This window comes from Candidatus Binatus sp. (genome assembly GCF_036567905.1).
Taxonomy (GTDB): Bacteria; Desulfobacterota; Binatia; order Binatales; family Binataceae; genus Binatus.
In genome coordinates this window covers 1-48,789 of sequence record NZ_DATCTO010000102.1, presented here as the reverse complement: position 1 = coordinate 48,789, position 48,789 = coordinate 1, and the positions used below count along the sequence as shown (strand labels likewise).

The 48,789-nt window shown below is 63.0% G+C and carries 45 protein-coding genes; 27 read left to right on the top strand and 18 right to left on the bottom strand.

Going from position 1 to position 48,789, the window contains the following annotated elements; translation table 11 throughout:
* Positions 1-319: 319 nt before the first annotated feature.
* Positions 320-1,813, bottom strand: coding sequence for a glycosyltransferase family 39 protein (locus tag VIO10_RS16075; RefSeq protein ID WP_331966660.1), 1,494 nt, complete (start codon positions 1,811-1,813; stop codon positions 320-322).
* Between the two features lie 141 nt (positions 1,814-1,954).
* Here VIO10_RS16075 and VIO10_RS16070 point away from each other — a divergent pair, with 141 nt between their 5' ends.
* Positions 1,955-3,346 (top strand): MATE family efflux transporter, encoded by a 1,392-nt coding sequence (locus VIO10_RS16070; RefSeq protein WP_331966656.1) that lies wholly within the window; start codon positions 1,955-1,957, stop codon positions 3,344-3,346.
* Positions 3,347-3,426: 80 nt separating this feature from the next.
* Positions 3,427-5,598: an ATP-dependent RecD-like DNA helicase gene (locus tag VIO10_RS16065; RefSeq protein ID WP_331966653.1), complete on the top strand. Its 2,172-nt coding sequence runs from the start codon at positions 3,427-3,429 to the stop codon at positions 5,596-5,598.
* Positions 5,599-5,602: 4 nt separating this feature from the next.
* Here VIO10_RS16065 and VIO10_RS16060 read toward each other — a convergent pair whose 3' ends face one another.
* A complete protein-coding gene (locus VIO10_RS16060; protein ID WP_331966650.1) occupies positions 5,603-6,244 on the bottom strand; it encodes a Yip1 family protein in 642 nt (213 codons plus the stop codon).
* A gap of 161 nt (positions 6,245-6,405) precedes the next feature.
* On the opposite strand from VIO10_RS16060, the gene VIO10_RS16055 reads away from it, so the two are divergent.
* A complete protein-coding gene (locus VIO10_RS16055; RefSeq protein ID WP_331966647.1) occupies positions 6,406-6,714 on the top strand; it encodes a hypothetical protein in 309 nt (102 codons plus the stop codon).
* Positions 6,715-6,731: 17 nt separating this feature from the next.
* Here VIO10_RS16055 and VIO10_RS16050 read toward each other — a convergent pair whose 3' ends face one another.
* On the bottom strand, positions 6,732-7,226 hold the full coding sequence (locus VIO10_RS16050) for a hypothetical protein (RefSeq protein WP_331966644.1): 495 nt from the start codon (positions 7,224-7,226) through the stop codon (positions 6,732-6,734).
* Between the two features lie 57 nt (positions 7,227-7,283).
* Between VIO10_RS16050 and VIO10_RS16045 the strand changes: the two genes are divergently transcribed.
* The 14 genes from VIO10_RS16045 to VIO10_RS15980 all read left to right on the top strand — a co-directional run bounded on the left by VIO10_RS16045 (position 7,284) and on the right by VIO10_RS15980 (position 22,478).
* Positions 7,284-7,733 carry a VOC family protein gene (locus VIO10_RS16045; RefSeq protein ID WP_331966641.1) on the top strand — a complete coding sequence of 150 codons (450 nt, stop codon included), beginning with the start codon at positions 7,284-7,286 and terminating at the stop codon, positions 7,731-7,733.
* 89 nt (positions 7,734-7,822) lie between these two features.
* Complete coding sequence (gene argS / locus VIO10_RS16040; RefSeq protein ID WP_331966638.1) at positions 7,823-9,505, top strand: arginine--tRNA ligase; 1,683 nt, start codon at positions 7,823-7,825, stop codon at positions 9,503-9,505.
* Between the two features lie 14 nt (positions 9,506-9,519).
* Positions 9,520-10,158, top strand: a complete 639-nt coding sequence (locus tag VIO10_RS16035; RefSeq protein ID WP_331966635.1) for an SPOR domain-containing protein — start codon at positions 9,520-9,522, stop codon at positions 10,156-10,158.
* A 239-nt stretch (positions 10,159-10,397) separates the two neighbouring features.
* Entirely contained in the window at positions 10,398-11,903 is a 1,506-nt protein-coding gene (trpE, locus tag VIO10_RS16030) for an anthranilate synthase component I (protein ID WP_331966632.1), read from the top strand.
* A gap of 5 nt (positions 11,904-11,908) precedes the next feature.
* A complete protein-coding gene (locus VIO10_RS16025; RefSeq protein WP_331966629.1) occupies positions 11,909-12,517 on the top strand; it encodes an aminodeoxychorismate/anthranilate synthase component II in 609 nt (202 codons plus the stop codon).
* On the top strand, positions 12,514-13,563 hold the full coding sequence (trpD, locus tag VIO10_RS16020; protein WP_331966626.1) for an anthranilate phosphoribosyltransferase: 1,050 nt from the start codon (positions 12,514-12,516) through the stop codon (positions 13,561-13,563). Before VIO10_RS16025 ends, trpD begins: the two co-directional genes overlap by 4 nt.
* Entirely contained in the window at positions 13,560-14,360 is an 801-nt protein-coding gene (gene trpC / locus VIO10_RS16015; protein ID WP_331966623.1) for an indole-3-glycerol phosphate synthase TrpC, read from the top strand. Before trpD ends, trpC begins: the two co-directional genes overlap by 4 nt.
* Before the next feature lies 1 nt (position 14,361).
* Complete coding sequence (locus VIO10_RS16010) at positions 14,362-14,970, top strand: phosphoribosylanthranilate isomerase (protein WP_331966619.1); 609 nt, start codon at positions 14,362-14,364, stop codon at positions 14,968-14,970.
* The gene (gene trpB / locus VIO10_RS16005; RefSeq protein WP_331966617.1) at positions 14,951-16,144 is read left to right on the top strand and encodes a tryptophan synthase subunit beta; all 1,194 of its coding nucleotides are present in this window, start codon (positions 14,951-14,953) and stop codon (positions 16,142-16,144) included. The genes VIO10_RS16010 and trpB overlap by 20 nt, the downstream gene beginning before the upstream one ends.
* A 4-nt stretch (positions 16,145-16,148) precedes the next feature.
* Positions 16,149-17,000: a tryptophan synthase subunit alpha gene (gene trpA / locus VIO10_RS16000; protein ID WP_331966614.1), complete on the top strand. Its 852-nt coding sequence runs from the start codon at positions 16,149-16,151 to the stop codon at positions 16,998-17,000.
* Entirely contained in the window at positions 16,993-17,886 is an 894-nt protein-coding gene (gene accD / locus VIO10_RS15995) for an acetyl-CoA carboxylase, carboxyltransferase subunit beta (RefSeq protein WP_331966611.1), read from the top strand. Before trpA ends, accD begins: the two co-directional genes overlap by 8 nt.
* Before the next feature lie 360 nt (positions 17,887-18,246).
* A complete protein-coding gene (locus tag VIO10_RS15990) occupies positions 18,247-18,444 on the top strand; it encodes a hypothetical protein (RefSeq protein WP_331966608.1) in 198 nt (65 codons plus the stop codon).
* A gap of 160 nt (positions 18,445-18,604) precedes the next feature.
* Positions 18,605-19,915, top strand: a complete 1,311-nt coding sequence (locus tag VIO10_RS15985) for a folylpolyglutamate synthase/dihydrofolate synthase family protein (RefSeq protein ID WP_331966605.1) — start codon at positions 18,605-18,607, stop codon at positions 19,913-19,915.
* A complete protein-coding gene (locus VIO10_RS15980) occupies positions 19,896-22,478 on the top strand; it encodes an LPS-assembly protein LptD (protein ID WP_331966602.1) in 2,583 nt (860 codons plus the stop codon). The genes VIO10_RS15985 and VIO10_RS15980 overlap by 20 nt, the downstream gene beginning before the upstream one ends.
* 21 nt (positions 22,479-22,499) lie before the next feature.
* On the opposite strand, the gene VIO10_RS15975 is transcribed toward VIO10_RS15980, so the two are convergent.
* Positions 22,500-23,411 carry a decaprenyl-phosphate phosphoribosyltransferase gene (locus tag VIO10_RS15975; protein ID WP_331966599.1) on the bottom strand — a complete coding sequence of 304 codons (912 nt, stop codon included), beginning with the start codon at positions 23,409-23,411 and terminating at the stop codon, positions 22,500-22,502.
* Positions 23,412-23,542: 131 nt separating this feature from the next.
* Here VIO10_RS15975 and VIO10_RS15970 point away from each other — a divergent pair, with 131 nt between their 5' ends.
* Both VIO10_RS15970 and VIO10_RS15965 read left to right on the top strand, forming a co-directional pair.
* A complete protein-coding gene (locus tag VIO10_RS15970; protein WP_331966596.1) occupies positions 23,543-24,604 on the top strand; it encodes a phosphotransferase family protein in 1,062 nt (353 codons plus the stop codon).
* Positions 24,605-24,612: 8 nt separating this feature from the next.
* Complete coding sequence (locus VIO10_RS15965; RefSeq protein ID WP_331966593.1) at positions 24,613-25,269, top strand: NUDIX hydrolase N-terminal domain-containing protein; 657 nt, start codon at positions 24,613-24,615, stop codon at positions 25,267-25,269.
* A gap of 422 nt (positions 25,270-25,691) precedes the next feature.
* Here VIO10_RS15965 and VIO10_RS15960 read toward each other — a convergent pair whose 3' ends face one another.
* From VIO10_RS15960 to polA, 4 genes are read right to left on the bottom strand one after another with little or no spacing between them, the layout of a single operon-like run.
* Entirely contained in the window at positions 25,692-26,210 is a 519-nt protein-coding gene (locus VIO10_RS15960) for a hypothetical protein (protein ID WP_331966591.1), read from the bottom strand.
* Positions 26,211-26,216: 6 nt separating this feature from the next.
* On the bottom strand, positions 26,217-26,801 hold the full coding sequence (locus tag VIO10_RS15955) for an anti-sigma factor family protein (protein WP_331966588.1): 585 nt from the start codon (positions 26,799-26,801) through the stop codon (positions 26,217-26,219).
* A gap of 7 nt (positions 26,802-26,808) precedes the next feature.
* Positions 26,809-27,387: a sigma-70 family RNA polymerase sigma factor gene (locus tag VIO10_RS15950; protein WP_331966585.1), complete on the bottom strand. Its 579-nt coding sequence runs from the start codon at positions 27,385-27,387 to the stop codon at positions 26,809-26,811.
* 43 nt (positions 27,388-27,430) lie between these two features.
* Positions 27,431-30,025, bottom strand: a complete 2,595-nt coding sequence (gene polA, locus VIO10_RS15945) for a DNA polymerase I (RefSeq protein ID WP_331966582.1) — start codon at positions 30,023-30,025, stop codon at positions 27,431-27,433.
* A 222-nt stretch (positions 30,026-30,247) separates the two neighbouring features.
* Between polA and VIO10_RS15940 the strand changes: the two genes are divergently transcribed.
* Genes VIO10_RS15940 through VIO10_RS15925 form a run of 4 tightly spaced genes read left to right on the top strand, consistent with a single transcriptional unit; the run spans position 30,248 to position 34,823 of the window.
* On the top strand, positions 30,248-31,015 hold the full coding sequence (locus VIO10_RS15940) for an ABC transporter ATP-binding protein (RefSeq protein WP_331966579.1): 768 nt from the start codon (positions 30,248-30,250) through the stop codon (positions 31,013-31,015).
* A gap of 18 nt (positions 31,016-31,033) precedes the next feature.
* Positions 31,034-31,807 carry an ABC transporter permease subunit gene (locus VIO10_RS15935; RefSeq protein WP_331966575.1) on the top strand — a complete coding sequence of 258 codons (774 nt, stop codon included), beginning with the start codon at positions 31,034-31,036 and terminating at the stop codon, positions 31,805-31,807.
* Positions 31,808-31,820: 13 nt separating this feature from the next.
* Positions 31,821-33,383: a GldG family protein gene (locus VIO10_RS15930; RefSeq protein ID WP_331966572.1), complete on the top strand. Its 1,563-nt coding sequence runs from the start codon at positions 31,821-31,823 to the stop codon at positions 33,381-33,383.
* Between the two features lie 27 nt (positions 33,384-33,410).
* Positions 33,411-34,823, top strand: coding sequence for a DUF4340 domain-containing protein (locus tag VIO10_RS15925; protein ID WP_331966569.1), 1,413 nt, complete (start codon positions 33,411-33,413; stop codon positions 34,821-34,823).
* Positions 34,824-34,830: 7 nt separating this feature from the next.
* Here VIO10_RS15925 and acpS read toward each other — a convergent pair whose 3' ends face one another.
* Positions 34,831-35,223, bottom strand: coding sequence for a holo-ACP synthase (gene acpS / locus VIO10_RS15920; protein WP_331966566.1), 393 nt, complete (start codon positions 35,221-35,223; stop codon positions 34,831-34,833).
* Between the two features lie 131 nt (positions 35,224-35,354).
* Between acpS and VIO10_RS15915 the strand changes: the two genes are divergently transcribed.
* Positions 35,355-35,591, top strand: coding sequence for a ferredoxin (locus VIO10_RS15915; protein ID WP_331966563.1), 237 nt, complete (start codon positions 35,355-35,357; stop codon positions 35,589-35,591).
* A gap of 16 nt (positions 35,592-35,607) precedes the next feature.
* Positions 35,608-36,099: a GNAT family N-acetyltransferase gene (locus tag VIO10_RS15910; RefSeq protein ID WP_331966560.1), complete on the top strand. Its 492-nt coding sequence runs from the start codon at positions 35,608-35,610 to the stop codon at positions 36,097-36,099.
* A 24-nt stretch (positions 36,100-36,123) separates the two neighbouring features.
* Here the strand turns inward: VIO10_RS15910 and VIO10_RS15905 are convergent, their stop codons facing one another.
* From VIO10_RS15905 to VIO10_RS15890, 4 genes are all read right to left on the bottom strand, one after another.
* Complete coding sequence (locus VIO10_RS15905) at positions 36,124-36,873, bottom strand: rhodanese-like domain-containing protein (protein ID WP_331966557.1); 750 nt, start codon at positions 36,871-36,873, stop codon at positions 36,124-36,126.
* 3 nt (positions 36,874-36,876) lie between these two features.
* Positions 36,877-38,241, bottom strand: coding sequence for a neutral/alkaline non-lysosomal ceramidase N-terminal domain-containing protein (locus tag VIO10_RS15900; protein WP_331966554.1), 1,365 nt, complete (start codon positions 38,239-38,241; stop codon positions 36,877-36,879).
* Between the two features lies 1 nt (position 38,242).
* On the bottom strand, positions 38,243-39,505 hold the full coding sequence (locus VIO10_RS15895; RefSeq protein WP_331966550.1) for a DegT/DnrJ/EryC1/StrS family aminotransferase: 1,263 nt from the start codon (positions 39,503-39,505) through the stop codon (positions 38,243-38,245).
* A gap of 75 nt (positions 39,506-39,580) precedes the next feature.
* Entirely contained in the window at positions 39,581-39,880 is a 300-nt protein-coding gene (locus tag VIO10_RS15890) for a putative quinol monooxygenase (protein WP_331966547.1), read from the bottom strand.
* Between the two features lie 181 nt (positions 39,881-40,061).
* On the opposite strand from VIO10_RS15890, the gene VIO10_RS15885 reads away from it, so the two are divergent.
* Complete coding sequence (locus VIO10_RS15885; RefSeq protein WP_331966544.1) at positions 40,062-41,204, top strand: acyl-CoA dehydrogenase family protein; 1,143 nt, start codon at positions 40,062-40,064, stop codon at positions 41,202-41,204.
* 15 nt (positions 41,205-41,219) lie between these two features.
* On the opposite strand, the gene VIO10_RS15880 is transcribed toward VIO10_RS15885, so the two are convergent.
* The 3 genes from VIO10_RS15880 to VIO10_RS15870 all read right to left on the bottom strand — a co-directional run bounded on the left by VIO10_RS15880 (position 41,220) and on the right by VIO10_RS15870 (position 43,730).
* Positions 41,220-41,387 (bottom strand): hypothetical protein, encoded by a 168-nt coding sequence (locus VIO10_RS15880; RefSeq protein WP_331966541.1) that lies wholly within the window; start codon positions 41,385-41,387, stop codon positions 41,220-41,222.
* A gap of 204 nt (positions 41,388-41,591) precedes the next feature.
* On the bottom strand, positions 41,592-42,533 hold the full coding sequence (locus tag VIO10_RS15875) for a UDP-glucuronic acid decarboxylase family protein (protein WP_331966538.1): 942 nt from the start codon (positions 42,531-42,533) through the stop codon (positions 41,592-41,594).
* 15 nt (positions 42,534-42,548) lie between these two features.
* Positions 42,549-43,730 (bottom strand): DegT/DnrJ/EryC1/StrS family aminotransferase, encoded by a 1,182-nt coding sequence (locus VIO10_RS15870; protein WP_331966535.1) that lies wholly within the window; start codon positions 43,728-43,730, stop codon positions 42,549-42,551.
* Positions 43,731-43,824: 94 nt separating this feature from the next.
* On the opposite strand from VIO10_RS15870, the gene VIO10_RS15865 reads away from it, so the two are divergent.
* Complete coding sequence (locus tag VIO10_RS15865) at positions 43,825-45,501, top strand: hypothetical protein (protein WP_331966532.1); 1,677 nt, start codon at positions 43,825-43,827, stop codon at positions 45,499-45,501.
* Here VIO10_RS15865 and VIO10_RS15860 read toward each other — a convergent pair.
* Together VIO10_RS15860 and VIO10_RS15855 are read right to left on the bottom strand one after the other, a co-directional pair.
* The gene (locus VIO10_RS15860; RefSeq protein WP_331966529.1) at positions 45,498-46,553 is read right to left on the bottom strand and encodes a L,D-transpeptidase family protein; all 1,056 of its coding nucleotides are present in this window, start codon (positions 46,551-46,553) and stop codon (positions 45,498-45,500) included. The genes VIO10_RS15865 and VIO10_RS15860 overlap by 4 nt on opposite strands.
* Before the next feature lie 89 nt (positions 46,554-46,642).
* Positions 46,643-48,789 (bottom strand): ATP-dependent helicase (locus VIO10_RS15855; protein ID WP_331966526.1); only part of this gene is annotated, 2,147 nt, incomplete at its 5' end.

The window sequence follows — 48,789 nt, the reverse complement described above, 5'->3', positions numbered from 1 at the left end:
TCGCAAGTAAACTCGCCGCGCGCATCCGCCGCCGTTCCAATCTGTCGAAGTCCCTGACTACCCCTGCTGGAAATCCCATGCCCTGTAGCCTAACAGAAAATCACAGCAATGTCACTATATTACGCGAAGCTCAATAATACTGGGCGCAGGGCTCAGCCCTGCTCAGCCCTGCTCCCACGGCCGAGAGCGAGAGACGCGGCTCGCGCGTATCTCGCGATTTACCTTGCGCCCCCGTCGCGCAGCCTTAACCCTGCGCCGTCGCCGCCGCGACCGCCCACCGCGCAGGTGATTCTTGCCTCATCCTGTCCACCCCGTCGCCTTATTTCGCGGGACGCGCCACTGGCACACCCCTGCCGGACGGCGTGATCCGGTAGAACGTGAGATGGTCGCCGCGGAATTTCTCGACCACTGTGAAGCGCTTTGGGTCGGGGAGTTCGGACTTGACCGCGTTGCTATCCTTCCAACTGACCAGCCATCCACCGCCGGCCGATGAAACCCGCTCCTCAATAGTCATTCGCGCGGCCGCAGCATCAAATCCCGGAATAGCTATTCGCGGATTGGCGCCGCGAAAGTAGTAATCGAACGGAACTGAGTAATAGCCAAATGGAAATCCGCCATTGGGGACGTTCGCCGTGCTTGCGTTCGATACGAACCCCGATTCAAAGAAGACCGGTTCCGACGCGCCGCCGCCGGCGACTTGCCCGGCCAAATCCCGCCACGGCGGCGGCTTGGACCGCGCAAACGGCAGCATGATCAAGCATGCCACGACGAAGCCTGCCGCCAGCAGATTGCGCCACTTGGCGCTCCACGCGCCGATGACCGCGGCAATCAACAACGGCGACGCCGCGATCCCCGGCGAAAGGTAGCGCGGATTGAACATCGGATGCAGGATTACCGACCCGACGATGAATGCCAGCGCCGGCAGTCCGATCCACGCCGCGAGCACTCGAATCGGTTCGTTGCCGTCTCGTTCCACTGTGCGGCCCAATACCAGCCAGCATGTCACTCCAGCCGCGACCAGCCCTGCCGCCAGTTTGGCCGCCAGCGGATAGTTGTAGGGCGGCCCCAGATAGTCCAACCAATGCCCATAAATCATTTGCTGACTTTGTCCAATCGCGACGGGCAGGTAGGGAAGGAACAGGACAATCGCGAGCGCTATCGCCAGCCACGCGATCGTATCGCGTCTGCCGCGCGAGAGATCGCGCAGCAGGATCGCGGCTTCCGCACCGAGAATCAGGAGCCCGGCCAGATGCGTGTAAGCCATCGCGGCGCCCAATATTCCGCAGCCGATGCCGCCGATGATGCCGGGTCGGGACCGCACTCGCAGCAGCGTCAGCAGATGCGCGAGCGCGATCGCGATGAGCATCGGGTACATTCGCGCCGTGTGCGCGAACACCACCGCGAGCGGGTTGAATGCCCACATCGCGGCCGCCGCGAGCGCCGTGCTTTTGTCGAACATTTCGCAGCCGAGCGCGAACACCAGCGCGAGCGTCACCAGCGAAAAGATCACCGACATCGAGCGCAGCGAAATTTCACTCAGCCCGAATATCTGCGTGTAGTAATGCAGCACGACGTAGTAAAAGACCTGCTTGCCGGGATCGTGCAGCACCGGCGTCCGAACGATCGCGCCGACTCCCGGCTTTGCCGCCGCCCAAGCGCTGTAGGCCTCGCTCGCGCCGAGCGCGTTGGCGCCAAGATGAGACGAGTAGATCAATCCGGCGACGACGAAGATCGCCGCGAAAATTTCAAGCGGCCGGCGCGACGGCCTATCGCCTGACAACGATTCGATTGTCGCAGACCCGGCTTCGGTCATCAGGATTTCCTTGTCCGCCCCTGCGCGAGATATAGCGGATTTTGCGCGCGCGCACGATCTTCCTCTGCTCGCGCTTGCCGGCCGCCGCCGCGCGCAGTCCATTGACTAACACGCCTCGTGCTGGCGTAACTGTTCACAATCATGTCCGAATTTCTCGAGTCGGTTCCCGAAGTCGGTGCGCAGAGCAGGGGGGCGATGACCCTGCCACCGATCGAGCGGATCCGCTTCGAGGTATGGGCGCTCGCGTGGCCCGTCATTCTGTCGTTCGGACTCGATTCGATTCTCGGTCTTTCTTCGATGCTGATGGTGGGACGGCTCGGGGCGAACGCGGTCGGTGCAGTCGGGCTCGCCATGCAAATCCTGGGTGCGGTGCGCGCCGGCATTGCGGCGGTCGGCACCGGCACTGTCGCGCTGGTCGCGCGTTATATCGGTGCGAACGATCGGGACAACGCCGAGGAAGTGCTCAAGCAGTCCGTCGTTTTCGGCGTATTGGTTTCGACGATCATCGCGATTCCCGTAATCATTTTCGCCCGTCCGCTGATGGGGTTGTTCCAGGTCAAGGGCGAGATGGCCGACATGGGTGCGCGTTACCTGCAGGTCGTGATGCTGTCGGAGCCGTTCCAGGGAATCTTTCTGATGTGCGCGGCGGCGTTGCGCGGCGCCGGTGACATGCGCACGCCGCTGTGGATCGGCGGTATCATCGACGTGCTCGCAATCTTTCTCAACTACGTGCTCATCTTCGGCAAGCTCGGATTTCCCGCGCTCGGCGTGGACGGCTCGGCTGTGGCGACATTGCTCGCGATCGCCTTCGGCGGGATTTTGTTCTTCTACGCGCTCTCGATCGACGGGATGGTGCTCAACTTCCGATGGAAGGGGCTGTGGCCCGACCTCGGCCTCGGCCGGCGAATCCTTAGTGTGGGCAATCCCGCCGCCATCGAACAATTACTGATCCAGTTCGGCTTCGTCGCCTATGTCGGATTCGTCGCGCGTTACGGCGTCAAGGAAATCGCCGCATATTTCATCGGCGTACGAATCCTGGCGCTGTCGTTTCTGCCCGGCTTCGGATTCTCGGCCGCCTCGGCGACTCTTGTCGGTCAGGGCCTCGGCGCGGGCGACCCGAAGTTCTCGCGCAAGGCCGGATGGGAATCGACCGGTATGGCGATTGTGCTGATGACCGCTATGGGCCTGCTGTTTATCGTCTTTGCCCATCAGATCGCGGCGCTCTTCATCGACGACAAACAGGTCATCGGCTACACGGTACAGTTCATGTACGCACTCGCGGCCGCGCAACCGCTGATGGCGATCGATTGGACGATCACCGGGGCCCTGCGCGGCGCGGGCGATTCGCGCTTTCCCCTTTACGGTTCGCTGGCGGGCTTTTACGGAATGAGGCTCTTCCTCACGATTCTCATTTGGTCCCACGGCGGCAGTATCATCTGGATCTGGTGGTCTCTGCTTGCCGACTACGTCGTTCGCTCGACGGTGAAGGTCTGGCGCTTCCAGACCGGCAAGTGGGAAACGATCGAAGTCTGAAGTCTGATTTCGCCCGCGCCTGTTGACGCTCCCATCGCCGTCAACTGGACGCGGCGCTCGCCGCGCGTAATCCTCTTTGCGTGGCACAAGCGCATCATGCGGCCGAGACGCTGGAGGGCATCCTCGATCAGGTCCTGTTCGTAAACGAAAAGAATGGCTATTCGGTCGCGGTCGTGGTCGTTGCCGGCGAACATGGCGACTCCCGCCGCGTCACGGTGGTTGGCAATCTCGCCGGTCTGGAAGTTGGCTCGACCATCCGCGCTCAAGGCGGCTTCGAACAGCACAAGGTCTATGGCGATCAGTTTCACGTGGTGGATTTCGAAACGCTGCGGCCCGCCGGAGCGGTCGCGCTCGAACGCTACCTCGCTTCGGAAATAAAGGGCATCGGCCCCGCGCTGGCGCGGCGAATCGCCGAACATTTCGGAGACTCGCTCGGCGAGGTGCTCGACCACGCTCCCGAACGCATGCGCGAAGTCCCCGGCATCGGAGCCGCGGTCACGCGGGCAATCGCGGCTGCATGGCGCGACTCGTCCGGGCTGCGCGAGCTGACGGTTTTTCTGCGCGGGCACGGCCTGGCTGCCTCGCACGCGCGCCGCATCCACAAGTTCTACGGCAAGGACGCGCTCGAGGTCGTACGGCGCGATCCATACGTACTCGCGCGCACCATTCATGGCATCGGATTTCGCACCGCCGACGCCGTCGCGGAGAAACTCGGCATCCCGCGCAACTCGATCCAGCGCGCCCGCGCCGCGGTCCTGTACCTGCTCGAGCGCATGTCCGACGAGGGCCACGTCTATTCGCCCTTCGAGCATCTCGAAGGCCAGTTCCGCACCGCGCTCGAGATGGAGCCCGAGCTGGCGCGCGAGGCCGTCAATGAGCTCGCGGCCGGCGGCGAGGTGGTTGTCGAACAGGCGGACGATCACACTGCCGTCTATCTCGCACGCCTGCACGAGGCCGAAGTGAACGTCGCACGGCGAATCGCGGAATTAAACGCAGGCCGCGCGATGAACAAGGATCTGATCCAGCGCGCCCTGGATGCGGCCGTGCGAAGCTCTGAACTCGAACTGTCGCCCGAACAAAAGAGCGCGCTCCGATGCGCCCTGGCCAGCCGCGTCACCGTTATCACCGGCGGTCCCGGCACCGGCAAGACGACCCTGCTGCGCTCGCTGCTGGCCGCGCTGGCCGAGGTCGGTTTGAAGCCGACGCTTGCCGCGCCGACCGGGCGTGCGGCTCGTCGGCTCCAGGAAGCATCGGGCCGCGACGCAAAGACCATTCATCGGCTGCTCGAATACTCCCCCGAGAGCGGCGGCTTTGTCCGCGGCAAGGAATTTCCGCTCCGCACCAACTATCTGATCATCGATGAAGCCTCGATGATGGATGTCGATCTCGCTTCGAGCCTGCTGTCCGCGCTGATGCCTAACTGCTCGCTGCTGCTGGTCGGCGATCGCGATCAACTTCCGTCGGTTGGCCCCGGCAGCGTGCTCAAGGACGTGATCGCATCCGACTTCGTGCCGGTCGTGCAATTGCGGGAGGTTTATCGACAGGCGCGCCGCAGCCTGATAGTCGCCAACGCGCATCGCTTGAATCGCGGTGAATTCCCGCAAATCTCCAATGACGCCGAAGGCGACTTTTTTTTCTTCGAGCGCAACGCTGCCGAGGACGTGCTCGCGACGATCAAGCAGCTCGTGCAACAGCGGCTGATCGGACGGTTCGGCATAAGCGACCCGCGCGAAATCCAGGTGCTGACGCCGATGAATCGCGGCCCGCTCGGCACCCACATCCTCAATCGCGAGCTGCAAAGCCTGCTCAATCCCTCGGGACGCGAACTGCGCGCCGGCGATCGCGTGTTTCGCGAGGGCGACCGCGTTATCCAGTTGCGCAACAATTACGACAAGGACGTCTTCAACGGATCGATCGGCAGGATTGTTGCGATCGACTCGGACAAGGCGCGCGTTAGCGTCGCGTTCGAGGAAACCCGCGCCGAATACGACCTGTCGGAGCTCGACGAACTGGCGCTCGCCTACGCGATTTCAGTGCATAAGAGCCAGGGCAGCCAGTATCCCGCGATCGTGATGCCGATACATTCGAGCCACTACCTGATGCTGCGCCGCAATCTGCTCTACACCGCGATCACGCGCGCCGAGCGGGTATGCGTACTGGTCGGGACCAAGAGCGCATTGCAGCAGGCGGTGCGCAATCAGGATGAGCGCCTGCGCTTCTCGCGCCTGGCCGCGCGATTGCACGTGGACTAATCGATCAGTGATGTCCCGCCATGCGACCGCCTGCGAATACGATGAAACCGATTGCGGCTAACGCAATGAGCCCCGGTATCAGGACCGCGGCCAGCGCGCGCCACGCCGAGAATCGATGCACCTCGCCGATGCACTTCAGCGAGACGATGAAACCCCAAAAACCGAGCACTCCTTCGACGACAATGATCATGAAAAACGCGGGAGCGATTTGAGGCAATGCTCCCGGCGTCGGAACCGGTATCGGCACGCCCAGCAGCACCGCGATCAAAAACAAGATCGCACCGGCGATCGCAGGCACCTGCGACCACGCCAGCGCGGCGCGCACTTCGACCCGGCTCGCGACGCCGCCGAGCAGGCTTCCTGTCCATTTTAGAACCACGCCGCCAATGAACAGAGACAGAACTCCGAGGGCCGCCGAGAGCGCGACGATGAAGGCGACCCACAGCGGCCACAAGACCGACAGATTGGCGTTGTTGCCAAGCGCCTTCGACCACTGGCCCGACAGCGCGCTGATCCCCGACCCGATGGCCGCGAGCGCGATGACGTTGTGCGTCGGATCGGCATCGACGATGCGCCGAATCGTCGCGCGCGGTGCAGTCCATATCGTGAAAAAAGGTGTGATCGATCCGCCAGCCCCGTTCGCCATCGAAGCCCCCGTCCCGGTGCGAATCCCGCCACGCTAGCATCTTGCTACATCGTGCAACAGCAGGTCGCCTTGCCGCTCGCGCGCGATTGACTTTGTTTCGCGATGCGAATTACCATCGCTCGCGCGCTCTTATCGCGCTGAATCTAGAAACCGGAGGAACCATGAAACGGATCAACTCGATAATTCTGGCTGCGTTGCTTGCGGGATGCGTGCAGGCTTACGGATGCGTCGTCGTTGAGTCAAGTGCGATCTCGGGTCGCGCGGGTGCCGGCGCTCCAATCAGCTCGAGCGCGAGCGATCTCGGATTCCTTCGTCTGGTCGCGCCGCAAGGGCTTACGCAGACCGCGCTTGCGAATCTCCTCAGCGGTTGCGCCAGCGGCAAAATATCCGGAGTGACCACCGAGCTCAGCATGCGCGATTTTATTATCGTGCAGATGTACGACGTGTCGGTCAGCGGTACCTGTAACTAGTTCCCTGGCGCGGCCTGCTAGCGGCTCTTGATGGCCGGTTTTTCTGCCGGTGGGCGGATGCGCCTGCCGCGCACCGGTCGTAGCGCGCGAAGAAAGTTCAGCACGGCTTCGGCTTCCGATCGCACCGCGTCGGGATCGTGCCCGGCCTGCTCGAGGCTCTTCTCGACTTCCGCGATCGTCCTGGCCCAGTCGTTTTTGAACTTGCTATTGAGTTCCTTCCACGCCACTCCCGCCAGCGCGTCGGTCACGTTCGCCGGGGGACGATAAAATTCGCGCGCGATCAGCACCGCGATCGCCGGATAGCCCAGGTAGCCCTGCCAGTACGACGCGTTGTCGTTCGACGCGATCTCGCGCCCGTCCGCCGAGATCTCCACTTCGTAAGTCTTCGACCCGTCCGACGACACGACCGTCGCCCGCCGGCTGTCCTCGATTCGCACCCGGCCGTCGCCGATCGCCCCGAGCGCTTCGTACGCTTTTACGAGCGGCGGCATTTTCCATTGCGTCGCTGGCATAGCCATGTCTATTCGATCATATTCGACATCACGTCAATCAATTTGGAGACTGCGGCGATGGCTAATCCACCAATCGGCAAACTCGACCATATCGGCATCGCGGTTAAGAGCCTCGCCGAGGCGCGCAAGTTTTTCGAGGATATTCTCGGCGCGAGCTTTATGTACGAAGGCGCCGACGAAGCGGCCGGCTTCAAGCTCGCTGAGTTTGATCTGGGCGGGCTGACGATCGAGCTCCTGGAGCCGCTCGGCCCAAATTCGTTCCTGCACAAGTTTCTCGAAAAGCGCGGCGAAGGGATGCATCATCTGACCTTCAACGTTCCCGACTGCAAATCCAAAACCGCCGCGCTGAGGGAGCAGGGCGTGCGAATCGTCGATGAAACCCAGTGGTCCCCAACGAGTTTCGAGGCTTTCATCTCCCCGCGCGCCGCCCATGGCGTGTTGATCCAGCTGGGCTCGGGCTATCCAACCCTCGCCAACGATCCTGCCTGGTTAAAAAGAAAAGAGTAGACCGCCGCGATCGTCAAGCCCGCCGCCGCGCGCCTTAACATCGCGCCGTCTATCTGACACGATTGCTGCACGCATCCACGGCTTCACCGATGAAAGAACTGATCGTCTCCATCCTTCGCGACGCAATCGAGCGGGCGCGCGCCGCGGGTCAGTTGACCGCGGACATTCCTTCGATCGGAATCGAAGCGCCCAGGGACTCTGCCCACGGCGACATCGCCTCGAACGTCGCGCTGACTGTTGCCAAGACCGAGCACAAACCGCCGCGCGTGATCGCGGAAATTATCAAGTCGCACGTCGCGATGCCGGCGGAAGTGAGCGAGGTGTCGGTCGCCGGCCCAGGCTTCCTCAATTTCAAAATGTCGCCCGCCTACTGGCATTCCGAGATGCGCCGCGCCGCGAGCGATGGACGCGCGTTCTGGAAGCCGCGCGCATGGGAGCTGCGTCCGGGAGCCAACGAAAGAAGAAAAGTCCAGGTCGAGTTTCTCTCCGCCAATCCCACCGGCCCCCTGACCGTCGGCCACGGCCGCAACGCCGTGCTCGGCGACACCATCGCGCGCCTTTACGAGGCGGCGGGCTTCGACGTCACGCGCGAATATTATTTCAACGACGGCGGCCGCCAGATGAAGTTGCTCGGCGAGTCGGTGCGCGCGCGATATCTCCAGGAGCACGGCATCGACGCGCCGCTGCCCGAAGACGGCTACCAGGGCGAGTATATCCGCGACATCGCGCGCGTTCTGAAAGCGGAGCGGGGCGACGCGCTCGTGTCCGTGACCGAGCTCGATATTTTCCGCGCGGCGGCCGTCAAAGCGATCTTCGCCGACATCAACCAGACCTGCACGCGCCTGGGGATTCGCTTCGACGTCTATACCAACGAGCTCGATCTCATCAACGCCGGCCTGGTTGAAGCCGTCCTCAAATCGCTGCGCGACGGCGGCTTCACAGTCGAAAAGGACGGCGCTACGTGGCTGCGCGGTGAGCCGTTGGGACTTCCCAAGGACGCGGTGCTGGTGCGCTCCGGCCCCGACCGCCAGCCGACCTATCGCACGCCGGACATCGCCTATCACATCGACAAGCTCAAGCGCGGTTTCGATCTGATCGTGGACGTGTTCGGCGCCGATCACATCGCTGAGCATCAGCAGGTCATCGCCGCGGTCAAGGCGCTCGGCTACGACACGACGCCCGTCAGCGCGATTATCTACCAGTTCGTCACGCTCACGCGCGGCGGCGAAAAGGTCAAGATGTCCACGCGCAAGGCGACCTACGTGACGCTCGACGAGTTGATCGACGAGGTCGGCGCCGACGTGGTGCGATTTTTCTTTTTGTTCCGCAAGTCCGACAGCCAGCTCGACTTCGATCTCGAACTCGCCAAAAAGCAGGCGCCTGAGAACCCCGTCTTTTACGTCCAGTATGCGCACGCGCGCCTGGCGAGTATCTTTCGCGAGGGCGCGGCCAAGGGCTTGATGCTCCCCGCGGAGCCGTCGGTCATCGATCTCAATTTGCTCGGCGCCGAGGAACTCGATCTCGCCAAGCGTGCGGTTGGACTCCCCGAGGTCATGTCCGCGGCGGCCGAGGCGCTCGAGCCGCATCGGATTCCGTTCTATCTGCTCGAACTGGCCGGCGAGTTCCATCGCTACTACAACAAGCCCGCCAGTCGTATAATCGGGCCGGATCGCGAACTCAGTTTGGCGCGGATGTTCATGGCTGGGATTCTCAAGGATGCGATTGCGGGCGGCCTCGAGTTGCTCGGGGTGAGCGCTCCAGAGCGGATGTGAGGAACGAAAACGGGATGCGATTCGAAATCAGGGCGGGCGGTGCGTTTCTAATCCTACTCGGACTGGTCGGGCTGTCGGGCGCGGTCTTCTTGCTGGGATTGGTCGCGGGCCACGAGATGGCCCTGCAGAACCAACCCGACTTGAATCAAATCTCCTCGACCTACCCGCTGCCGAATCCGCCGGCATCCGGCGAAAAGCCCGCGCCCGTAGCTGAGATGTCGCCGGTGGCTGCCGCGGCGCCATCGGTCGCGTCTGCGCCCCTCGCGCTCCCGATCAAACCGCCCGCCACCGTCGCGCGCTTGAAGCCGGGTCCCGAGGCGCCCGCGATCAATCGTCCCGAGCCCGACAACGAAATCGGATCCGGCGAAGGTTCCGAAACGGCTTCCGCTCCCGCCCGACCGGCCCGCGCCCTTGCTCCCGGCGCGAAACCGTACAACATCCAGATCGAAGCCGTGATGGACAAGAGCGGGGCGGACGAGATGGTCTCGCGGCTCAAAACGCTCGGCTACAGCGCGCAGGAGATAAAGGTCGCGCTCAACGGGCAGACCTGGTACCGCGTGCGCATCGGACCCTACGCCAGCGCCGACGAAGCGAATGCGGCGCAGAACAAACTGCGCGAGCAGTACCGCCAGGCCTACACGACCTCGCATTGAGGCAGGCGCGCGCCCCCGCATTGACAATTGCCCGTCGCGCATGGATCATTGATTCAACGATGAATTTCACGAGCCGGAAAGTTTGTGCGGGATGGTGGCGTTGGCACGTCGATGCACCCGCCTGCGCGCCGGCTTTGTAATTCATCACAAAACCGATTTCTTATGAGGGCTGCGGGCGAAAAACCTGCGGCCCTTTTCTTTTTTGAGTGACGGAGTTGGAAGCAAGAGAGGCAATCTAGATGTTGCAACCCACTGAAAACGAATTCGAACAACTGGCGGCGCGTGGATTCAACCTGATCCCGGTCTTCGAGGAAATCGCCGCCGACCTCGAGACTCCCGTCTCCGCCTTCCTGAAGGTCGCGCGCGACGACTACGCTTTTCTGCTCGAAAGCGTCCGCGGCGGCGAGAAATGGGGACGCTACACCTTTCTCGGCTCCGAGCCGGCGGTCGTGATGCGTGCGCGCAAAAACCGAATGGACATCATCCGGCCCGGCCGCGGCGTCGAAGTGCGCTCGGTGGCCAACTCGTTCGAGGAGTTGCGCGCCGAGGTCAAGCGCTTGCGCGCCCCCGAGCTGGCCAACCTGCCGCGCTTCTTCGGCGGCGCGGTCGGATTTCTCGCTTACGATATCGTGCGATGCTTCGAGAAGATTCCCGAGACCACGCGCGACGATCTCGGCACCCCCGATTTTTGCCTGATGTTCACCGACACGGTGCTGTGCTTCGACAACGTCCGCCAGACGCTGAAAATAATCGCCAACGTGCCGGTCGAGGAGTTCGCCTCGACCAAAATGGCGTATCAAAGCGCGCGCGTGAAGATCGACGAGATAATCGAGCGCCTCAAACGTCCCGCCGTGCCCCCGTTTCTGGAGGGTGCGAACAACGCCGCCGTCAACGACGCGTCCATCACCTCGAACCAGACGCGCGAAGGCTACATGGCGATGGTTTCCGCCGCCAAGGAATACATCGCGGCCGGCGACGTTATCCAGGTCGTCCCGTCGCAGCGCTTCGAGGCGCCGCTGACCGTGCATCCGTTCAACATCTACCGCAGCCTGCGCACGATTAACCCGTCGCCCTACATGTTCTACCTGCGCCTGGGCGATCACACGCTGGTCGGCGCTTCGCCGGAAGTGATGGTCCGGGTCGAGGGTCGCGAGATTACGCTGCGGCCGATCGCGGGAACGCGCCGGCGCGGCGCGACGGAAGCCGAGGACCGGGAGCTCGAAGCCGAGTTGCTCGCCGATCCCAAGGAACGCGCCGAGCACGTGATGCTGGTCGATCTGGGGCGCAACGACGTCGGCCGGGTCTCCGAAATCGGCTCGGTGAAAGTGACGGAGCTGATGGTCGTCGAACGCTACTCGCACGTGATGCATATAGTGTCGAACGTCACCGGCGTGCTGCGCGAGGGATGCGATGCGTTCGACGCATTCGCGGCGACCTTTCCGCAGGGCACCGTCTCCGGCGCTCCGAAAATCCGCGCCATGGAAATTATCGACGAGCTCGAGAGCGTGCGCCGCGGCGTGTACGCCGGCGCGGTCGGCTATTTCAGCTACACCGGCAACACCGACACCGCGATCGCGCTGCGCACGCTGCTGATCAAGAACAATCGCGTTTACATTCAGGCCGGCGGCGGCGTCGTCGCCGACTCGGACCCCGGCGCGGAATTCGAGGAATCGGTCAACAAGGCTCGCGCGATGGTGCGGGCGCTTGCGGCCGCGCGCGATTTTGAAAACGCGGCGAAGAGGTAGGTTGCATGGCAGGCAATGAAAAAGTCCGAATCCTGATGATCGACAACTACGACTCGTTTACCTACAACCTCGTGCAGTACCTGGGCGAACTCGGCGCAGGAGTCACCGTCAAGCGCAACGACGCCATCGACGTCGCCGGCGTTCGCGCGCTTCATCCCGCCGCGGTCGTCATCTCGCCCGGACCGTGCACTCCCGCGCAGGCCGGAATCTCGCTGAAGCTGCTGCGCCAGATGGCGGGTGAAGTTCCGATTCTCGGCGTGTGCCTCGGGCTGCAATGCATCGGCGAGGCGTTCGGTGGGAAGGTCGTGCGCGCCGGTCGCCTGATGCACGGCAAGACCTCGCCGATAATTCACGATGGCAAAACGATTTTCGCGGGAATTCCCAGCCCGTTCGACGCGATGCGCTATCATTCGCTGATAGTCGATGCGGCGTCGATTCCGCCGGCGCTGGAAGTCAGCGCCCGCACCGCGGAAAACGAAATCATGGGGCTTCGCCACAAACAGCACGCGGTCGAAGGCGTGCAGTTTCATCCCGAATCGATTCTGACCTTCGAAGGCAAGCATCTGCTGAAAAACTTTCTCGACCGGATCGATCAAGAGGAAAACGCGCGATGAGCGGACTGCACGGCGCGCTGCAAGCGCTCATCGAGGGGCGCTCGCTCACCGGCGCCGAGGCTGAACTCGCGATCGGCGAGGTCATGGACGGCGGCGCGCACGACGCCGTCGTGGGCGCGTTTTTGTTGGCGCTCAAAATCAAGGGCGCCGAGGCCGATGAGCTGGCCGGCGCGGTGCGTGCGATGCTTAAGCGCGGGCGTCCGCTCGATCTTCGCGCCGGCGACGTGCTCGACACCTGCGGAACCGGCGGCGACGGCGCCAGCACCTTCAACATCTCGACCGGCGCCGCGTTGATCGCCGCGGCGGCGGGCGTGCCGGTCGCCAAGCATGGCAATCGAGCGATCAGCGGCACAGTCGGCACTGCCGACGTGCTCGAGGCGATGGGCGTGAAAGTCGATTGCGATCCGGATGGGCTGAAACGATGCCTGGACGCGGCGGGATGCTGCCACATTTTCGCGCCGGCGTATCATCCCGCGTTCAAGCAGCTTGCGCCGCTCAGACGCGCGCTCGGAATTCGCACCATCTTCAATCTGATGGGCGCGATCGGCAACCCTGCGCGTCCGCACTTCCATCTGTTGGGCGTCGCCGAGGAGAGCCTGGTCAGACCGATGGCGCACGCACTCAGGGCGCTCGGAACCCGGCGCGCGATGGTCGTGCATGGCGACAATGGAGTTGACGAAATCGCGCTCGACGGTCCGACCCATGTTACGGAACTCCGCAATGGCGAGTTGACGGAATATGAAATCACGCCGGAGAGCCTCGGCGTGTCGCGCGGCGACCATCGCACGCTGGTGATCAGGAATCTCGACGACGCCGTTCGGGTCTTGCGCGGCGCGCTTGATGGCGGCGCGGGCCCGGCGCAAGATGTGCTCGCGCTGAACGGGGGCGCCGCAATTTACGTTGGCGAAATGGCGGCGTCGCTGAAAGCAGGCGTCGATGCGGCTCGCGAAATTATCGCCACCAGCCGCGCGCTGGAAGTCCTCGACAAGCTGCGTCGCGCCAGCAGCGGAGAAATCCCGAAAGAAGTCCCAAGAAAAACACAATGACCTCGATCCTCGACAACATTTACGCCGCCAAACGCGCCGAGGTGCGCGCTCGACGCGCAGTGGTGTCGCCGATGGCGATCGTCGCCGAGGCGGGGCGCGCGCCCAAGCCGCGCGATTTCGTCGCGGCGTTGCGCGCCCGGCGTCCCGCGATAATCGCGGAGATCAAGCGCGCGTCGCCCACCAAGGGCGACATTATGCCGGGACTCGATCCAGCCACGGTCGCCCGCGAATACGTCGCCAGCGGAGCGGCTGCCATCTCCGTTCTGACCGACGTCCATTTCAAGGGCTCGCTCGACGATCTGCGCTTGGTCCGCGCCGCCGTGGATGTCCCGCTGTTGCGCAAAGACTTCATCTTCGAGCCGTACCAGGTGTACGAAGCGCGCGCGGCAGGCGCGGATTGCATTTTGCTGATCGCCGCGATGCTGAAAGAGGGAGAGCTGCGATCGATCGCGGCGCTCGCGCGTGAGCTTGGGATGGCGGCGCTGGTCGAGTCGCACGATCCCGGCGAGTTCGCGCTCGCGGAGAAAATCGGCTCGGGGCTGGTAGGTATCAACAACCGCGACCTGCATACTTTTGTGACCGATATCGCGGTGACCGAGCGCCTGCTGGCGGGCTATAGCGGCGACGCGGTGATCGTGACCGAAAGTGGAATCGATTCGCCCGGCGATATTCGGCGGCTCGACGCGGCGGGCGCGCGCGCGTTTCTGATCGGCGAGAGCCTGCTGAGAGGCGCTAAGCCGGGTGCGAAACTCGTCGAGCTGATGAATGCATTTCGGGGGGCGCCGGCGCGGAAGTAAGATGACGGTTCGCGTGAAAATTTGCGGCATAACGCGCATCGAAGACGCGCACGCGGCAATTGCCGCCGGCGCCGACATGATCGGTCTCAATTTCTACGCGAAAAGTCCGCGTTACGTCGCGGTCGATCGCGCCCGGGAGATTCATGCGGCGATTGGCTCCCGCGCCGCGGTGATCGGAGTGTTCGTTAACGCCGAGCGCGCCTACATAGATGACCGATTGCGCGCCGCGTCGCTCGACATGATCCAGTTCTCCGGCGACGAGGACGGCGCGGCGCTCGCGGGTTGGCCGGTTCCGTCGATTGTCACAAACCGGCTGAAGCCGGGCGAAATGCCGGGCGCGACGCCGCGCCGCGCGGACTACGTGCTGTTCGACGCCTTCGATGCAAAGCTCCGCGGCGGCTCTGGAAGCCGTCTCCCGCTGGATCAGCTTCGCCGGCTGGACTTGAGCCGCGCGTTTGTCGCCGGCGGATTGAATCCCGACAACGTCGCCGAGGTGGCCGCACTCGGCCCTTACGCGGTCGATTGCGCCAGCGGCGTCGAATCGTCGCCGGGCGTAAAAGACCACGATAAACTGAGGAGCTTCGTAAAAAATGCAAAACGTTCCCGATAGCCGCGGCCATTTCGGTCAGTTCGGCGGAAAGTACGTTGCGGAAACCCTGATGCCGGCGCTGTTCGAGCTCGAGAGCGCCTACAAGCAGGCGCGCCGCGATCCAAAATTCCGCGACGAGCTGGAGCAGCGCTCACGGGAGTTCGTGGGACGCCCGACGCCGCTCTACTTGTGCGAGAATCTCACGGCGCGGCTCGGCGGCGCGAAAATTTATTTGAAGCGCGAGGACCTTTGCCACACCGGCGCGCACAAGGTGAACAACACTCTGGGACAGGCTCTGCTGGCGGTGCGCATGAACAAGTCGCGCATCTCCGCCGAGACCGGCGCGGGACAGCACGGCGTCGCCACCGCGACGATGGCGGCGCTGTTTCGCCGCGAATGCGAAGTCTTCATGGGTTCGATCGACGTCGAGCGTCAATCGCTGAACGTCTTTCGGATGAAACTGCTCGGCGCGAAGGTCACTCCCGTCGAGGGCGGCAGCAAGAGCCTGAAGGACGCGATGAACGAGGCGTTGCGCGATTGGATCGCGACGGTGCGCAACACTTACTATCTGATCGGCACCACCGCGGGACCGCATCCGTACCCGATGATCGTGCGTGACTTCCAGTCGGTCATCGGGCGTGAAGCGCGCCGCCAGATTCTCAAACACGAAGGGCGTATGCCCGACGTGCTGGTCGCGTGCGTCAACGGCGGCTCGAACGCGATTGGACTTTTCTATCCGTTCATCAAAGACAAGGCTGTGCGGATGATCGGGGTCGAGGCTGCCGGGCTGGGCATCAGCGGACCGCATCATGCGGCCACGATCACGACGGGCAGCGTCGGCGTTCTGCACGGCAACAAGACTTACCTGCTGCAGGACGAGCTCGGACAGATTCGCGAGACGCATTCGATCGCCGCCGGACTGGACTATCCGGGCGTCGGGCCCGAGCATTCGTGGCTGAAGGATGTGGGCCGCGCCGAATACACTTCGGTTACCGACGCCGAGGCGCTCGACGCTCTGAAGACGCTGTCGGAGACCGAGGGAATCATTCCGGCGCTCGAGAGCGCTCATGCGGTGGCGCACGCAATCAAGCTGGCGCCGCAACTGGCGAAGGAACAAATCATGATCGTGAATCTGTCGGGGCGCGGCGACAAGGACATGCAGACGGTCGCCAAGGCGTTCGGGGTGACGGTGTAGGATTATGGCATCGGCGGGCAGAATCAAACGTAAGTTTCGGGAGCTGCGCGCGCGCGGCGAGGCGGCGTTAATCCCGTTCATCGTTGCCGGCGACCCCGATATGGATACCACGCGCAGGCTGGTGCTCGAACTCGAGGCTCGCGGCGCCGACTTGATCGAGCTGGGCGTGCCGTTTTCCGATCCGATGGCCGACGGACCTGCCAACCAGCGCGCGCTGGCGCGCGGACTCGGCGCGGGCGCGTCGTTGGCGGCGATTCTCTCGATGGTGAGCGAGCTTCGGGCCCAGACGCAGATTCCGATTATCCTGTTCGGGTACTTCAACCCGATCTTTCACTACGGATGCGAGCGGTTGTGCGCGGACGCGGCGCGGGCGGGAATCGACGGGATACTTACGGTCGATCTGCCGCCCGAGGAAGCCGGCGAGCTCAAGCGGCCCGCGCGCGCCAATGGTCTCGACATCATCTACCTGCTCGCACCGACGACGCCGCTGGACAGGAGCCGCGCGATCGCGCGCTCGGCCAGCGGCTTTCTCTATTATGTATCGGTGACGGGAGTGACCGGCGCGCGGGCGCATCTCGACTCCGGCATTGCAGAACATATGCGCGAGCTGCGCAGCGTCACCGATCTGCCAATCGGCGTCGGCTTCGGCATCTCGACCCCCGCGCAGGCCGGCGAGGTCGCGACCATGGCGGATGCGGTCGTTGTCGGCAGTGCGATTTCCCTGCTGATCGAGGCGCACATCAAGTCCGGCGACGCGGTGGCGGCGGTGGGCGGACTGGTCGGCGCAATGAAGGATGCGATGAAGTCGGCGCGCGGCGGCGAGCGCGCGCCCGGATTGGGGGACTGCGATGGCTGAACGCGAACCGACGACCGTCGCGGCGCCGGCGCCGTCCGACGACATCTGGACGAAGTGCCCGTCGTGCAAGGAGATGGCGTTTCGCAAAGAAGTGGAACGCAATCTGAACGTGTGTCCCAAGTGCGGATATCATTTCCGCGTCACCGTCGCGCAGCGGCTTTCGCTCGGCGTCGATCGCGGGACCTGGCGCGAGCTGATGGCCGACATGTCCATTGGCGATCCGCTCGGCTTCGTCGATTCCAAGCCGTACCCGGCGCGGATGGAACAGGCCCGGGCGGTCAGCGGCCGCAACGATGCGGTGGTGGTTGGAATCGGCAAAATCGAGAATCGGCCGGTGGCGATCGGGGTAATGGATTTTGAATTCATGGGCGGCAGCATGGGCGTGGTGGTGGGCGAGAAGCTGGCGCGCCTGTTCGACATTGCGCGCGAGCGCAAGCTGCCGGTGATCGTGTTCGTTGCGTCGGGGGGCGCGCGGATGCAGGAAGGCGCGCTTTCACTGATGCAGATGGCGAAGGTATCCTCCGCGATCGCGCGATTTCGCGACGCGCGGCTGCCCTACATTTCCGTGCTGTGCGATCCGACCACCGGCGGTGTGGCCGCATCGTTTGCGATGCTCGGCGATTTGAATATTTCGGAGCCCGGCGCGCTGATCGGTTTTGCGGGCCGGCGGGTGACCGAACAGACCAGCAATCAGCAGCTTCCCGACGACTTTCAGCGCGCGGAGTTTTTACTGGCGCACGGGATGCTGGACGCGATCGTCCCGCGGCATCAGATGCGCTTCACGCTGTCGCGAATCCTGGCGATGCTGACGAAGCCGCGTGGCAATCGAGGTGCGGGCGCGGGCGCATCGAAGGGCAAGGGCAGGCGCGGCGGGGAAGGGTCCTGATTTGCGCGTGGTTGCCTTAGCGGGTGTTGAACCTCTCCCGGCGCGCTAGGAATCGCGCCGACCTCTCCTCGGACAAGGAGAGGTTAATCCGGGGTCCCTCGGCTTCGCTCGGGATCACACAAAAAAAGAGAATCGTTGCTGGAGCCGCAGATCCTTCACCTGCCGGCTGCTAGGCTCCCGGCCGCGTCTCCCGTAAAGTACGCCGATTGGGTCGTGTCCTAATTTGACGTTGCGAATGGCACCCGCTCGCGCGGCTGGCGTCACGGATGGGCTATGGTCAATGGTTGAGCTACTTGATGAGGCAGGCACATGAAGAGAGACTTCGCGCTTAGAATTGATTCCCTCTTGGGCGGGGTTCGGTTGAATCTTGACGCCATTGTCGAGTACATGCGGCGTCATGTTCCGATGGGCGACTTATCGGAGGAAGAATTCAAGAAGTATGTCCATTTCATTGGCATGAGCATGTACGGCACGATCGAGTTTTCGACCGAACTTTATCGGCTGTTTCCCGACATTACGCCTGATGAGTTGAAGGGCGGACGACCTAAGTCAAATTAGCGCACTACCGGCGAGGTAAGAATCGGGCGCGGCCTCTCCCGAGCAGAGAGGCGCAGGAAAAGATTCGGGGTCGCTCGGCTTCGCTCGGGATGACACGGGAAGGGGACTGTGGGCGGAATCTTCCGCCATCGAGTGACAGGCGGTAAACTCCGGGCTGGAAATGGACCAGCTTGCCAAGACCATCGACTGGCTCTATTCGCTGGAGTCGCGCGGCGAGATCTACAAGCTCGAGCGCATGGACGCCGCGCTCGAACTGATCGGCAATCCGCATCGCCGGATTCGCGCCGTGCATATCGCGGGCACCAAGGGCAAAGGCTCGGTGGCCGCGATGCTCGACAGTTGCCTGCGCGCAGCCGGCTACCGCACGGGACTCTACACCAAGCCGCATCTGATGAACCTGGCGGAGCGGACGCGAGTCTCCGGCGCCGAAATTGGGGCGGCGCAAATGCTCGACTATATCGAGCGGCTGCGCGCGATTTACGATCACGCGGGGCTGGCGCTCACGTTTTTCGAGTTCACGGTCGCGATGATGTTCCTGTACTTCGCCGACGCGGGCGTCGAGTGCGCGGTGGTCGAGACGGGACTGGGCGGGCGGCTCGACTCGACCAATGTGGTGACGCCGATTTTGAGCGTAATCACGCCGATTGGTTTCGACCACATGGAATATCTCGGCCACACGATCGCGGCGATCGCGGGAGAGAAGGGCGGGATAATCAAAAGCGATGTCCCGGTCGTGATTGGCGCGCGCGACCCCGATGCGCGGCTGGTGCTGACGTCGCTTGCCGCGCAGCGCCGAAGCGCCGTGCGTTTGATCGATCGCGATTTTTCGTACCGATCGCATGCCCCGGCGCATCGATTGGACTACCACGGTCTTGGACTGGAAATCCGCGATCTCGAGATTGGACTCGCGGGTCCATTTCAGCATGAGAACGCCGCGATTGCGGTGGCGTCGCTCGAGGCGCTGCGCGCGCAGGGCTGGCGAATAGACGAGGACGCCATCCGCCGCGGCATCCGGGAAGTATGCTGGCCGGGGCGCTTCGACGTCGTCTCGAAGCGGCCGCTGGTTATCCTTGATTGCGCGCACAACGAGATGAGTATTGCGGCGCTGCTCGAGACGATGAGCGTCGAGCTCGGTCCGGGGGTGAAACCGCGCCTGATATTCGGCTGCCAGTCGGCCAAGGAATGGCCCACGATGGCCGCGATGCTGGGTCGGCGCGTGCGCGACGTCACCTTGACGCGGGCCCAGCCCAAAAGCCCGCTGGAACCGGAGGAACTGGTGGCGCATTTCGCGGCGCACTGTCCCGCTCGCGTCGAGCGCGATCCGATCCGCGCGATCGAGCGGGTGATTTCCGAACTGGCGCCCGATGACGTGGCGCTAATCACGGGTTCGGTGTATCTTATCGGCGAAGTTTACCCGTATTTTCTGACCCGCGAGGGGCGAATTGGGTTGTTTGCTGAAGCCGGCGCTTAAAAGAATTGCGATCGCGGTTTTGCTGGCGTGGGCGGCGATGCTCTCACCGGCTAGCGCCAACGCGGACGCGCCGGCCGCCCCCCAGCCCGCCAAGCGCTCGAAGGGGGTTGCAGTTCCTGCCCCGGTCCGCACCGAACACGGCGAAGAACCGATCACCGTCACCGGCCAGGAAACGATCTACGACTCCAAGACCGACACCTTCGTGGTAAAGGGCGACGCCGTCATGAGCCAGGGCGGCAGCGTGCTGAAGGCCGACGAGATCGACGTAATGCGCCGTGAGCGCCAGGCCCGCGCGATCGGCCACGTCCATTTGATCGATCCGGAAATCGAAATGTGGGCGACCGACGGGACGATCGACATTACCAATGAGACGATGGTGCTCAACAACGCCAAGGTGTTGGCGAAAAAGAATATTTACCATCTTGAAGGCAAGCAGATCGTAAAGCTCGAGGGGCAGAGCTACGAGGTGAAGGATGGATTTTTTACGACCTGCGGATGCGAGAAGGGCACGCCCGACTGGTCGATAAACGCGGCGCAGATGGTGGTGAACATGGGACACACCGGCACCGCCAAGAACGTCACCTTCAACGTGGCCGGCTACCCGATACTAGCGTCGCCCTACTTTGTTTTTCCGGCCGATACTTCGCGGCACAGCGGCCTTCTGATGGGGCGAGAGGGCGAATCGGGACTGCGCGGATTTCAGTGGCTTCAGCCGTACTATCTCGCGATTGATAAAAGTTCCGACGCGACGGTTGCGCTCGACGTCGAGACGTCGCAGCGAATCGGCGGCCTGGGCGAGTATCGGTTGGTCAACGGGAAGGACGATTATTTCTGGGTGGATGGCGCGTTCTACAACGAGTCGATCCGGTCCGATGCGAATCGTTTGCGCGACATGGTGGACCCGCAGATCGCCGATCCGCACATCCCACTGGACCGCTACGGGGCTATCGGGATGATGCGGGAGCATCTCACCAACGATCTGATCGCATACGGCGACACAATTTCCGTCAGCGACAGCCTGTACCTGCGAGAGATGGATGTGTGGACGTTGTCGCACGGCTTTGCGGCCACTAACTTCAGCTCGATGCGGGATGCGCCGTCGGATTTCGGGTTGCTTGATCGATTCGAAGACGCGTACGTGCGGCTGGGAGGCATCTGGAATCAGGATCTGATTCAGCCGCAACAATTCGCGTTGCAGCGGCTGCCCGATCTGACGGTGACCGGACGCCAGGAACTATTCGGCAACCTTATGTTCGCGGATTACGATGCGGAGGCGGTTAACTTCTACCGGTATAAAGGGATCGATGGCGCGCGGCTGGACGCCAATCCTCGGGTTACACTGCCATGGCGGTTGGGCGACTACCTCCAGGGTTACGGGGAGATAGGTGCCCAAGCGGCGTTCTATGACACTGCCGGACATAACCTGAAGATCATTCCAGTCGGAACCGCACCCAAGTACCCCAACCTCACTTGCGCAAACGGTGGCGGTCAGCAGCTCGTTTTCAATAATTGCGTTGCGCTGAGCTCCCTCAGTGCGGAAGGCACCAGCGCACGAATCGTCCCATATGCAAAAGCCGGAATCTCAACGATCCTCGATCGCGTTTACGACGTCCAATGGAAGTCGATCGAGAAGCTCAAAAATACGATCGAACCGTTTGCCAACTATTACTACGTGCCGAACATTTATCAGGGCAACATGCCCTTGTTCGATTCGTTCGATCGTCTGAACTCGCGCAGCCTCTTCAGTTATGGGTTCACCACGCGCCTGTTCGCCAAGTCCAGTGGATTGCCGCCGGAGGAGACGACCACCGACACGACTGCGACCGAAGGATTATCCGATGCCGATTCGACCGGTGGACCGCCGCACGAAGAACCCATCGCGGACTCGTTGGTGCCGCACGCCGGAAACATCGTCCGGGACGGTGAGCATTCCTCGCAGCTCGGCTCGTTGACGATACAGCAGGCTTACGACCTTGGGCACCAAGTGTCCGATGGATCGGACATGTCGGACATCGAGGCGCTGTTGCACGTCTATGCGACCGAGGTTATGGCATTTAGTTCGCAGGTCGACTACAGTCCGCGACCCCACGCCGGGGTCACGTTTGCCGACGCGGCGGTGAGTTATCAGCCGCCGTGGTCGAGCCAAGGGTCTGAAATGGCTATGGGCAAGGCGCTGCAAGGCTCGTTCCTCCAGTTGGGATTCAACTACGCCAATCGACGCGACACGGTCTTGCCCGGGACGAACAAAAACGCCGCGGAGTTCATATCGGGAGCCGCGTACACAGAACTATTCGATTTCATGGGCGTTTACTTTGCGCCCAGCTACGATATTACCTCGAATCAAGCGCTGTATACCGAATATGGCGTGCGGCTGAAATCGGCGTGCGATTGCTGGGCGGCGGACTTCGGAGTCACCGATTCGTACAATCCCAATGACGTACAGTTCCAGTTCCAGTTGACGCTTGGCGGTTTGGGCTCGTATGGGCAAAGTCCGTTTGGACGCAATCCGTTCCAGCAACTGGGCCTGGTCGGCTCGCCCACCGGAGTTCTGCCAAATTATTGAGAGCGCGCGCGAATCGCAGTCCTAGAAGTACAACAACGCGACATCGGTAAGGATCCACAGCGCGACCGCGAGCATCAGCGGCCGATCGTGGAGCAGCGCGCTGGCGGGGTCGCCGCCTTCGTTGCGCTCGTCGATCAGGTACAGATAGCGCAGGATTCCGAAGGCGACGAACGGCGCCGTCAGATAGAGATGCCGGCTCCCGAGCTTCGCTTCGACCTCGGCCGACGCGGTGTAAATCATGTAGCTGACGAGAGTCGCGCCGGCGACGATTGAGATCATCTGATCGACCAGCCGGACGCTGTACTGCGAGAGCGCGCTGCGATGCGCGACGGCGCCGTCGCCCAGCGCAATCAGCTCGTGGCGTCTGCGCGCCAGCACCAGGAACAGCGCCAACACGAACGTGATGAAGACCAGCCACGGCGATACCTCGACGTGGATCGCGACGCCGCCGGCGAATGCGCGCAGCACGAAACCAAGCGCAACCGCGATGACGTCGATCACCACCTGATGCTTGGCCCACAGCGAATATCCAAGCTGAAGCGCGACGTACAGCAGTGCGATTCCCACGAATGCCAGGCCCAATACGATGCTCAACACGCCCGCAATCGCAGCCAGCGAGAGGGCCGCCCTGCCTGCCGCGGCAACCGTGATATCGCCGCGCGCCAGCGGGCGGTCGCATTTTTCGGGATTCAGTCGATCCGCGTCGCGGTCGGCGATGTCATTGAGAACGTAACCGGCGCTCGAAAGCGCGCAGAACGCGACGACTGCGATGACCGCAAGCACGACGTCGTGCAAAACGAACAGACGCTGGCCGAATACCAACGCCGCCAATACCAGCGCGTTCTTGATCCACTGATGGGGCCGCGCCAGGCGGATAATCGCCGCCAACTGGCCGGTGCTCTGGCTGTCGTTCAACTTTGGCGCCGCGTTCACTGCATTTCTTTGTATAGGTCTGCGCTTTGCCGTCGCAAGACGCCGCTCGCGGAGGCGGCGGCAGCCGAATCGGCGCGGCCAGGTCAATTTCACTTGACCGCGAGCTGCGTTTGCGAAAACAGTACGGCTCGATGAGTACTTCGACGCAGGAAAAAACCGGGCCGTCGGCCACGGTCGATCTCGCCGGCTTGAAGCGGTTCCTCGATGAGCAAAAGCTCGGCGGCACCGGCGCGCTTCGCTCCGAAAATATCTCGTTCGGCCATTCCAACGAGGTCCATCTGATTCATTTCGATGGCCATTGCTGGGTGCTGCGCCGCCCGCCGCGTGGATCGCTGCTCCCGACCGCGCACGACATGATGCGCGAATACCGCGTGCTCAAGGCTCTCCAGGACACTGCCGTGCCGGTGCCGCGCGTATACGCGGTGTGCGACGATCCGTCATATCTCGGCGCGCCGTTTTACCTGATGGAGTACATGCGCGGCGAGGTAGTGCGAGCCAACAACCGGCATTTCGCTCAAACCCCCGAGCTTCGCCGCCGGGTCAGCGAGCAGATGGTCGAGGTGCTCGTCGCGCTGCAGGAAGTCGATTGGCGCGCGGTCGGTCTTGAGGGTTTCGGACGGCCTGACGGCTACCTCGAACGCCAGCTCAAGCGATGGTCCGATCAGCTCGAGCGCACGATTGTGCACACCCGCCCGCTGCCCGTGATGGAAAACGTCAAGGATTGGCTGCGCGCGAGAATCCCCCAGTCGCCGCCGCCCACGATTGTCCATGGAGATTACAAGCTCGACAACGTGATGTTCGACCCCAACAGCGCCCGCGCGATCGCCGTGCTCGATTGGGAGATGTCCACCATCGGCGATCCGCTGGCCGATTTGGGCTGGATGCTGACCTACTGGCCCGACCCAACCGACCGCGCGGCGGGCGGCGTGATCGCCAGCATGGACGCCGCCGAAGGATGGATGGCGCGGCGCGAGATGATCGATCGATACGAGCGCCGCACCGGGCGCGCGATGTGCGATTTTTCCTTCTATCAGGCGCTGGCGCTGTTCAAGCTCGCGATCATCATGGAGGGCAGCTACGCCCGATTCGTGCGCGGACAGGCCGACGATCCTCTGTTCGCCGGCATGAAGCAGCTGGTACCCGCGCTTGCCGACGCGGCCTGGTCGGTGTGCGGTTGCGCGTCGAGCGGCTAGCGATTCCAATGCCGGATTCTGATCTGCTCGCCGAACTGGCGCGCTTCATAGAACGTATAACCGCGATCGCGCGGACCGGACTTGCCTTCAAGCCCGACGGCTTCGACTCCGAACGCTACGAGGAATTGCTCAAAGAGGCCGCCCGAATCCATGCGGTCCTGGCCGGTGCGAGCGACGAAGATGCCGAAGCATTGCGCCGGCGATGGCGCGAGCAGGTGATCGCCGGTTACGAAGGATATGTCACGGCGGCATCGGGATGCGGCGTGATCGCATTCAACCAGCGCGACGAAATTCTGTTGATTCAGCGGCCGACCGGCAAATGGTGGTATCCCACCGGGTTCTGCGATGTCGGCGTATCGCCCGCCGAGAACGCGGCCAAGGAAGCACGCGAGGAAACCGGGCTTATCGTCGAGCCCGAGCGCCTGATCGCCGTAATCGACAGCAAGAAGTACGGCTCACCCGCCCGGCATATCTACTCGATGCTTTTCTATTGTCGAATCGTCGGCGGCGAGCTGAAGCCCAATCCGCTCGAGGCGATTGCCGCCGGTTTCTTCCCGCTCGACCGTTTGCCGGAGCCGATGCACGGGATCGATCGCAAGTGGATTGCGCTGGCGCGCGAGTTCCACTTCGACGGCCGCGTCGCGCCTTATTTCGACCGGCTCTGACCGCGCTCCGTTGGCGGGCGGGTGCCGTGAAATAAGGCGACGGGGTCGAGAGGATGAGGAAAGAATCACCTGCGCGGTGGGCGCCCGTTGCGACGGGGGCGCGGTTGGTCGCGGCGGCGACGGCGCAACATAAATCGCGAGATACGCGCAACGCGTCTCCCGCTCTCGGCCGCGGGAGAAAAAGACGCATCCTACGGATTTTTCGATTAACGGTGGCCAGGGGGCACCCCTGGCCGTGGCGACGGCAGCGCAGTATTAAGCCGTTGGCAAGGGCCGCGCCCGCCAACGGTGGGCGGTCGTTGGCACGACAGGCCAGTATTTAAGAAACCGCGCGCCCGCGGCAGTGACCGCGCGCGACAACGGAGCGCGGCGTTAATACCGGGTGCAGGGCTCAGCCCTGCGGGTGCAGGGGTCACCCCCTGCTAGCGGGTATTTGCCTGGGCCGGGGTGCCCACTTGTGCCTGCATCGGATGCGACCCGCCGGTGCTTGCGCCAATCGAGATGATCATCATTCCCTGCTCGTAGCGCGGGCCGCCGACGATCAACGTCCCATTGTTCTTGAGCTTCAGGTCGGTGGTCATCAGCGGGCGCGTTCCGTCGAACAGCACGATCTCCATCGCGATCATGTCGCCGTCGATGGCGCGTGGCTGCACGTGGAGAATTTTGCCGCCCGGCAAGGTGAACGCGATCATCTTGCCGCAATCGGTCTGCCCCTCGCTGTGGCCGATCAGGCTGTAAGTCGAAAAGCCGAATAGGCCCCGCAGCTTCGCGCCCATCGGCGCCAGCCGCGGGTCGGTTCCCTCGTTGGTATCCGCGGCCATAACCGAGTCGATATAAACGGTCACCTGCCTCGGTCCTGCCTGAGCGTAGGTGATACCCTGCGCTCCGAAGGCCGTGATCGCGATGATGAGGCAGGCGAGGCTACCGGGGCGCAGCGTCATGGCGACCTAAGGCTGATCGGGCAACCAAATGACGGTCGTGTCCCTGCGAGGCTCGCTCCAGACTGCGACCGAATGGTTTTCCGACTCGAGCCGCGAGATGTCGGCATGAGAATCGTTATCCGCCATTGTAGGCTCGCCGGGCGTCGCTTCCGCCACTTGATTTGCCGCCGCGGCGGCTTCGTGCTCGGCCTTGGCGATCGAAGTGGCCGAGTGCGGCGCTGGATTGGCGAACTGCTCAGCATACGGAGTCATCAGAATTATCGTCACGACGGCGAACGCCGCTACCGCGCCGCCCCAGGCGAAGCCCGAACCGACCGAGTCCGCCTGGCGCCTCAGGAAACGCGCGACTCTGGTCAGCACCGGCTGTGGCAGGCGATCGACCCGAGCGATCACGGCGCTCGAAAATCCTGCCAGCGACGGCTCTGCCGCAATCGATCTGAGGTCGCGTCCGAGCGTCGAGTAATCGGCCAGGATTCCGGTGCAGGATTCGCATCGCGCCAGATGAAACGCGACTTCCTGCATCTCGTTGGGCTCGAGTTCGGAGTCCTCGAACGCGCCGAGCATCATGCCTATTTCACCGCATTCAGCCATATCGCGCTCAGCTCCCGGCCACGTCCTTCAAGATGTTGCGCAGGTGGGTTCGGGCATAGTGCAACCTGCTCATGACCGTTCCTCTCGGACACTGCAAAACGTCGCTGATTTCGTCGTACGACATTCCTTCGACTTCGCGTAAAAGTATCACTGCACGATGTTCCGGCGTCAACTCCTCCAGCGCTTGCTTTAGGCGCGCCGAGAGTTCACTGCGACTGACTTCCTTGAATGAATCTCCCTGGCTGGTCGGCATCCTGCTGATTTCATTATCGGCGTCTTCTCCATGAAGGACCACATGGCGTCCCTCGCGGCGCCAGAAATCGATCGCGAGGTTGGCCGCGATTCGATACAGCCAAGTTGAAAAGCTCGATCGCGATTCGAATTTCGAAAGGTTTTCAAAGGCGCGGACAAAGGTTTCTTGCGCCAGTTCAAGCGCGTCATCCTGATTGTGTACTACCGCCAGCGCGACTCCGACCACCCGGCGCTGATAACGTTCCACCAAAACGCCAAACGCCTCGGAATCGCCCTTGCGGGAGCGATCGATTAGCTCGGCTTCATCACCGTCGTGGTGGCCTGGTGTTCTCAACTTAAGTAGACGCAGGTGCGGGTGACTAAATTCAGCGGATTTTTCATGCCGCGCCGGTCATCTCAGCCCAGTTTGGTCCGGATTTCAGCTCCACCTTCAGTGGAATTTTGAGTTTGGCGACCCCCTCCATTTCGCGTTTTGCCAGCTCGGCCGCCTCTTGCCACTCGTCTTTTGGCGCTTCCAGCAGCAGTTCGTCATGCACCTGCAGAATCATCCGCGTGCCCAGCCCGCGCTCTCGCAGCACCCCGTCCAGCCGTATCATAGCGAGTTTTATCAGGTCTGCCGCCGTGCCCTGGATCGGCGTGTTAATGGCGATTCGCTCTGCCTGCGCCCGAGCCCCGCCCGGCAGGGCGTTTAGCTCCGGCAGATAACGGCGCCGCCCGTACATCGTCGTTACGTAGCCCGTCGTGCGCGCGTTGCGAACGGTCTCGTCCAGCCACGCACGCACGCCCGCCAGCCGCTCGAAGTAGCGCTTGATGTAGTCCGAGGCCTCCGCCAGCGCAATCCCGAGCTCGCCCGCCAGCCGCTGCGGCCCCATCCCGTAAATAATCCCGAAGTTTATCACCTTGGCCAGCCGCCGCGCTTCGGTGTTGACTTTGTCCGGCGTGATTCCCAGCACCTCGGTCGCGGTGCGCACGTGGATGTCCTGGCCGGTGTTGAATGCGTCCACCAATGTCTGGTCGCCCGACAGATGAGCCAGCACGCGCAGATCGATCTGGGAATAGTCGGCTGAGACGAAGATGCATCCCGGCTTGGGCACGAACGCCCGGCGAATCCGGCGGCCTTCCGCGCTGCGGGTCGGGATGTTTTGCAGATTCGGATCGCTTGAGCTGACCCGTCCGGTCGCGACCAGCGCCTGATGCCAGGTCGTGTGAATTCGCCCGGTGCCCGAGCGGATCGCCTCGGACAGCGCGTCGGCGTAAGTGGATTTCAATTTCGAAATCGTGCGGTATTCGATCAGCTTGCGCGGCATGGGATGCACCGCCGCGAGCTTTTCGAGCGTATCGGCGTCGGTCGAGAAACCGCTCTTGGTTTTTTTCAGGCCCTTGGCCGAAAGTTTCAACTCGTTGAACAGCAGCTCGCGCAACTGCGTGGGCGAGTTGAGATTGAACTCGCGGCCGGCCAGCTGGTAGCACTCGCGTTCCAGCCGATTCAGTTGCTCGGCAAATTCCTTCGAGATGATCTTGAGCGCGTCGGCGTCGATGCCGATTCCCGCGGCTTCCATCGCCGCCAGAATCGGCGCGGTCGGCATCTCGATCTCGTCGAACAGCGACGCGAGCCCGTCGGCTTCCAGCCGCGCCGCCAGCGCTTCGCGAAGATCTCTCACCAGCTCCGCATTGGTGCCCGGTGCACCGCCGGCGCCAAGCGGCGCCAGGTACTCGTGATACAAGTCTGTCAGCGACGGCTCCGGCTTTCCCGAATTGATCAGAAAGCCCGCCAGCATCGTGTCGAAATCGACGCCTTTGAGCGCGATTGCGTGGCGGGCGAACGCTCCGATTTGAGTCTTCAGATCGTGGCACGATTTGAGCGGGCGCTCGGAGCCGAGAATTGGCGCTGCGCTGGCGATCCCGTCATGATCGACGACGATTGTTTGGTCGGCGCTTGCGAGCTGCAGCCGGTCCTGACCGGCCGCGGCGACGGCGAGGTCAAACGCGATGCGCGGCGCGCCGGCCAGAGTTTCAAGCGCGTCGGCGAGATCTTTCCCGGCGACGGTGGGCGCCGGCTTCGATTTCGATTCCAGACCGGGAAGCTCCACTTGCGACGGCGATATCTCGCGCAGGATCGAATGGAACTCCAGCTCGCGCATCAGTTGCGCAGCCGCGTGCTCGTCCACCCCCCGCCACGCGAATTCGTCCGGCTCGACGCTGAGCGGCACCTCGGTGTCGATGCGCACCAATCGTCGCGCCAGGTCCACCGCCGCGCGATGCTCACCGAGCAGGCCCGCGATTTTTCTCGCTCCGCGAATTCCGCTTTCCTCGATACGGTCCAGGTTCTCGTAGATTCCCTTCACACTGGCGAACTGCTTGACCAGCGCCACGGCCGTTTTCTCGCCGACCCCCGGCACACCCTTGATATTATCGATCGTATCTCCCGTGAGCGCCTGGATATCGACCAGCGCCGCCGGCTCGACGCCGAAGCGCTCCTTGACCTCGCGCACTCCGATTCGCCGATCGCGCATCGTGTCCCACAGCGTGACATGCGGGCCGACCAGTTGCATGAAGTCCTTGTCGGCGGTGATGATCGTGACGATGAAATGCTCGTGCGCCGCGCGCTTGGCGAGCGTGCCAATCACGTCGTCGGCCTCGAATCCATCGAGCATCAGCGACTTGATCCGAAACGCCTCGACCACGCGATGGATGTAGGGAATCTGCACGACAAGGTCGTTGGGCGCCTCGGCGCGGTTGGCCTTGTAATCGGCGAACAGGTCGTCGCGAAAAGTTTTTTTCGGCGAGTCGAAGACGATCGCGAGATGCGACGGGCGCACGTCCTTCAACAGCTTCAGAATCATCCGGATGAAGCCGTACACCGCCTGGGTCGGCAGTCCGCGCGAGGTATTCATCGGCGGCAGCGCGAAAAAAGCGCGGAAGATGTACCCGGAGCCGTCGACCAAAATGAGTTGCTTGCGCTCTGCGCCCATCAATCGAAACTATCCGATACGGTTCTCAAAGCAAAAGCGCCGCGACAGTCAATCGAAAATATTGCCCGAGTCAGATCGCTGTTTCGTTGTATTGACAGTTTGGCGTGGTGTGCTTAATTACTCGGTTGGTCTGTTGTTGATTGAATTGCCGGGCAGTATGCTTCGTCAATTGAAGCTGAGCCGGCCACGGCGTCTCGGTGGCTCTGGAATCGGACGACCTGAATGATTGAGGTAAAAAACCTTACTAAAGCTTACGGCAACTTTGTCGCGGTAAGAGACGTATCGTTCAAAGCCGAGAACGGTTCCATCCTCGGCTTTCTCGGCCCCAACGGCGCCGGCAAGACCACCACGATGCGCATCATCACGGGCTATATGCCGGCGACCGCGGGCACCGTCTTGATCGACGGACTCGATATCTTTTCGCAATCGCTCGAGGCGCGCCGCAAAATCGGGTACCTGCCCGAAAATCCCCCGCTGTATCCCGACATGCGGGTCGAAGCCTATCTCCGGTTTGTCGCGAAACTCCGCGGCGTCCCGCGCGCGAAGATCGAGCCGGCGCTCGAGCACGTGCTCGAAGTTTGCGGCCTCGCCGACATGTCGCATCGGATTTGCGGCCAGCTATCCAAGGGCTATCGCCAGCGCGTCGGCCTGGCGCAGGCGTTGATTCACGATCCGCCCGTGCTGGTCCTCGACGAACCGACGATCGGTCTCGATCCGCGGCAGATTCACGAAATTCGCGATCTGATTCACCATCTCGCGGGCAACCGAACGGTCGTGCTCTCGACCCACATCCTGCCCGAGGTCTCGCAGATCTGCGACAAGGTCGTGATCATCGCCGAAGGCCGGGTAGTACTCGAGGAATACTTGAAGAAGCTCCCGGCCGGGACCTCGCTCGAAGATATTTTCCTCAACGCCATCACCAAGGAGCGTCACGAAGGCGGCGCGAGCGCCGAGGAAACGCTGGAGGAGGTCGGAGCGGGGCATACCTAGGCGACCCGTGCCGCTCGAATGAAAAATTCTTTTACAATCGCGGGCAAGGAACTCGCGGGGTATTTCCTGCAACCGGTTGCCTACGTCGTGATGACGGTGTTCCTGCTGCTGGGCGGCTTCTTTTTCTTCGCGCTGCTGCGCTACTTCGAAGTGACACTGACCGCCTACTCCGCGATGCAAAATCCCGAGGTGTTGCAGCGCTTGAATCTCAACGAGCGGGTAATCGAGCCGATGCTGCACAATCTGGCGATCGTGCTGGTCATCCTGGTGCCGGCGATCACAATGCGAAGTTTTGCCGAAGAGAAGCGGACCGGCACCTACGAGCTTCTGCTGACAGCTCCGATCCGGACCGGCGAGATCGTCGCGGGGAAATTCATCGCGGCGGCGGCTTTTATGCTGATTATGATAGGGCTGGCCGGGATGTTTCCGCTGATCCTCGTAGCCTTCGGCAATCCGGAGGTCGGGGTGATGTTCTCCGGCTATCTCGGACTGGCGTTCCTGTCGATTTCGTTCGTCTCGATAGGATTGTTCACCAGCTCGCTCACCCAGAATCAGATCATCGCGGCGATCAGTTGCTTCGGCTTGCTGCTGCTGCTGTTCGTCATATCGTGGCCGGCGCAGGCAGGCGGGGGGTCGCTGGTGGGCTTGGTGCGCTATCTCTCGCTGCCGGACCATTTCGCGCAGATGGTCACCGGTATCATCGACACGCGCGACATCGTTTATTTCCTGAGTCTCATCTTCGTGGCGCTGTTCTTGACCCAACGCTCGGTCGAGTCGGCGCGATGGCGGTAAGGTAGAGGAGCGGATGCGGCGATCAGCGGCGCTTTACGGAATTCTCGGCCTGGTTCTTCTCTCATTCGGGCTGGTGGACTATTTTATCTCGAGCGGCTTTCGGCTGTTCGTGTGGGTCAACCTGATCTGCGGCATCTTCGCGATAGTCCTGTGGATCACTTCGAGCCGCTCCGAGCTTTCGTCGATCACGACCGGGCGCTCGGCGCGCTACGGCGCCAACGCCGTCATCTACTCGGCGGCCTACATCGGGCTGCTGGTCGCGATTAACTATATCTCGACGCTCCATCATACGCGGCTCGACCTGACGGCCGAGAAGGTTTACAGCCTTTCGAGCCAGTCGGTGAACGTGGTCAAGGGTTTGCAGAAGCCGCTCAAGTTTTACGGCTTCTTCCAGGGCGGCGACAGTCCCGCTGCGCGGGAACTCTACGAGACATTTGCGTACTACTCGCCCAAGCTCACTTACGAACTGGTCGATCCCGACAAGCATCCCGAGCTCGCCGAGCGCTTCAAAGTGTCGGTAATGGGCACCACGCATCTGCAGTACGGCGGCGACAACGGCGAGGGCACCAACGTCACCGAACTCACCGAGGAAGCGCTGACCAACGCGATCATTCGCGCGACCAGGAGCAGCAAGAAGGTAGTCGAGTTCCTCGACGGGCACGGCGAGGCGGATCCCGACGATGCCGGAGCCCAGTCGGGCTACGGCACCGTCAAGAAAGATTTGGAAGGCGAGGGCTACGAGGTCCGCAAGCTCGAACTCGCGCAATTGCCCAAGGTGCCCGACGACGCCAATCTGGTCGTGGTCGCCGGACCGATCAAGCCGCTCGGCCAGCACGAGATCGATTCGTTGAATGACTATCTGAAACAGGGCGGGCGCATGATCGCGATGTACCGGCCGCAGCGCCCCGACAATCCAATTGACGAAGCCGCGATGGTGAAGCTGGCCGGCGATTGGGGGGTCAAGGTCGGCAACGATATCGTGGTGGACCAGGTGGTCAGGCTGTTCGAAGGTCCCGCGCTCGGCCTCAATCCAATCGTGCAGACCTACGGCGAGCATCCGATTACCAAGGATTTCAAGCAGCGCACCGTGTTCCCGATGGCGCGGTCGCTCAGCGCCGAACCCAATCTGAAACCGGGACTGACCGTCACTCCGATCGCCAAGACCAGCGACACGTCGTGGGCGGAGGTCGATCTCGACACGCTGTTCCGGCAGCAGAAGGCCGAACTGACGGCCAAGGACACGCGCGGGCCGATCGCGGTGGTGATGGCGGTGGACGGCAACCTCGAGCAGTTCGGCTTGGGCAAGGGCGACGCGCGGATGGTGGTGTTCGGCAGCACCGAGTTCGCCGACAATCAATACGCGACGCAGTTCTTCAACCGCGATTTTTTCGTCAATAGCGCCGACTGGCTGACCGGCGAGGAAAATTCGATCTCGATCAGGCCGCGCTCTATCCGCGCGTCGCGCTTTCGCCTGACCACCGGGCAATTCTCGATCGTGTTTGCGTTTGCGGTGCTGTTGCTGCCCGAGATGCTGCTGATCGCCGGGATCGTAGTGTGGTGGGAACGGCGCAACTGAGGCGTCCTCTGATCCGACTCAAGTCCGATGCGGCTGCGCAACACCATTATCGTTCTGATCCTGTTTGCGATTGTCGGCGGCTACGCCTTTATCGTCGGCCGTTATTCCTCACCGGAGGCGCAGCGCAAGCTGCTCGCCGTCAAGCAGGACGATATCGCCAAAATTGAACTGCACTACGCTGACCGGGACATCGTGCTCGAGCGCGACCAGGGTAAGCCGTGGCGGCTGGTCAAGCCAATCGGAGCCGACGCCGACCAGACGCAGGCCAACAACCTCGCCCGCGCAATCGCCGATTGCGCCGTGGTCCGCACCGTCGATGAGAAGCCGGCGGATGTTGCGCCATTCGGGCTTAAGCCTGCGGCCACGACCGTCACGGTCACGACCTTCGGCAAGAAAACATTGCCCACAATCGAAGTCGGGAAATCGACGCCGATTGGGTTCAACGCTTATGTCCGGCTCGCCGGCAGTCCCGCCGTGCTGCTGACCGAAGCCGTGTTCTCGGCCGGAATGAACAAGACGGTCAACGATTTGCGCGTCCGCGACTTGATGGCATTCAAACTCGACGACGTTCAAAAGCTGATCATCGCGCGCGACAATGCGCCGACGATTGAAATCGATCGCGACGGCGACCAGTGGAAAATCGTCAAGCCCGCGCCGTACCCGGCCGACGACACGGCGGTGCGGACTGCGCTGAGCACGCTGGTCAACGCGAAGGCGTCCGACTTTATCGCCGATGCGCCCGGCAACGTCACGCAATACGGGCTCGAAAAGCCGCATCTGACGGCGACGGTGGTGCTCAAGAGCGGCGAGCAGCAATCGATGCTGTTCGGCTTCAAACAGAGCGAGCAGGGGAAGGGCGGAATTTACGTGCGCCGCGGAGAGCGCGCGCCGGTTTACGCCGTGGCCGGGTACGTGATGAGCAGCCTGGACAAGTCGGCGCTGGATTTTCGCAACCGAACGATTCTGAAGGTCGATCCCGAGGCGGTTGCGAGCGTCGAAGTCAAAAACAGCGACGGCAAATTCACGCTCAAGCGCGCGGGCGCGGACTGGAACGTGATCGCAGGAGGCAAGACGACCGAGGCCGGCATTCCGGTCGTGGAGCGCTTGCTCAATCAGTTCCGCGATCTAAAGGGCCAATCGATCGTCGCCGATCCGATGCCGAGCGCTCAGCCGTTCGGGCTGGACAATCCCGCGGCTGAAATCACGCTCGTCGGCAAGGACGGCAAAGAGCTGGGCGCGGTCAAGCTCGCGAAGATCAGCGTCAAGCCAACGACCCCGCCAATTCCCGGCGAGCCGGCCGGACCGCAGTCGGAGTGCTACGCATCTTCAAGCGCGAGCAAGGCGGTGTTCTCGCTCAGCGATTTCAGTTTCGCGCAACTCAACAAGCCTGCGGCGCTGTACATGGCCAAGGCGCCGCCGGGATCGGCGCCGTCGAAGTAGCCGGACGTCAGGTTTCGGCGATGACGTGGGCGATAGCCTGGGCCGCGGTATGGGTGATGCTCAGATGAAAGCGCGTGATCTGTTTTCCTTGCGCGAAGGCAGCAGCCTTGCCTGATAGCGCGATGGTCGGCGCTTTGCCGCGCTCGCGCACCACTTCGATCTCGCTCCATCCGACGTTGCGGTTCCATCCCGTGCCGAGCGCCTTCATCGTCGCTTCCTTGGCGGCGAAACGCGCGGCGTAGCTCTGGTAGCGGGGACGCCCGCGCGACTCGCAGTACCTGACCTCGCCTGGCGTGAAGACGCGGGCGCGAAAACGCTCGCCCGTGGCGGCCCGCGTGAGAGCGCGCTCGATGCGTTCGACCTCGATAACGTCGATTCCGGTGCCGGCGATTTGCCCCATCGCGAATGAGTATTAGCCGCGCTGCGGGCGGATTCAATTGCGCGCGCGCACGACCGGGCGATTGAAACAGTGATCTACTTGCGGCGCGCCGAGTGCGGATTCTATTCTTCATCCACAACCCGGAGGCAGCGATGGCGAAGTTTTTTTCGATCACCGTGAACAAAACCCGTTGCATCGGCAGCGGCGACTGCGTGGAAACTGCGCCCGCCGTGTTTCAACTCGGCGTCGACGGCAAGTCCGAAGTCGTCAACCCGACGGGCGCGGGCGACTCGGTAATTGTCTCGGCGGCGCGTTCGTGTCCGGTCAAAGCGATCACCGTGGTGGACGAAGACGCCGGCGCGCAGCTTTTTCCGCCGCCGAAGAAGTAGATTCACCGATCGCGCCGTGGCCATACGCAAGCATCGCGCAGGCGAACTCGTAATCGAGCAGACGCGTGACCTCGCGCGCGTGCGCGAGATGCTCGCGCGGGCCGGCATGATGACGGACGGAATCGAATGGCCGGCCGCCTGTTACATCTTTGCGTATGTCGGCGATGAAGCGGTCGGAGTGATCGGCGTCGAGTCGAAGATCGACGCGGCGCTGCTACGGTCGCTGTACGTGAATGAATCGATGCGCCGGCGCGGAATCGGCGGCGCGTTGATCGCGGCGGCGCGCAAGGCCGCGCACACGCGCGGCGCGCGTCGTCTGTACCTGTTCAGCACCGATGCGGGCGGATTCTTCCGCCGCCACGGTTTCACGACGGTGGCCGTCGCCGACGTTATCGCTGCGATCCCCGGCGCGGCGCAGGTCGAGTACTATCGCGCGCGGCCCGAGCAGCTTGCGCGCGAGCGCGCGTACCATCTGGATATTTCGGGCGACGGAGTGATCGAGAGATAGCAGCGGCCAGCCCCTGCGCCCGAGTCAGAAGGAACGGGAGCGGGACCGCTGAGCTTGGGGCGCGAGGTACCGGCCGAGATAGTTTCCCATTGCGGTCGTCACAATCAGGTACGGATTCGAGGCCATCAGTTTCGCGGCGAGCCGCGGCGTCATGTCGGGGCGAATCGTTTGCGGACCGGGATTCATCGCCGCGAGCGCGCGCGGTGCGGACTCGGATTGTTCGATCGCGCCGAGCAGGACTCCATCGGGAGTGAGCACGACGGCGCGCGGCGTCGGCGAATCGGGCGAGGCCGGCGCAACGGAATCTTCGGGGCCGAGGCGGACGAGGTTTTCGTCGTCGCCCGTGAACTCGCCGGCGCGCACGCGGTCCGAATAGCGAATCCAACCGGAGCGCAGGCCGGGCGCGAGATTGTTGACGAAATAAGGAAGCGCGCGTATCCGCTCTGAGAGCGGCGTCGGTGGATCGGTGGGCAATCCGCGGACGATCCAATCGGCCTTGCCCCGGAAGTAGTGGCGGACCTCGGTGAATCCCAGCAGCTCGAGCTGCGTCCCAGCTCGCGCGCTGAGGTCGCACAAGCAATCGCGGCAATAGACAACGACCGGGCGCGTGCGGTCCAAAGACCCGGGCGCGTCGCGGATAATGCGGCGGAGCGGAATGTGAACGGCGCCGCGGATATGCGCGGCGCCGTACTCGTGCGACGGAAGCACGTCAACAATTTGCGCGCCGCCGGAGGCGCGTATCTGGGCAAGCTCGCGATGCCGAATCTCGCGCACGGGCTACACGCGCATCGCGGCGAGCGCGGAGAGTGCGGTATCGACGATCGTCTCGCCGCTGCCGGCGGCGATCCGCGCGGTATCGACTTCATAACCGCCCTCGGCATACGCGGCGCCGGTGGGAATATATCCGATCAGGTCGTTGCAGTAGCCGGCGACAAAAGTTTGATCGAAGTACGGGGTTGCCTTTATCGCGAGACCAAGCTCGACGAAAAGTTCGCCCGGGACGCCGACGACGGCGAGCTTCCCGATGGTGACGATGGTCATCGTGGTGGCCAGCTCGCGGCGCGCCATGTCAACGCGGCGGTCGCGGCGATTTTGCTCCCCGAGGGCTTCCAGAGCGCTCAGCGCCGAAAGTGACTGTGCGTGATGGTCGCGCAGGCGCTTCAACTGATAGCCGGCGCCGCCACGATGATTGTCGAGCGAGGCTTGGGTCTGGGCGGCGCAATCGCGCGCGATGGCAAGCTCGGCGCGGCGATCCTTGAGTTTGAGGTTGAGCGCGACTCTACGCGTGGCGACTGGCGAGCCGGCAATCGAGGGCGCGTGCTCGAGCGCGTCGAACGCGCCGCGACCCATCGCGCGGCCGGATTGCTCGGCGACTTCGAAATTGCCGCGGCTGCGTGGATCGATGTTGCCGGTCGCGCCCTGAAGGAAAATCGATATTGGGTGCGGGCCGGCGCCGGAGCCAGCCGCGCTTTCGATTTCGTCCATCGCGAAGCCGGGCCAATCGCGCGAGTAGAGCAGGTTGTCCTCGCACAGCACAACGCCGTGGCACGGATAGTTCATGATGAACGCGATTGGACTTCCATTTGGACGGTACGCGCCGAGCGCATTGGCTTCGGCGTCAGCCGGGCCGGCGTCGTTGGCGGCAAGCTGAATTTGCCGGTTCGGACGCATCAGGCGGCGATTGATTCCGAGCGTAAATCGAGCGGTGGCGGCGCGCAGCGTCGCGGGCGCGAGATTTTTATGCGCTTGAACGATTGCGGACGCGATTTTCCCGGGCAGCGCGCGCTCCCATTCGAGGTCGCGGCCGTCGGCGGGAATTGCCGCGGCGCGCGGAGTCGCGAAAATGTTGAAGGCGGGTGCGGAATGGGTGTGAGTGGCGCAAATCAGGATCGAATCGGCGGGGATGCCGGTGTCGGCGGCGGCGCGCTCGCGGACATCGTCGGCGATGCGATTGCCAAGCGCGAGCACGTCAACCCCGGCGATCGCCACTTTCGCGCCGCCGTTATCGAGCACGAGTGCCTGCGCTGCGAGGTCATCGTGCACGCCGGTCGCACGGCCGACGCGATTGCCGTAGCCGAGCATCGCGAGACCGACGGGAGGATCGAGCTTTACTCGCGCGGCGCCGGCGTAGAGGGGACTCATGCTAGCTCGATTTTTCGAGGCTCGCTGCCGCGAGGTCAGCGGCTCTGGAAGCCACTTTCCTGGCTGCGGCGATGATGTCGTCAACGTCGCGATCGTCGCCGAGCAGGCATTCGTGCGGTACCGCGACCATCGCGTGCTCGAAGAGTCGTTCGGCGACCGGGCAATCAATCGAGGTCCGCTCGACGTTGGCAGCGCCTGCAAGTTCGCAGGCTTTGCGATAGACGGCAGACTCGCGCGGCAAGAGCGCGGATCGATAAACGGGATCGTTGCCGACGCCGCATGGGATGCCCTCGGCGCGCATCGCGCGGACGAATCGGTTACGCGAGACGCCGAGTGCGGATTCATCGACCAGAAAAACGAACGCGTAGATGACCTCGCGCGTGACGCGTGGATCGCGCGCGATCGGACTAATCCCCTTGATTGCGCCGAGTCCTTCGCGCAGGCGGGCGGCGGCGCGGCTCTTGCGCTCGATCTGTTCGGGAAGGCGCGCGAGTTGCGCGAGCAGAATTCCGCATTGCCATTCCGTCATCCGGTAGTTCGCGCCCATCAGCGGTCCCTCGAAAGTGTCGCCGGGGCGGCGACGCCCGCAATTGATCAGCGACTGGCATCGTTGCTCGAGGTCGGGGTCGTCGGTCGTGATCATTCCACCTTCGCCCGCAGTCATCGGCTTGGTGGACTGAAAGCTAAAGCATCCGAGAGCGCCATGAGTACCGACGCCGCGCCCGCGGAATTGAGCACCGGGAACGTGGGCGCAATCCTCGACGAGCGCAATCGAATGCGCGCGCGAAATTTCCGTGAGCGCGTCGAGATCGGCGAGCGACGCGCCGTAGTGGACGGGAACGATCGCCTTGGTGCGGCGCGTGATCAGCCGCTTGACGCAGTCCGGATCGATGCATGCGTTGGCGGCGCTGACGTCGGCGAAGATCGGACGCGCCATGCATGCGACGGCAGCGTAGGCGGTCGCCGCGAAAGTGATCGCGGGCACAATGACCTCGTCGCCGGCGCCGATGCCGAGCGCCTTGAGCGCGACTTCGAGCGCGCTGGTGCCGGAAGTGGTCGGGATAGCGAAGCGAGCGCCGTGATACGCGGCGAATGCGGCGGCGAACTCGGCAGCCTTGCGATTGGGGCTGGGGAAGCCGCCCCAGTTGGACGAGGTGAGGACGTCGTCGAGCTGCTCACGCTCGCGGGCGTCGAACACCGGCCACGTGGCGAAGGGGCGGGTGCGAAGCGGCGGGCCGCCGAGGATGGCGAGGGTGGAGCGCATCGAACTTAAACGATTACTTTAAGTACTAAAATATCGCATCCTCACCTGCCTCGCTTGCGCCCGGCGGCCGCGGCGCTATTTGCGCGCGACTTCCTGAAGCACCGCAATCTCGGGACGTCCGGCGAGCAGGCCGCCGATTTTTCCGCCGAATGCCTTCATGTGATCGGTCTTGCCGTGGGAATCGAGCGCAGCCTGATCCTGGTAAACCTCGTAGTAGGTGAATTCGGTCGGGTCCTTGGTGTTCTTGTGCAGGACGTAGGCGAGGGTGCCGGGCTCGGAGGTTTTCACCGTCGCGATCATTTCCTTGCCCGCGGCTTCGAACGCGGCTTCGCTGCCGGGCTTCACTTTAAGTTTCGCAATCACAGTAATCGGCATCGTGGGTCTCCTTGAGCGATCGAATTCAACTACCGTCGTATTCGGACGCGCGCTGTTTTTCAAGGCGAATCGATGCGCGGCGCGGCGGCTCTTTCCTCGCAGCGCGCGGTCGGTTAACGGTTAAAAGCCAATTGCGGCGACGCGATGATCGATCACTGCCGGGATCGTGGAGAATAATAAGATGCTTGGTTTCGATTTGACCGACGAACAGCGCGAACTGAAGGAGCTGGCGCACAGGTTTGCCGAACAGGAAATAATTCCTCGCGCGCGCGAATACGACGAGAAGGAAATTTTTCCGGTGGACGTGTGCGAGAAAGCGTTCGCGGCGGGGCTGATGAACTTTGGAGTGCCCAAGGAGCTGGGCGGACCGGGACTCGGCGTGCTCGACACGAGCCTGATCGTCGAGGAGCTGAATTACGGATGCTCGGGAATCTCGAACGCGGTGGGAGCCAACGACCTCGCGACGCTGCCGATTCTAATCGCCGGCAGCGACGAGCAGAAACGGACCTACCTGGGGCAGTTGGTGAAGAAGCTGACGTTTTGCGCGTTCGCGATCACCGAACCGGGCGCGGGATCGGATGTTGCCGCGATGAGTACGGCGTACCGGCGCGAGGGCGACGAGTTCATCCTCAACGGCACCAAGCATTTCATCTCCAATGGCTCGCGCGCGGACTGGTACGTCACGTTTGCCACCTCGGACAAGCGGCTCAAGCACAAGGGCATCTCGTGCTTCGTGTTTCCGTCGAGCGTGGCGGGAATCACGCGCAATCGGATGCACGGGAAACTCGGGCAACGCGCCGCCGACACCGGCGAAATATTTTTCGAGGACGTGCGAATACCCGCCAGCGCGCTGGTCGGACGCGAGGGCGAGGGTTTCAAGTACGCGATGGCGACCTTCGATCACAGCCGGCCCGAGATTGGCGCGATCGCGATTGGAATTGCGCAGCGCGCGCTCGACGAATGCCTCAAGTACTCGAAGCAACGCAGCGCGTTTGGGCAGCCGATCGCAAACTTTCAGGCGATTCAGTTCATGCTGGCCGACATGGCGATCGAAATCGAAGCGATGCGGCTGCTGACCTACAAGGCGGCCTGGCTGGTCGATCGCGGCCACGGCGCCAACACGATTTCGGCCTACGCGAAGGCCTTCAGCGCCGACGCGACGATGCGGATCACGACCGACGCCGTGCAGATTTTCGGCGGCTACGGCTACATGAAGGATTATCCGGTGGAGAAGCTGATGCGCGACGCGAAGCTGCTGCAGATCTATGAGGGCACCTCGCAGATCCAGCGCGTCGTGATCGCGCGCAACCTGCTCAAGGACTGAGCGCGGCGCGCGCGGTCAATTCGCGGGCGCGACGGGATGCGGGATCGGCGGGTCCGGGTCGGCGGGCTCGTCGCCGGTGATCGCGCCGACGTAGTCGCCCTCGTGGTACACGTCAACCCGGCCGGTCGTCGGATCGGGAAATAGATTCCATTCGTCAGGCGGCGGCGCATCAGCGGGCGGCATATACACCACCTGTGCAGGCCCAGCAGGAGCAGGCGGCGGCGTCGCGGAGCACGAGGCGATCGCGATCGACAAGAGCAGGGGGAATGCGGCTCGCGAAATCCTTCTATTCATGGTGCGGCGCTGATTCGCGCAGACAGGACTTAAACTTATCTTGTCGCCGGATGGCACGAATCGCAAGCGGTGCGGCGCGCGCGCCCGCGAACGCTATTTGCGCGGGAGGTCCAGGACTTCGCGGAAGTGATGGATTGTTTTTTCCAGGCCGGGCCGAAGTGCGATATGCGGCTGCCAGCCGAGCACCTTTTTCGCGAGCTCGATGTTCGGCTTGCGGCGGACGGGATCGTCGGCGCGGGGCGGCTTGAGGATCACTTTCGAGGAGCTGGATGAGAGTTCGATGGCGAGTTCGGCCAGTTCCGCGATTGTGAATTCGTCGGGGTTGCCGACATTGATCGGGCCGATGTGAGAGTCCTGATTCATCATGCGCACGAGCGCGTCGATGATATCGTCAACGTAGGCGAACGAGCGGGTGGAAGCGCCGTCGCCGTAAATCTCGAGATCCTCGCCGCGCAGCGCGGCCACGCAGAAGTTGGAAACCACGCGGCCGTCGTTGATCGCCATCCGCGGGCCGTAAGTGTTGAAGATCCGCACGATGCGGGTGTCCACGTTGTTCTGCCGGTGATAGTCCATCATCAGGCATTCGGCCACCCGCTTGCCCTCGTCGTAGCAGGAGCGCACCCCGATCGGGTTGACGTGGCCCCAGTACGACTCGGTTTGCGGATGCTCCTCGGGGTCGCCATAAACCTCGCTGGTCGAGCTGAGCAGGATGCGCGCGTGCACGCGCTTGGCAAGGCCGAGCATGTTGATGGTGCCCATCACGCTGGTCTTGATGGTCTTGACCGGGTTGTACTGGTAGTGCACGGGCGAAGCGGGGCAGGCGAGGCTGAAGATGCGATCGACCTCGAGCAGGATTGGCTCGACGACGTCGTGGCGGATGAATTCGAAATTCCGGTTGCCGAGCAGGTGAATGATGTTGGCGCGCTTGCCGCTGAAGAAGTTGTCGAGGCAGATCACCTCGTGGCCGTCTTTGAGCAAGCGCTCGCATAGATGGGAGCCGAGGAATCCCGCGCCGCCGGTTACCAATGCTCGCACAGTTGTTCTCCCGGGTCAGCGGCGGTTTTCGCGGGCGATGGCGAGAACGGTTTCGATTACGTAGCCGACATCTTCGTCGCTCATCGAGGCGTAGATGGGAAGCGACAGGCAGCGGCTGAAGATGCCTTCGGCGACCGGAAAATCGCCGTTGCGATAGCCGTAGTTGCGCTGATAGTAGTGCATCGTGTGCAGCGGGATGCAGTGCACGGAGCATCCCACGCCGCGCTCGCGCAGTATCTCGACGAACTGATTGCGGCCGAGCTTGAGCCGCTCGGGCCGGATGCGCAGCACGTAGAGATGCCAGGCGTGCTCGATCCCCGGCTCGGAGTAGGCGGTCTGCAGCGCGTCGTCGGCGCGAAACGCCTCGTTGTAGGCGCGCGCGATCTCGCCACGGCGGCGCATGAAGTCTCCCGCGCGCCTGATCTGGGCCAATCCGATCGCGGCGTGCACGTCGGACAGGTTGTACTTGAAACCCATGTCGTGGATTTCGTAGTACCACGAGCCGCTCTTGTCGTAGCGCTTCCACGCGTCCTTGTTCATCCCGTGCAGGCTGGCGACCGCGATTTTTTCGGCCAGCGCGTCGTCGGCGGTGGTGATCATGCCGCCCTCGGCGGTGGTGAAATTCTTGGTCGCGTAGAAACTGAAACAGGTGAGGTCACCGATGGTGCCGACCTTCGCCATCCCGCGCCCGTCCATGTGGCGCGCGGAGCCGGCCGCGTGCGCCGCATCCTCGACAATTTTCAAATTGTAGTTGCGCGCGATTTTGAGGATCCGATCCATGTCGCATGCCTGGCCGGCGAAGTGCACCGGCAGGATCGCGCGGACCCGTTTGTTGGCGCCGCTCTCGAGCGCCTCCTCGATGCGCGCCGGGTTGATGTTGAAGGTGCCGGGATCGACGTCAACGAACACCGGCCGCGCGCCGAGGTAGCCGAGAATCTCGGCGGTCGCGGTGAAGGTGAACGGCGTGGTGATGACCTCGTCGCCCGGACCGATGCCGAGCGCCCATAGCGAAAGATGAAGCGCGCCGGTGCAATGCGAAACGGCCAGCGCGTGCTTCGCGCCCACGTAGCCGGCAAATTCCTGCTCGAAGCGCTTGGCCTTGGGTCCGGTGGTGATCCATCCCGAGCGCAGCGTGTCGAGAACCTCGCGCTCCTCGTCGGGTCCGATAGACGGACGATGAAATGCTACTTGTCGCATGGTGTGTGATTCGGTTGAAATCGGCGCGGTCCCGTTGGTCGAGTCAGTTTTGGAGTATAAGGGATAGGTCAAAAGCGGAGCAAGGCGGAACTCGATGAGGCGCGCAGGATGGGCCGCGGCTGCGGCGGTGGTTGGATGGTACGTGTTCGCGCTGGCGATATTGCATCCGCTGACCGACGCGCCGGTGGTGGATAGCTGGCTGTACGGCTCCGCCGTGCGCCGTTTTCTGCGCACCGGCGAGATCAGGTTTGCCGGCTTCACGCAGGCGATGCCGATCGCGCAGGTGATCTACGGCGCCGCCTGGTCGCGCGCGTTCGGCGCCGACTCGGTGTCGCTGGAAATCTCGGTAGTGACGCTGGCGGTGCTGTGCGGCGTGATGTTCCATGCGCTCGCGATCAAATGCGGAGCGTCGCGATGGCAGGCGCTGGCGGCGACCGGGCTGCTGATCTGCAATCCTTGTTTCACCTTCCTGAGTTTTTCGTTCATGACCGAGATTCCGTTCCTGACGATGCTGGTCGCGGCGCATCTGGCCTTCGCCAACGCCGGCGGACGGCGCGAGCATTTGTGGCTGTGGATAGCGGCGGCGCTGGCGGTGATCGCTTTCCTGATTCGGCCGTTCGGTGCGATGGCGATAGCTGGGTGCGCCGGCGCCGTCCTGCTTTACAATTACAATGCCTGGCGTACCGGAACGCGTCGTTTGAATCGCGCGCGATGGCTTGGGATGCTCGCGCCGTTCGGCGCGGCGCTGGCGGTCTGCACGTTGCTGTGGATCTGGCTGACGGTGCTGGGTCCGAAGCCATGGGACCTGCAGCTTGAGGAAAATCGCTTCCACTACATTTTCCTTGTGCCGCTGGCCAACTACCTCCGCGCGGGCGTGCTCGGTCCGGTCCTTTACCTGGGCATGGTGCTGTCTCCGCTTGCGATTCTACAGTTGGCGATGCCGCGATGGCGCCGGGTGGCGTTGGGCGGCGCTGGAATCTTCGCTGCCGCGCTGATCCTGATGTGGATGGACAATCGGTTGCCCGTGACGCCGGAGTGCAGTTGTTTCGGCGGGTGGCGCAACGTGCTCATACTGCGCGGGGATTTGAATCGTTTTTCGTGGGATGGAGACTGGCAATACGCGTTCTTGACGCTGGCAAGTTTTGGCGCGGCCGGATTTATCGCCGCGTTCGCGGAAATCTTCAGAACCCTTTCACGGGCGGCTGCTGCGATTGTGATTGCCGCGATAATTTATTGGACGGCGACTATCCCGCTGTGGTTTTACAACGACCGCTACTACCTGGTGATGGTCCCGGCCGGCGCAATCGTGCTGGCGCTTGCACCGCTGCCTCGAAGCAGGATGGTCAAGGCGGCAGGATTGGCGATGACGCTCGCGATGGGCCTGATGTCGCTCGGCGGAACGTATGCCTATCAGCGCGGGATGCAGGTAATCCTCGCAACGCGCAACCAACTGGAACGCGAGGGAGTTGTGCGCTCGGCGATCGATGCCGGCTACGCGCTCAACGGCGAAGACCTCTATCGCTATCCCAGGCATGGGATCGAAACGATGCAGCTCGAAGCTGGAATCCCGATGATCACGTCGGCGAAAGTGGATGAATACACGATTGCGAGCGGGCCTGTCGCCGGCACGCAGTTCGTGCGGCGGCTTAAATGGCCGGGGCCGTTCGGCCTGGGCCATCGCTACTTTTACCTGGTGAAAAAGCGCGCCGCGGCGGGCAACGGCAGCAATTCACCGGGCGCGCCAACAGCCGCCCCGGCGCCGCGCAACTAGCTGGCGCTGCCGGGGACCGGTCCCGGCATCACGTAGGTCGGGACGCCGCTTTTCTGCTCGACAGCTTTTTCGAGCTTCTGCATATCGACCTGGTCGGTAATTCCCAGCCGGTCGGCTTCCTTCTGCGCGTACGCCCACAGGCCCGCGTAACGGCCGTAGAGATCGTCGTGGACCTCGACGTAGAGCGAGTCGCCGCGCCATCCAAACTTCACCGGCTGATAGACGAACCTCCCGGGCGTGCCGATTTTCACCTTGTTGAACAGGCGCTCGATGTCCTCGGGATACAGCCGGACGCATCCGTGGCTGACTTCCATGCCGACGCCCCACGGCACGTTGGTGCCATGCAGGGCGTACTGGGGCAGAGTCAGTTCGATGCGGTAATGGCCCAGCGGATTATCGGGATCGTCGCCGGAGACAACATGCTCGGCCTCGCCGTCACGCTCGAGATGTTCCTCGTAGATGTCCTCGGGCACCACCCAGGTCGGGTTGTGGGTCTTGCCGCGGACCGTAAAATCTCCGACCGGCGTTTTCCAATCGAAACGTCCCAGCCCGACCGGGAACGTGTACACCACCGACGGCCTGACTCCGCCCGCAGAGTGCTTCTTGCCGGTGACGAACTTGGCGGGCGTGACCTTGTCCTTGCGATGGAGCGGTCCGGTCGGCGACGGAAAATAATAGTACAACCGCATCTCGGGGATGTTCAGCACGATTCCCACGTGCGGCGTATCGGGCAGGATGTGCTCGTCGGGCAGAACGATTTGCCTGCCGACCGGGGGGCCCCACCAGTCGATTCCGCCATTTGCGTTGGAAATTTCCTTGGCCGTCACCCCGAACCATCGCCCGACGTCGAGCAGCGTGTCGCCCTTCTGGATCTGGTACGTAATGAGATTGCCGATGATGTCGTCCTTGCCGCGGGGAAGCGGGTAGGCATAGAGCGGGCGACGCTCGAACTCGGCTTCGGTCCACGCGCCATTGGCGGCCGGGATCGCGACCAACGCGACGAGGAGCAGGGCGGGGAGAATTCGAATCGCGATGTCAATGAAGCGCTTCATAAACTCCCGGGCAAGGCGAACGAAGATCCGCGCGAACGATTCGGATGCGGGGCGGCGTGGTCGCATTCAGTAGAATGATAGCGGCCCGATCAGTCCGCAAGCAACCGCAGGTTCGCGAACTTCAGCACCAACAGCTTGATTCCGCCGCGCTCGAAATTAACCCACGCCTTGGCGCCGTCGCCGCGCCCCTCGCGCCGGCGAACGATTCCGCGGCCGAAGGTCGGATGGATCACGCGCGCGCCGGTTGAAAAGCCATCGCCGCCGGGCCCCGGATCGTCGTCGGGCAACTGGCTGTCAGCGAAATCGACGTAGGACTCGCGCGGCGACAGCGGGCGTATCGGCGAGGTCTCGCGAGCGGGCGCGATACGCCGAATCAGGGCGCCATCGACTTCGCGCAAGAATCGCGATTGACGCGACTCCTGGCGCACGCCGTAGATTTCGCGCGAGAGCGTGTTGGTCAGATAGAGCAACTGCCGCGCGCGCGTCATGCCGACGTAGCACAGGCGGCGCTCCTCCTCGACTTCCTCGTCGATGCCGGCCGCGCGGCTATGCGGAAACAGGCCTTCCTCCATCCCGGCCATAAACACGATTGGGTATTCGAGGCCCTTGGAGGTGTGCAGCGTCATCAGCGCCGCGCGTCCGCCGCTGGAATCGATCTGCTCGGTGTCGCTGACCAGTGCGATCCGCTCGAGGAATTCGGACAAACCGCCGCCGGACTTTTCGGCGTCGAAGGCGCTGGCCGCGGAGAGCATCTCGGCGAGATTTTGCTTGCGTGCCGGCGCGTCGTCGAGCGTATCGAGGTACGCCTCGAAACCACTGTGCGCCACGACTTCCTCGACAATCCCGCGGACGCTCATGCCGGGCGCGCGCGCGCTGAGATCATGCATCCACGAATAGAGCATCCCAGCTTGCTTGGCGATTCTGAGCGCGACCTTGGAGCAGGTCTCGAGCCGGCCCATCGCCTCGAATGCCGGGATACGCTCGCGCGCGGCCAGTTCGGCAATCGCCTCGAAGGACTTCGCGCCAATTCCGCGCGGCGGCGTGCCGACCATTCGTTCGAGGCTGACGGCGTCGGCTGGATTGGCGATCACGCGCATGTAGGCGAGCAGATCCTTGACGTCGCGCTGCTCGTAAAAGCGCACGCCGCCCACGACGTAGTAGGGGATTCGCCGCCGCACAAGAGCCTCTTCGATCGCGCGCGACTGGGCGTTGACCCGGTAGAAAACCACGACCTCGGCGGCTCTGAATCCGCCCGCGCCTGTCAGCCGCGCAATCTCGAGCGCGATAAAGTCGGCCTCGTCGCGCTCGGTGACGCCGGTGAAGCAGGTGACCGGCTCGCCGGCGCCGTTTTCGGTCCACAAGTTTTTGACCTTGCGCTCGGTGTTGTTGCGGATGACGGCGCCCGCCGCGGCAAGGATGGTTTTCGTCGAGCGGTAGTTTTGCTCGAGCTTGAAAATCTGCGCGGCCGGGTAGTCGCGCTCGAAATCGAGGATGTTGCGGATGTCGGCGCCGCGCCAGCGGTAGATGGATTGATCCTCGTCGCCGACCACGCACAGATTTCCCGATCGCGCGGCGAGCGCCTTGACGATCAAATACTGGACGCGATTGGTGTCCTGGTACTCATCGACCAGCAAATGCGCCGCGCGCCGCTGCCATTTCTCGAGGATTTCGGGAAAGCGCTCGAACAACAGCCAGGTTTGCAATTGCAAATCGCTGAAGTCCATCGCGTTCATCTCGCGCATCCGCTCCTGGTAGAGCCGGTAAATCTGCGCGATCGAGGCCTCGCGCCCGGGCTTGGCGCGCGCCTGCATTTCGTCGGGCGTGACCGCCTCGTTCTTGGCCTGCTCGATTCGTGCGCGCGCAAGTTCGAGCGGCGGCGAGTCGGCCAGCGCGGCGTCGCCGAGCACCTGGCGAATCGTGGCCAGCGAATCGCCTTCGTCGAGGATCGAAAAATTGCGGTCGTAGCCGAGCGCGTGGCCTTCCTGGCGCAGAATTCGCGCGCACGCGGAATGAAAGGTGCTGACCCACGGGATGCGCGCGTAGTTGCCGTCACCGAGCAGCGATATGACGCGCTCGCGCATCTCGTTGGCCGCCTTGTTGGTGAATGTGACCGCCAGCATCTCGGCGGGCGACGCCTTGCGCTCGGCCAGGATGTGGGCGATACGGTAGGTCAGCGCGCGGGTCTTGCCCGAGCCCGCGCCGGCCAGGATGAGTATCGGGCCGCCGGGCGCAAGCA

Excerpts from the sequence above, each read along its gene's own strand:
- VIO10_RS15955 (WP_331966588.1), bottom strand. The coding sequence starts at position 26,801 with ATGGCTGAATGCGGTGAAATAGGCATGATGCTCGGCGCGTTCGAGGAC.
- VIO10_RS15925 (WP_331966569.1), top strand. The coding sequence starts at position 33,411 with ATGCGGCTGCGCAACACCATTATCGTTCTGATCCTGTTTGCGATTGTC.
- trpC (WP_331966623.1), top strand. The coding sequence starts at position 13,560 with ATGACCTCGATCCTCGACAACATTTACGCCGCCAAACGCGCCGAGGTG.
- VIO10_RS15940 (WP_331966579.1), top strand. The coding sequence starts at position 30,248 with ATGATTGAGGTAAAAAACCTTACTAAAGCTTACGGCAACTTTGTCGCG.
- VIO10_RS16025 (WP_331966629.1), top strand. The coding sequence starts at position 11,909 with ATGGCAGGCAATGAAAAAGTCCGAATCCTGATGATCGACAACTACGAC.
- VIO10_RS16060 (WP_331966650.1), bottom strand. The coding sequence starts at position 6,244 with ATGGCGAACGGGGCTGGCGGATCGATCACACCTTTTTTCACGATATGG.
- VIO10_RS16070 (WP_331966656.1), top strand. The coding sequence starts at position 1,955 with ATGTCCGAATTTCTCGAGTCGGTTCCCGAAGTCGGTGCGCAGAGCAGG.
- VIO10_RS15870 (WP_331966535.1), bottom strand. The coding sequence starts at position 43,730 with ATGCGACAAGTAGCATTTCATCGTCCGTCTATCGGACCCGACGAGGAG.
- VIO10_RS15985 (WP_331966605.1), top strand. The coding sequence starts at position 18,605 with ATGGACCAGCTTGCCAAGACCATCGACTGGCTCTATTCGCTGGAGTCG.
- VIO10_RS16010 (WP_331966619.1), top strand. The coding sequence starts at position 14,362 with ATGACGGTTCGCGTGAAAATTTGCGGCATAACGCGCATCGAAGACGCG.
- trpD (WP_331966626.1), top strand. The coding sequence starts at position 12,514 with ATGAGCGGACTGCACGGCGCGCTGCAAGCGCTCATCGAGGGGCGCTCG.
- VIO10_RS15960 (WP_331966591.1), bottom strand. The coding sequence starts at position 26,210 with ATGACGCTGCGCCCCGGTAGCCTCGCCTGCCTCATCATCGCGATCACG.
- VIO10_RS16055 (WP_331966647.1), top strand. The coding sequence starts at position 6,406 with ATGAAACGGATCAACTCGATAATTCTGGCTGCGTTGCTTGCGGGATGC.
- VIO10_RS15915 (WP_331966563.1), top strand. The coding sequence starts at position 35,355 with ATGGCGAAGTTTTTTTCGATCACCGTGAACAAAACCCGTTGCATCGGC.
- VIO10_RS15935 (WP_331966575.1), top strand. The coding sequence starts at position 31,034 with ATGAAAAATTCTTTTACAATCGCGGGCAAGGAACTCGCGGGGTATTTC.
- VIO10_RS15880 (WP_331966541.1), bottom strand. The coding sequence starts at position 41,387 with ATGCCGCCCGCTGATGCGCCGCCGCCTGACGAATGGAATCTATTTCCC.
- acpS (WP_331966566.1), bottom strand. The coding sequence starts at position 35,223 with ATGGGGCAAATCGCCGGCACCGGAATCGACGTTATCGAGGTCGAACGC.
- polA (WP_331966582.1), bottom strand. The coding sequence starts at position 30,025 with ATGGGCGCAGAGCGCAAGCAACTCATTTTGGTCGACGGCTCCGGGTAC.
- VIO10_RS15965 (WP_331966593.1), top strand. The coding sequence starts at position 24,613 with ATGCCGGATTCTGATCTGCTCGCCGAACTGGCGCGCTTCATAGAACGT.
- VIO10_RS15865 (WP_331966532.1), top strand. The coding sequence starts at position 43,825 with ATGAGGCGCGCAGGATGGGCCGCGGCTGCGGCGGTGGTTGGATGGTAC.
- VIO10_RS15930 (WP_331966572.1), top strand. The coding sequence starts at position 31,821 with ATGCGGCGATCAGCGGCGCTTTACGGAATTCTCGGCCTGGTTCTTCTC.
- trpA (WP_331966614.1), top strand. The coding sequence starts at position 16,149 with ATGGCATCGGCGGGCAGAATCAAACGTAAGTTTCGGGAGCTGCGCGCG.
- VIO10_RS15895 (WP_331966550.1), bottom strand. The coding sequence starts at position 39,505 with ATGCGCTCCACCCTCGCCATCCTCGGCGGCCCGCCGCTTCGCACCCGC.
- VIO10_RS15885 (WP_331966544.1), top strand. The coding sequence starts at position 40,062 with ATGCTTGGTTTCGATTTGACCGACGAACAGCGCGAACTGAAGGAGCTG.
- VIO10_RS15900 (WP_331966554.1), bottom strand. The coding sequence starts at position 38,241 with ATGAGTCCCCTCTACGCCGGCGCCGCGCGAGTAAAGCTCGATCCTCCC.
- VIO10_RS16075 (WP_331966660.1), bottom strand. The coding sequence starts at position 1,813 with ATGACCGAAGCCGGGTCTGCGACAATCGAATCGTTGTCAGGCGATAGG.
- argS (WP_331966638.1), top strand. The coding sequence starts at position 7,823 with ATGAAAGAACTGATCGTCTCCATCCTTCGCGACGCAATCGAGCGGGCG.
- trpB (WP_331966617.1), top strand. The coding sequence starts at position 14,951 with ATGCAAAACGTTCCCGATAGCCGCGGCCATTTCGGTCAGTTCGGCGGA.
- VIO10_RS15890 (WP_331966547.1), bottom strand. The coding sequence starts at position 39,880 with ATGCCGATTACTGTGATTGCGAAACTTAAAGTGAAGCCCGGCAGCGAA.
- VIO10_RS16035 (WP_331966635.1), top strand. The coding sequence starts at position 9,520 with ATGCGATTCGAAATCAGGGCGGGCGGTGCGTTTCTAATCCTACTCGGA.
- accD (WP_331966611.1), top strand. The coding sequence starts at position 16,993 with ATGGCTGAACGCGAACCGACGACCGTCGCGGCGCCGGCGCCGTCCGAC.
- VIO10_RS16050 (WP_331966644.1), bottom strand. The coding sequence starts at position 7,226 with ATGCCAGCGACGCAATGGAAAATGCCGCCGCTCGTAAAAGCGTACGAA.
- VIO10_RS15970 (WP_331966596.1), top strand. The coding sequence starts at position 23,543 with ATGAGTACTTCGACGCAGGAAAAAACCGGGCCGTCGGCCACGGTCGAT.
- VIO10_RS15860 (WP_331966529.1), bottom strand. The coding sequence starts at position 46,553 with ATGAAGCGCTTCATTGACATCGCGATTCGAATTCTCCCCGCCCTGCTC.
- VIO10_RS16045 (WP_331966641.1), top strand. The coding sequence starts at position 7,284 with ATGGCTAATCCACCAATCGGCAAACTCGACCATATCGGCATCGCGGTT.
- trpE (WP_331966632.1), top strand. The coding sequence starts at position 10,398 with ATGTTGCAACCCACTGAAAACGAATTCGAACAACTGGCGGCGCGTGGA.